Source organism: Pseudomonas sp. 2995-3 (assembly GCF_002742565.1).
Lineage (GTDB): Bacteria > Pseudomonadota > Gammaproteobacteria > Pseudomonadales > Pseudomonadaceae > Aquipseudomonas > Aquipseudomonas edaphica.
Genome location: NZ_LJSB01000038.1, coordinates 1 through 55,798 on the forward strand (window position 1 = coordinate 1; position 55,798 = coordinate 55,798).

The window sequence follows — 55,798 nt, forward strand, 5'->3', positions numbered from 1 at the left end:
GTAGTGAAACGATGCATCGCCGATGGTAGTGTGGGGTTTCCCCATGTGAGAGTAGGTCATCGTCAAGATTAAATTCCGAAACCCCTGATTGCTAACGCAATCAGGGGTTTTGTTTTGGGCGCTCGTTTAGGCGTAAATCTCGCTCACGAGTGGCGTTAATCACAACGCGTCCAGGCTGAGATGCCACGTAAGCCTGCTTTGCAGCCGCCTCCAGTGCTAAATCCTGTCCTTTCTATGCAATGACCTTGCGCATGGCTATCATGCGTGCCTCATTGTGAGGCGATGCTTGCATGCTGACGTTGTTAACACTTCTCAAAGATGGTCGATTCCACTCCGGAGAGGCGCTCGGTGCTGCCCTGGGTGTCAGCCGCAGTGCTGTTTGGAAGCAGCTCCAGCATCTGGAGTCTGAATTGAACCTGCCCATTCATAAAATTCGCGGCAGGGGGTACCAGCTAGCATCTCCATTGGTGTTCTTGAGTGCTGAAGAAATTCAAGAGCGCGCTCCTGCTTTGGCGTGGCCTGTTTACATCTCTGACTCCATAGACTCCACCAATGCCGAGGCTTTGCGCCTCGTCGGCACAGGTTGCGCGGCGCCATTTCTGGTGCTTGCGGAGCAGCAAACGGCGGGAAGAGGGAGGCGGGGCCGCAAGTGGGTCAGTCCGTTTGCTCAAAACCTGTATTACAGCCTCGTATTGCGCATTGACGGCGGGCTGAGGCAGTTGGAAGGGCTTAGCCTTGTCGTCGGATTGGCAGTCATGCAGGCCCTGCGTGAGTTGGGTGTCCAGGGCGCCGCCTTGAAATGGCCGAATGACGTCCTGGTTGGGCAGAAAAAAATTGCCGGTATCTTGCTGGAATTGGTTGGAGATCCCGCTGATGTTTGCCATGTTGTGCTCGGTATAGGGATCAACGTAAATATGCAGAAGGCGGCAGAGGTCGATCAGCAGTGGACGTCGGCGCAGTTGGAGATGGGCTCCCCTGTCGACCGAAATCACTTGGTCGCACGCCTTGGACTGCAGTTGCAAAGTCACCTGGAGCGACATAAGGCTTTCGGTTTTGCTGCGCTTCAGGAAGAGTGGGAGCGAAATCATTTGTGGCAGGGTAAGGCCGTATCTCTTATCGCGGGTGTTAACCAGATTGATGGTGTGGTGCTGGGTGTTGATCACCAGGGCGCGCTGCGGCTGAGTGTCGAGGGTGTCGAGAAAATATACAGCGGCGGTGAGTTAAGCCTGAGGTTGCGTGATGATTCTTGAGCTCGACTGTGGGAATAGCTTTATCAAGTGGCGTGTGCTCGATTCGCCTATGGCCAGGGCGTCCGCTGAGGGTGTTGTCGGCTCGGACCTTGAGTTGATCGAGGGCCTGAAGGCAATCCCGGGGTTGTCATTGACGCGCTGCCGCCTGGTAAGTGTTCGGGCCTCCGAAGAGACCGGGCAGTTGGTTGAGGCATTGCAGGGGGCATTTGGGGTTGTTGTGTCTTGTGCTGTCTCAGCGAGGGAGGCGGCGGGTGTACGTAACGGCTACGAAGAGTTTGAGCGTCTTGGGCTGGATCGTTGGTTGGCAATGCTCGGTGGTTTCAAGCTGGCATCAGGTGCCTGCCTGGTACTCGATTTCGGTACCGCAGCCACTGCAGACTTTATTGCTGCCGATGGTGAGCACCTTGGCGGCTTCATTTGCCCGGGAATGCCCCTCATGCGCAGCCAGTTGCGAACGCACACGCGCAAAATCCGCTACGACGATATTGCGGCAGAGCAGGCCCTGGCACGCCTCTCGCCGGGGCGGACGACTGTGGAAGCCGTTGAGCGGGGTTGTACGCTGATGCTCAGAGGGTTTGTTTTGACACAGCTTGAGTTGGCTCGGAGCTATTGGGGGAATGACTTCACGGTTTTTCTGACTGGCGGGGATGCTGACCTGGTCTCCGATGCCGTGCCTCACGCTCGTTTTGTTCCTGATCTGGTTTTTGTTGGTCTGGCGATGGCGTGCCCTTTGTCCTGAGGTATTTATGCGTTGGCTGTTTTTGCTTTTGCTCGTTCTCAATGCCTTCTATTACATCTGGCATCAACAGGAAGCCCCATTGCGTGCTAAAGATGTAACGCCACTGAGTCTCTATAAGGGCTCTCAGCAGGATATTCGCCTATTGAGTGAATCCTCTGACCCCATGGTTCGGCGCGACCGGGCAAAAGCGCCTGACGCACAAAGTACGTGTCTATACATCGGTGGTTTCGCTGATCAGCGCCAGGCCCAGTCGGTAGAGCAGCGCCTCATAAGCCTGGATATAAAGGTCAAAGTGCTTCTCCTCAATACGCCTGATGCCTCCGGCTATTGGCTTCGTGTCGCCCCTGAAAGCAGGAGGTTGGCTGAGGATCTGCCGTTTGAAAACCTTGCTAAGGAATTCAATGAGTTAAAACATAAAATAATGTTGTGCGAAGGCGTTGCAACTGTCGAATAGTTTGCATAGAATGGCGCCCGCTTCGCAGTGAAGACCTTTACGGTCTACAGCGTGAAGCGAAGGTCAACGCAGCTAACCTCATATTTTTAATGAGAAAATGCTTGACAGAAGGCCGGCGTGATGTAGAATGCCGGCTCGCTTAGGAGGGGTTCCCGAGCGGCCAAAGGGATCAGACTGTAAATCTGACGTCTACGACTTCGAAGGTTCGAATCCTTCCCCCTCCACCATTTTTAGCGTGAGCTGCAAGCTCCGCGGGTATAGTTTAGTGGTAGAACCTCAGCCTTCCAAGCTGATGATGCGGGTTCGATTCCCGCTACCCGCTCCAAGTTTGCAGGTTGTGCAATGTGTTTTGCTCTTGTAGCTCAGTTGGTAGAGCACACCCTTGGTAAGGGTGAGGTCAGCGGTTCAAATCCGCTCAAGAGCTCCATATAACAAGGCAGATATGAAAATATCTGCCTTTGTTTTAACAGCTGCCTCGGCTTGTTGGTGTTGCATTTGGCTTTGTTGCCAGGTGATTTCAAGTCTAGTGGGGTTGGTTGTTGTAAAGTCTTTTTCAGGCCTGCATAATGGTCGGCCTGATTTTGTTTTAGGTCAGTAGCTCAATTGGCAGAGCGACGGTCTCCAAAACCGTAGGTTGGGGGTTCGATTCCCTCCTGACCTGCCAGATTCACGTGGTGTGTCTGGCTTTCTTTTCACAGGATCTTCATAGATGACTCCTAAGGCTGAAGCTCAAAGCTCTCGTTTCGATCTCGTCAAGTGGCTCGCTGTGGTCGCGTTGGTGGTCGTAGGCGTTGTTGGCAATCAGTACTACTCTGCTTCGCCGATCCTGTACCGCGTACTCGCTTTGCTCGCTCTTGCTGCTGTAGCTGCCTTTGTAGGCCTGCAGACTGCCAAAGGCAAGTCTTTCGCGGTCCTGGTAAAGGAAGCTCGCACCGAAATTCGTAAAGTCGTTTGGCCGACTCGCCAAGAAACCACGCAGACCACATTGATTGTTGTGGCTGTTGTTCTGGTTATGGCGTTGCTGTTGTGGGGGCTTGATTCCCTGCTCGGCTGGCTTGTTTCCTTGATTGTTGGCTAAGGGTGTCCCGTGGCTAAGCGTTGGTACGTTGTGCATGCTTACTCGGGTTACGAGAAGCATGTTATGCGCTCTTTGCTAGAGCGCGTAAAGCTTGCAGGCATGGAAGATGGCTTCGGCGAAATTCTGGTTCCCACTGAAGAAGTGGTTGAAATGCGGAATGGTCAGAAGCGCAAAAGCGAACGCAAGTTCTTCCCTGGCTACGTGCTGGTTCAGATGGACATGAATGAAGGTACTTGGCACTTGGTCAAGGACACTCCTCGTGTCATGGGTTTCATCGGCGGTACTGCTGATAAGCCTGCTCCGATCACCGACAAAGAGGCGGAAGCAATTCTGCGTCGCGTTGCTGACGGTAGCGACAAGCCTAAGCCGAAGACGTTGTTCGAGCCGGGTGAGGTTGTTCGTGTCACAGATGGTCCGTTTGCTGATTTCAACGGCACCGTCGAAGAAGTTAACTACGAAAAGAGCCGGATCCAAGTGGCAGTGCTCATTTTCGGTCGCTCTACTCCGGTAGAGTTGGAGTTCAGCCAGGTCGAGAAGGTCTAGCTGAGCAAGCATCCCAACCCCGCAGCCTTAGGCTGTGGGGTTTTGTCGTCACTGGGATAAACGCGCAAGTAACCGGGGAGCCTTTCGAGGCGTTTGAACCCGTAATTGGAGTGCCTCATGGCCAAGAAGATTACCGCTTACATCAAGCTGCAAGTGAAGGCCGCTCAGGCCAACCCAAGTCCACCTGTCGGCCCGGCTCTGGGTCAGCACGGCGTGAACATCATGGAATTCTGCAAGGCCTTCAACGCCCGTACTCAGGGTCTTGAGCCAGGTCTGCCGACTCCAGTGATCATCACTGTATACAGCGACCGTAGCTTCACTTTCGAAACCAAGTCGACCCCGGCTTCGGTTTTGCTGAAGAAAGCTGCTGGTCTGACTAGCGGTTCCGCTCGTCCTAACACCGTTAAGGTTGGCACCGTAACTCGTGCTCAGCTGGAAGAAATCGCGAAAACCAAAAACGCGGATCTGACTGCAGCTGATATGGATGCAGCCGTGCGTACCATCGCCGGTTCTGCTCGTAGCATGGGCCTTAACGTGGAGGGTGTGTAATGGCTAAGCTGACCAAGCGCCAAAAGGCTATCGCCGGCAAAATCGAAGCAGGCAAGGCCTACAACTTTGTAGACGCCGCTGCCCTGCTGACCGAGCTGTCGACTGTCAAGTTCAGCGAGTCCGTTGACGTTGCTGTAAACCTGGGTGTTGACCCACGTAAATCCGACCAGGTCGTTCGTAGCGCTACTGTGCTGCCACACGGTACTGGCAAGACTGTACGTGTTGCTGTCTTCACCCAAGGCCCGGCAGCTGAAGCTGCTCTGGCCGCCGGCGCTGATCGCGTTGGCATGGACGACCTGGCTGCCGAAATGAAAGGCGGCGACCTGAACTACGACGTAGTTATTGCTTCCCCGGATGCAATGCGCGTTGTAGGTCAGTTGGGTCAGATCCTCGGTCCACGTGGTCTGATGCCTAACCCTAAAGTCGGCACCGTAACGCCAGACGTAGCTACCGCGGTTAAAAACGCCAAGGCTGGTCAGGTTCGTTATCGCACCGACAAAAACGGCATCATTCACACCTCCGTTGGCAAAGTCGGCTTCGATGCCGTCAAGCTGAAGGAAAACGTTGAAGCCCTGATCGCTGATCTGAAGCGTATCAAGCCAGCTTCTTCGAAAGGTATCTACGTCAAGCGCGTTACCCTGAGCACCACTATGGGCCCAGGTCTGGTCATCGACCAAGGCTCGCTGGACGTATAAGAAATACGTTGGTGCGAGAGATCGCGCCAATTGAAAAAATTGGGGTCCCTGCCTGGCGGGGGCTATCCAAGACCGTAGGCGGCGCAAGCCTTAAACCTCAAGCCTACGCAGATGGTGCTCCCGGTTCCTTACCGAATCAGACACCAAAACGACATCCGGCTTCGGCCAGATGAAACGGTAACAAGCAGGAGTTAAACCCGTGGCAATTAATCTCGAAGACAAGAAGGCCATCGTCGCTGAAGTCAACGAGGCTGCCAAAGCTGCTCTGTCCGCTGTCGTGGCTGATGCCCGTGGTGTGACAGTAGGCGCTATGACCGGACTCCGTAAAGAGGCTCGTGAAGCTGGCGTATACGTACGTGTTGTACGTAACACCCTGCTCAAGCGCGCTGTTGCTGACACTGAATACAGTGTTCTCAATGACGTGTTCACCGGCCCGACTCTGATCGCGTTCTCCAAAGATCACCCGGGTGCTGCTGCCCGTTTGTTCAAGGAATTCGCCAAGAGTCAGGATAAGTTCGAGATCAAGGCAGCTGCGTTCGAGGGCAAGTTCCTCGCAGCTAACCAAATCGACGTACTGGCAACACTGCCGACCCGTAACGAAGCTATTTCTCAGCTGATGAGCGTGATTCAAGGCGCTACCAGCAAGTTGGCTCGTACTCTGGCCGCAGTTCGCGAGCAAAAAGAAGCTGCCGCAGCCTAAGGCTGAGCACCTCCTTTCGCGTATTTTTGTTTATTTCGATGGCCGCGTAGGCCGTCCCCCAATTCAGGAAATACAGTAATGTCTATCTCCCAAGAAGATATCCTCAACGCCGTAGCTGAAATGTCGGTTCTGCAGGTTGTTGAGCTGATCAAAGCTTTCGAAGAAAAATTCGGCGTTTCCGCTGCCGCTGCTTCCGCTGGCCCAGCTGTTGCTGCTGTTGCTGCTGAAGAGCAAACCGAATTCAACGTCATGCTGCTGGAAGCTGGCGAGAAGAAAGTAAACGTGATCAAGGCAGTTCGTGAACTGACCGGTCTGGGCCTGAAAGAAGCCAAGGCTGTAGTTGACGGCGCTCCTGCCCAGGTTCTGGAAGCAGTGTCGAAAGACGCCGCTGACAAAGCTAAAGCAGTGCTGGAAGAAGCAGGCGCTAAAGTCGAGCTGAAGTAAGCATCGACCTTGCGTCTCCAGCCCAAGCGTTAAGCTGAAGGCTGATGGCTGGTGGCTCTTGCCACCGGCCTTTTTCCGTTCTTGGCTGTCGACTCGGTCGCCGCCAATTACGCGCTGTAACCACCCGATGCGGTGGTGCAAACCATGGGGTTTGCAAGATTTTCTGGCTGCTCCCGTCGGAGGGGCCAAACAAGCAGGTGACCAAGCTGGGGAACGCTGATGGCTTACTCATATACTGAGAAAAAACGTATCCGCAAGGACTTTAGCAAGTTGCCGGACGTCATGGATGTCCCGTACCTTCTGGCTATCCAGCTGGATTCGTATCGTGAATTCTTGCAGGCGGGAGCGACCAAAGATCAGTTCCGCGACGTGGGCCTGCATGCGGCCTTCAAATCCGTTTTCCCGATCATCAGCTACTCCGGCAATGCTGCGCTGGAGTACGTGGGTTATCGCCTGGGCGAACCGGCATTTGATGTCAAAGAATGCGTGTTGCGCGGTGTTACGTACGCCGTACCTTTGCGGGTAAAAGTCCGCCTGATCATTTTCGACAAAGAATCGTCGAACAAAGCGATCAAGGACATCAAAGAGCAAGAAGTCTACATGGGCGAAATCCCACTGATGACTGAAAACGGTACCTTCGTAATCAACGGTACCGAGCGTGTTATTGTTTCCCAGCTGCACCGTTCCCCGGGCGTGTTCTTCGACCACGACCGCGGCAAGACGCACAGCTCCGGTAAACTCCTGTACTCCGCGCGGATCATTCCGTACCGCGGTTCGTGGTTGGACTTCGAGTTCGACCCGAAAGACTGCGTGTTCGTGCGTATCGACCGTCGTCGCAAGCTGCCGGCCTCGGTACTGCTGCGCGCGCTCGGTTACACCACTGAGCAGGTGCTGGACGCTTTCTACACCACCAACGTATTCAGCCTGAAGGATGAAACCCTCAGCCTGGAGCTGATTGCTTCGCGTCTGCGTGGTGAAATTGCCGTTCTGGACATTCAGGACGAAAACGGCAAAGTGATCGTTGAAGCGGGTCGTCGTATTACTGCGCGCCACATCAACCAGATCGAAAAAGCCGGCATCAAGTCGCTGGAAGTGCCTCTGGACTACGTCCTGGGTCGCACCACCGCCAAGGTTATCGTTCACCCGGCTACAGGCGAAATCCTGGCTGAGTGCAACACCGAGCTGAACACCGAAATCCTGGCAAAAATCGCCAAGGCCCAGGTTGTTCGCATCGAGACCCTGTACACCAACGACATCGACTGCGGTCCGTTCATCTCCGACACACTGAAGATCGACTCCACCAGCAACCAATTGGAAGCGCTGGTCGAGATCTATCGCATGATGCGTCCTGGTGAGCCACCGACCAAAGACGCTGCCGAGACCCTGTTCAACAACCTGTTCTTCAGCCCTGAGCGTTATGACCTGTCTGCGGTCGGCCGGATGAAGTTCAACCGTCGTATCGGTCGTACCGAGATCGAAGGTTCGGGCGTGCTGTGCAAGGAAGATATCGTCGCGGTACTGAAGACTCTGGTCGACATCCGTAACGGTAAAGGCATCGTCGATGACATCGACCACCTGGGTAACCGTCGTGTTCGCTGCGTAGGCGAAATGGCCGAAAACCAGTTCCGCGTTGGCCTTGTGCGTGTTGAACGTGCGGTCAAAGAGCGTCTGTCGATGGCTGAAAGCGAAGGCCTGATGCCGCAAGACCTGATCAACGCCAAGCCAGTGGCTGCGGCAGTGAAAGAGTTCTTCGGTTCCAGCCAGCTTTCCCAGTTCATGGACCAGAACAACCCGCTCTCCGAGATCACCCACAAGCGCCGTGTTTCTGCACTGGGCCCGGGCGGTCTGACCCGTGAGCGTGCTGGCTTTGAAGTTCGTGACGTACACCCGACGCACTACGGTCGTGTTTGCCCGATCGAAACGCCGGAAGGTCCGAACATCGGTCTGATCAACTCCCTGGCCGCTTATGCGCGCACCAACCAGTACGGCTTCCTCGAGAGCCCGTACCGCGTGGTGAAAGACGCTCTGGTCACCGACGAGATCGTATTCCTGTCCGCCATCGAAGAAGCTGATCACGTGATCGCTCAGGCTTCGGCCACGATGAACGACAAGAAAGTCCTGATCGACGAGCTGGTAGCTGTTCGTCACTTGAACGAGTTCACCGTCAAGGCGCCGGAAGACGTCACCTTGATGGACGTTTCGCCGAAGCAGGTAGTTTCGGTTGCAGCGTCGCTGATCCCGTTCCTGGAACACGATGACGCCAACCGTGCGTTGATGGGTTCCAACATGCAGCGTCAAGCTGTACCAACCCTGCGCGCTGACAAGCCGCTGGTAGGTACCGGCATGGAGCGTAACGTAGCCCGTGACTCCGGCGTTTGCGTCGTAGCCCGTCGTGGCGGCGTGATCGACTCCGTTGATGCCAGCCGTATCGTGGTTCGTGTTGCCGATGATGAAGTTGAAACTGGCGAAGCCGGTGTCGACATCTACAACCTGACCAAATACACCCGCTCGAACCAGAACACCTGCATCAACCAGCGTCCGCTGGTGAGCAAGGGTGACCGCGTTCAGCGTAGCGACATCATGGCCGACGGCCCGTCCACCGACATGGGTGAACTGGCTCTGGGTCAGAACATGCGCATCGCGTTCATGGCATGGAACGGCTTCAACTTCGAAGACTCCATCTGCCTGTCCGAGCGTGTTGTTCAAGAAGACCGTTTCACCACGATCCACATTCAGGAACTGACCTGTGTGGCACGTGATACCAAGCTTGGGCCAGAGGAAATCACTGCAGACATCCCGAACGTGGGTGAAGCTGCACTGAACAAGCTGGACGAAGCCGGTATCGTTTACGTAGGTGCTGAAGTTGGCGCAGGCGACATCCTGGTAGGTAAGGTCACTCCGAAAGGCGAGACCCAACTGACTCCGGAAGAGAAGCTGCTGCGTGCCATCTTCGGTGAAAAAGCCAGCGACGTTAAAGACACCTCCCTGCGTGTACCTACCGGTACCAAGGGTACTGTTATCGACGTACAGGTCTTCACCCGTGACGGCGTTGAGCGTGATGCTCGTGCACTGTCCATCGAGAAGACTCAACTCGACGAGATCCGCAAGGACCTGAACGAAGAGTTCCGTATCGTTGAAGGCGCGACCTTCGAACGTCTGCGTTCCGCTCTGGTAGGCCACAAGGCTGAAGGCGGCGCAGGTCTGAAGAAAGGTCAGGACATCACCGACGAAGTACTCGACGGTCTTGAGCACGGCCAGTGGTTCAAACTGCGCATGGCTGAAGATGCTCTGAACGAGCAGCTCGAGAAGGCCCAGGCCTACATCGTTGATCGCCGCCGTCTGCTGGACGACAAGTTCGAAGACAAGAAGCGCAAACTGCAGCAGGGCGATGACCTGGCTCCAGGCGTGCTGAAAATCGTCAAGGTTTACCTGGCAATCCGTCGCCGCATCCAGCCGGGCGACAAGATGGCCGGTCGTCACGGTAACAAAGGTGTGGTCTCCGTGATCATGCCGGTTGAAGACATGCCGCACGATGCCAATGGCACCCCGGTCGACGTCGTCCTCAACCCGTTGGGCGTACCTTCGCGTATGAACGTTGGTCAGATCCTCGAAACCCACCTGGGCCTCGCGGCCAAAGGTCTGGGCGAGAAGATCAACCGTATGATCGAAGAGCAGCGCAAGGTTGCTGACCTGCGTAAGTTCCTGCACGAGATCTACAACGAGATCGGCGGTCGCAACGAAGAGCTGGACACCTTCTCCGACCAGGAAATCCTGGACCTGGCGAAGAACCTGCGCGGCGGCGTTCCAATGGCTACCCCGGTGTTCGACGGTGCCAAGGAAAGCGAAATCAAGGCCATGCTGAAGCTGGCAGACCTGCCAGAAAGCGGCCAGATGCAGCTGTTCGACGGCCGTACCGGCAACAAGTTTGAGCGCCCGGTTACTGTTGGCTACATGTACATGCTGAAGCTGAACCACTTGGTAGACGACAAGATGCACGCTCGTTCTACCGGTTCGTACAGCCTGGTTACCCAGCAGCCGCTGGGTGGTAAGGCTCAGTTCGGTGGTCAGCGTTTCGGGGAGATGGAGGTCTGGGCACTGGAAGCATACGGTGCTGCATACACTCTGCAAGAAATGCTCACAGTGAAGTCGGACGATGTGAACGGTCGGACCAAGATGTACAAAAACATCGTGGACGGCGATCACCGTATGGAGCCGGGCATGCCCGAGTCCTTCAACGTGTTGATCAAAGAAATTCGTTCCCTCGGCATCGATATCGATCTGGAAACCGAATAACACGTGACGCGAATCGAGAGCGGGGTTGTTTAGCCCGCTCTCTGCTCCGCCAGGAGGAAAGGCCTTGAAAGACCTACTGAATTTGCTGAAAAACCAGGGTCAAGTCGAAGAGTTCGACGCCATCCGTATTGGGTTGGCATCGCCTGAGATGATCCGTTCGTGGTCGTTCGGTGAAGTTAAAAAGCCGGAAACCATCAACTACCGTACGTTCAAACCTGAGCGTGACGGCCTGTTCTGCGCCAAGATCTTTGGCCCGGTAAAGGATTACGAGTGCCTGTGCGGTAAGTACAAGCGCTTGAAGCACCGTGGTGTGATCTGCGAGAAGTGCGGCGTTGAAGTTGCACTGGCCAAGGTTCGTCGTGAGCGCATGGCGCACATCGAACTGGCTTCGCCGGTTGCCCACATCTGGTTCCTGAAATCGCTGCCGTCCCGTATCGGCTTGCTGATGGACATGACCCTGCGTGATATCGAACGCGTTCTCTACTTCGAGAGCTATGTCGTTATCGATCCAGGCATGACCACCCTTGAAAAAGGTCAGCTGCTGAACGACGAGCAGTACTTCGAAGCGCTGGAAGAATTCGGCGACGACTTTGATGCCCGTATGGGTGCCGAGGCTGTCCGCGAGCTGCTGCACGCTATCGACCTGGAGCACGAGATTGGCCGTCTGCGCGAAGAAATTCCGCAAACCAACTCCGAAACCAAGATCAAGAAACTGTCCAAGCGTCTGAAGTTGATGGAAGCCTTCCAGGGTTCCGGCAACTTGCCAGAGTGGATGGTGCTGACCGTTCTGCCGGTTCTGCCGCCAGACCTGCGTCCGCTGGTACCGTTGGACGGTGGTCGTTTCGCGACGTCCGACCTCAACGACCTGTACCGCCGCGTGATCAACCGTAACAACCGCTTGAAGCGCCTGCTCGATCTGTCCGCTCCGGACATCATCGTGCGCAACGAAAAGCGTATGTTGCAAGAAGCTGTCGATGCCTTGCTCGACAACGGCCGTCGTGGCCGCGCTATCACCGGTTCGAACAAGCGTCCTCTGAAATCCTTGGCTGACATGATCAAGGGTAAGCAAGGTCGTTTCCGTCAGAACTTGCTCGGTAAGCGTGTTGACTACTCCGGTCGTTCGGTAATTACCGTAGGCCCGACCCTGCGTCTGCACCAGTGCGGTCTGCCCAAGAAGATGGCACTTGAGCTGTTCAAGCCATTCATCTTCGGCAAGCTGGAAATGCGCGGTCTCGCGACCACCATCAAAGCGGCCAAGAAAATGGTCGAGCGCGAACTGCCAGAGGTTTGGGACGTTCTCGCTGAAGTGATTCGCGAACACCCGGTTCTCCTCAACCGTGCACCGACCCTTCACCGTCTGGGTATCCAGGCGTTTGAACCAGTACTGATCGAAGGTAAGGCTATCCAGCTGCACCCTCTGGTCTGTGCTGCGTACAACGCCGACTTCGACGGCGACCAAATGGCCGTGCACGTACCGCTGACACTGGAAGCCCAGTTGGAAGCGCGCGCGTTGATGATGTCGACCAACAACATTCTGTCGCCAGCCAACGGTGAGCCAATCATCGTTCCGTCGCAGGACGTTGTATTGGGTCTGTACTACATGACTCGTGAAGCGATCAACGCCAAAGGTGAAGGTCGTGTGTTCGCTGACCTGCAAGAAGTTGACCGTGTGTTCCGTGCCGGCGAAGCCGCACTGCACGCCAAGGTCAAAGTGCGGATCAACGAAACCGTCAACGACCGTGATGGCGGCAGCGTGAGCGGCACCCGTATTGTCGACACCACTGTCGGCCGTGCCTTGCTGTATCAAGTTGTGCCAAAAGGCCTGTCGTACGACGTCGTCAACTTGCCGATGAAGAAAAAGGCGATCTCCAAGCTGATCAACCAGTGCTACCGCGTGGTTGGTTTGAAAGAGACCGTGATCTTCGCTGACCAGCTGATGTACACCGGCTTTGCTTATTCGACCATTTCCGGCGTTTCCATCGGTGTTAACGACTTCGTTATCCCGGATGAAAAAGCCCAGATCATCAATGCTGCAACTGATGAAGTGAAAGAAATCGAAAGCCAGTACGCCTCCGGCCTGGTAACCCAGGGCGAGAAGTACAACAAAGTGATCGACCTTTGGTCCAAGGCCAACGACGAAGTGTCGAAGGCGATGATGGCTAACCTCTCGAAAGAGAAGGTTATCGACCGTCATGGCGTAGAAGTCGATCAAGAGTCGTTCAACTCGATGTACATGATGGCCGACTCGGGCGCACGGGGTTCTGCTGCGCAGATCCGTCAGCTCGCCGGTATGCGTGGCCTGATGGCCAAGCCGGACGGCTCCATCATCGAAACGCCGATTACTGCGAACTTCCGTGAAGGTTTGAGCGTACTTCAGTACTTCATCTCCACTCACGGTGCTCGTAAGGGTCTTGCGGATACCGCGTTGAAAACGGCTAACTCCGGTTACCTGACTCGTCGTCTGGTAGACGTTGCGCAAGACTTGGTTGTGACTGAAGTTGACTGCGGCACCGAACACGGTCTGCTGATGACTCCGCACATCGAAGGCGGCGACGTTGTAGAGCCGTTGGGTGAGCGCGTACTGGGTCGAGTAATTGCCCGTGACGTATTCAAGCCAGGTACCGAGGAAGTTATCGTTCCTGCTGGCACCCTGGTGGATGAAAAGTGGGTCGAGTTCATCGAACTCAACAGCATCGACGAAGTGATTGTTCGCTCGCCGATCAGCTGCGAAACCCGCTACGGCATTTGCGCCAAGTGCTACGGCCGTGACTTGGCTCGTGGTCACCAGGTGAACATCGGTGAAGCGGTTGGCGTAATTGCTGCCCAGTCCATCGGTGAGCCGGGTACCCAGCTGACCATGCGTACGTTCCACATCGGTGGTGCGGCAAGCCGGACCTCCGCAGCTGACAGCGTTCAGGTGAAGAACGGCGGTACTGTCCGTCTGCACAACCTGAAACACGTTGAGCGAGTGGATGGTTGCCTGGTTGCTGTGTCCCGTTCCGGTGAGCTGGCAATCGCTGATGACTACGGTCGTGAGCGCGAGCGTTACAAGCTGCCGTACGGTGCTGTGATCTCGGTTAAAGAAGGTGACAAGGTCGACGCTGGCGCAATCGTGGCCAAGTGGGATCCGCACACTCACCCAATCGTTACCGAAATGAAAGGTACCGTGACCTACGTGGGCATGGAAGAAGGCATCACGATCAAGCGTCAGACTGACGAATTGACCGGTATGACCAACATTGAAGTACTCGACGCGAAAGATCGTCCAGCTGCCGGTAAAGACATCCGTCCTGCCGTTAAGATGGTTGACGACAACGGCAAGGACTTGTTGCTGCCAGGCACTGACGTAATCGCTCAGTACTTCCTGCCAGCCAACGCCCTGGTCGGTGTAGCGGATGGTGCGAAGATCGCGATCGGTGATGTTATCGCGCGTATCCCGCAAGAAACTTCGAAGACTCGCGACATCACCGGTGGTCTGCCGCGTGTTGCCGACTTGTTTGAAGCTCGTCGTCCGAAAGAAGCGTCGATTCTGGCTGAAGTCAGCGGCACCATCGCGTTCGGTAAAGAGACCAAAGGCAAGCGCCGTCTGGTCATTACCCCGAACGATGGTACTGATCCGTACGAAGAGCTGATTCCGAAGTGGCGTCACCTGAACGTCTTCGAAGGCGAACAGGTAAACCGCGGCGAAGTTATCTCCGACGGCCCGAGCGATCCACACGACATCCTGCGTCTGCTGGGTGTGAGTGCGCTGGCCAAGTACATCGTTAACGAGATCCAGGACGTTTACCGTCTGCAAGGCGTGAAGATCAACGATAAGCACATCGAGACCATCCTGCGTCAGATGCTGCGTAAAGTTGAAATCGCTGAATCCGGCGATTCCAGTTTCATCAAGGGCGACCAGATGGAACTGACTCACGTACTGGTAGAAAACGAACGTCTGGGCGCGGAAGACAAATTTGTCTCCAAGTTCACTCGTGTGTTGCTGGGTATCACCAAGGCGTCGTTGTCCACTGAGTCGTTCATCTCGGCGGCCTCCTTCCAGGAGACCACTCGCGTACTGACCGAAGCAGCGGTAACCGGCAAGCGCGATTACCTGCGCGGCCTGAAGGAAAACGTAGTCGTGGGTCGTTTGATCCCGGCAGGTACCGGTTTGGCTTACCACAGCGAGCGCAAGCGCCGCCGTGATGCTGACAAGCCGCTGCGCGTAAGCGCCAGTGAAGTGGAAGCTGCACTGACCGAAGCGCTGAACTCAAGCGGTAACTGAGTTCTGCGATAAATAAGTCTGGGCCCTGGCAGCCCCCATTCGTCGGATCGAGGCATTTTTGTCCCGGTTCGATGAGAGGGGAGGTCGGGGCCTTGCCTTGACTGGGGGCAAGATCCTCTTTAGACTCTTGTACCCCTAAATTTGGCGGGAATTCGTTCCTGCCATTTTGCTTTTCTTGCAAGACAATAGCGTCGCAAGACAACAGTGGAGCTAGTAGATGGCAACTATCAACCAGCTGGTACGTCAGCCGCGTAAGCGTATCGTCGAGAAATCCGACGTACCTGCGCTGCAGAACTGCCCGCAACGTCGTGGCGTATGCACTCGTGTGTATACCACCACGCCGAAAAAACCTAACTCGGCACTGCGTAAAGTATGCCGTGTGCGTCTGACCAACGGTTTCGAGGTTTCCTCGTACATCGGCGGTGAAGGCCACAACCTGCAAGAGCACAGCGTGGTACTGATCCGCGGCGGTCGTGTAAAAGACTTGCCAGGTGTTCGTTACCACACCGTACGCGGCTCCTTGGATACTTCCGGCGTTAAAGGTCGTAACCAGGGTCGTTCGAAGTACGGTACCAAGAAGCCTAAGTAGTAGCGGCTTTTTGTAAAACTGAATCATCTTATTTTCTGAGTCGATAAGAGTAAGGTCGGAGGCGTCCCGAAAGGGCACCGATTCCGAGCGAACCTGAAGACCGTTTGAGGGCTTATCCATGCCAAGAAGACGCGTAGCAGCCAAGCGCGAAGTGCTTGACGATCCAAAATACGGAAGCCAAATTCTGGCCAAGTTCATGAACCACGTGATGGAAAGCGGCAAGAAAGCCGTTGCCGAGCGTATCGTTTATGGCGCGCTGGAAAAGGTTAAAGAACGCAAGAACAGCGACCCCCTGGAAATCTTCGAGAAAGCTCTCGACGCCATCGCTCCGCTGGTCGAAGTGAAGTCGCGCCGTGTAGGCGGTGCTACTTACCAGGTTCCGGTCGAAGTTCGTCCGTCCCGTCGTAACGCTCTGGCAATGCGCTGGTTGGTAGACTTCGCCCGTAAGCGCGGCGAGAAGTCTATGGCTCTGCGTTTGGCCGGCGAGCTGTTGGACGCCGCTGAAGGTAAAGGTGCTGCTGTTAAGAAGCGTGAAGACGTGCACCGTATGGCTGAAGCTAACAAAGCTTTCTCGCACTACCGCTTCTAATCTTAGCTTCACTAATTTTGCGAGGGCTTTATGGCTCGTACTACTCCGATTAGCCGCTACCGTAACATCGGTATCGTTGCTCACGTGGATGCTGGTAAAACCACCACCACCGAGCGCGTACTGTTTTACACCGGCAAAAGTCACAAAATGGGCGAGGTGCATGACGGCGCCGCGACCACAGACTGGATGGTTCAGGAGCAGGAGCGTGGTATTACCATTACTTCTGCTGCTATTACCGCCTTCTGGAAGGGTTCCGAGAAGCAGTACAAAGATGAGCATCGCTTCAACGTAATCGATACACCAGGCCACGTAGACTTCACCATTGAAGTTGAGCGTTCCCTGCGCGTACTCGACGGCGCTGTCGTTGTGTTCTGCGGTACCTCGGGTGTTGAGCCTCAGTCGGAAACCGTATGGCGTCAAGCCAACAAGTACGGCGTTCCACGTCTTGTTTACGTAAACAAGATGGACCGTGCTGGTGCCAACTTCCTGCGCGTGATCGGTCAGATCAAACAGCGCCTGGGTCACACTCCGGTGCCAATTCAATTGGCAATCGGCTCCGAAGACAACTTCCAGGGTCAGATCGATCTGATCAACATGGAAGCTGTTTACTGGAATGACTCCGACAAAGGTATGGTCCCTGTTCGTAAGCCTATCCCTGCAGAACTGCAGGAACTGGCTGACGAGTGGCGCAACAACATGGTTGAGGCTGCGGCCGAAGCCAGCGAAGAGCTGATGAACAAGTACCTCGAGGGTGAAGAACTCACCAACGTGGAAATCAAGGCCGCTCTGCGTCAGCGTACTATCGCTGGTGAGATCGTCTTGGCTGTTTGCGGTTCCTCGTTCAAGAACAAGGGCGTTCCCCTGGTTCTCGATGCTGTGATCGACTACCTGCCTGCTCCAACCGATATTCCTGCTATCAAGGGTACCAACCCTGATAACGAGGAAGAAGAAATGGAGCGTCATGCAGACGACAGCGAGCCGTTCTCGGCCCTGGCGTTCAAGATCGCTACCGACCCATTCGTGGGTACTTTGACCTTCGTCCGTGTTTACTCGGGCGTGTTGGCATCCGGCGACGGCGTGATCAACTCGGTTAAAGGCAAGAAAGAGCGCGTGGGTCGTATGGTGCAAATGCACGCAAACGCCCGTGAAGAGATCAAGGAAGTACGCGCTGGTGACATCGCGGCCCTGATCGGCATGAAGGACGTCACCACTGGTGAGACTTTGTGCGACGCTGCCAAGCCAATCATCCTGGTTCGCATGGACTTCCCGGAGCCGGTTATTTCGGTTGCCGTAGAGCCTAAGACCAAGGATGACCAGGAAAAAATGGGTATCGCTTTGGGCAAACTTGCTCAGGAAGATCCATCTTTCCGCGTCAAGACTGATGAAGAGACTGGTCAAACGATCATCTCCGGCATGGGCGAGCTGCACCTGGACATCCTGGTTGACCGGATGCGCCGTGAGTTCAACGTCGAAGCCAACATCGGTAAGCCTCAGGTTTCCTATCGTGAGCGCATCACGAAGAACTGTGAAATCGAAGGCAAGTTCGTTCGTCAGTCCGGCGGTCGTGGTCAGTTCGGTCACTGCTGGATCCGTTTTGCTCCTGCTGACGAAGGTCAGGAAGGTCTGCAATTCGTGAACGAAGTAGTGGGTGGTGTTGTTCCTAAGGAATACATCCCTGCTATCCAGAAGGGTATCGAAGAGCAGATGAAGAACGGTGTTGTTGCCGGCTATCCGCTGATCGGCCTGAAAGCAACCGTTTTTGACGGTTCTTACCACGACGTCGACTCCAACGAGATGGCGTTTAAGGTGGCTGCTTCCATGGCAACCAAGCAACTGGCCCAGAAGGGCGGTGGTGAGTTGCTTGAGCCAATCATGGCGGTAGAAGTTGTTACACCTGAAGACTATATGGGTGATGTCATGGGCGACCTTAACCGTCGTCGCGGCATGATCTTGGGTATGGAAGACACGGTTTCCGGCAAAGTGATTCGCGCCGAGGTTCCGTTGGGTGAGATGTTCGGTTATGCGACCGACGTTCGCTCCATGTCCCAGGGTCGCGCAAGCTACTCTATGGAATTCAAAAAATACAACACAGCTCCGGCGCACATCGCTGAAACTGTATCCAAAAAACAAGGCTGATTCAGTCCTTTAGGCAAGGAGTTAATTGTCGTGGCTAAAGAAAAATTTGATCGTTCCCTACCGCACGTCAACGTTGGCACCATCGGTCACGTTGACCACGGTAAAACCACTCTGACTGCTGCTCTGACTCGCGTTTGCTCCGAAGTATTCGGTTCCGCAATCGTTGATTTCGATAAAATCGACAGCGCGCCAGAAGAAAAAGCTCGTGGTATCACCATCAACACCGCGCACGTTGAATACAACTCGCTGATCCGTCACTACGCTCACGTTGACTGCCCAGGTCACGCTGACTATGTGAAGAACATGATCACCGGTGCTGCCCAGATGGACGGCGCGATCCTGGTTTGCTCGGCCGCTGATGGTCCGATGCCACAAACCCGTGAGCACATCCTGCTGTCCCGTCAGGTAGGCGTTCCGTACATCGTGGTTTACCTGAACAAGGCCGACCTGGTAGACGACGCTGAGCTGCTGGAACTGGTTGAGATGGAAGTGCGCGATCTGCTGAGCACTTACGACTTCCCAGGCGACGACACTCCGATCATCATCGGTTCTGCTCGTATGGCTCTGGAAGGCAAAGACGACAACGAAATGGGCACCACGTCCGTTCGTAAACTGGTTGAGACTCTGGACAGCTACATCCCAGATCCAGTTCGTGTTATCGACAAGCCGTTCCTGATGCCAATCGAAGACGTATTCTCGATCTCCGGTCGCGGTACTGTTGTAACTGGTCGTATCGAGCGCGGTATCGTCAAGGTTCAAGATCCACTGGAAATCGTTGGTCTGCGTGACACTACCGTCACCACCTGCACCGGTGTTGAAATGTTCCGTAAACTGCTCGACGAAGGTCGTGCTGGCGAGAACTGCGGCGTTCTGCTGCGTGGTACCAAGCGTGACGACGTTGAGCGTGGCCAGGTTCTGGTTAAGCCAGGTTCGGTTAAGCCGCACACCAAGTTCGAAGCTGAAGTGTACGTGCTGAGCAAAGAAGAAGGCGGCCGTCACACTCCGTTCTTCAAAGGCTACCGTCCACAGTTCTACTTCCGTACTACCGACGTAACCGGTAACTGCGAACTGCCGGAAGGCGTAGAAATGGTAATGCCAGGCGACAACATCAAAATGGTTGTCACCCTGATCAAAACCATCGCTATGGAAGACGGTCTGCGTTTCGCAATCCGTGAAGGCGGCCGTACCGTTGGTGCTGGCGTTGTAGCTAAAATCATCGAGTAATTATCTCTTCTGAGATAGCTCTGATGTTTTGAAAAGGCCCCCGCTCAGCGGGGGCCTTTTTTATTGGGTTGACACCTATCAGGGCCGTCTATAGAATTGCGCCTCCTTTTAACGGGCGTATTGCGCTCGCTGGGAATAGCAGCCGGAGTCTGAAATCCAATGCAAAATCAGCAAATCCGTATCAGGTTGAAGGCTTTTGACCATCGCCTGATCGACCAATCCACCCAGGAAATCGTGGAAACCGCGAAACGTACTGGTGCTCAAGTGCGTGGTCCAATTCCACTGCCTACCCGTAAAGAGCGGTTCACCGTTCTGGTCTCCCCGCACGTCAACAAAGACGCGCGTGACCAGTACGAGATCCGTACTCATAAGCGCGTACTGGACATCGTCCAGCCAACGGATAAAACCGTTGATGCACTTATGAAGCTTGATCTGGCGGCCGGTGTGGAAGTACAGATCAGCCTCGGCTAAGACTTGGGTCTTAGTCGTGTAACGCTCTGAAATGGGCGGCCATAGCGGGTGAAAGCCCCGTACACTCATGAGGTTTACAACATGACTATTGGTGTAGTCGGTCGTAAATGCGGTATGACCCGTATTTTCACCGAAGAAGGTGTCTCCATTCCGGTCACGGTCATTGAGATCGAGCCGAATCGCGTCACCCAGTTCAAAACTGAAGAAACCGATGGCTATCGTGCAGTGCAAGTCACTGTCGGCGAGCGTCGTGCTTCGCGCGTGACTGCTGCTCAAGCAGGTCACTTCGCTAAAGCAAACGTTGCAGCTGGTCGCACTGTTATGGAGTTCCGTCTCGAAGACGGCGACTACCAGGCTGGCGATCTGATCAACGCTGAAATCTTCGCCGCTGGTCAACTGGTTGATGTAACCGGTCAGTCCAAGGGTAAAGGCTTCCAGGGTACGATCAAGCGTTGGAATTTCCGTGGCCAAGACAACACTCACGGTAACTCCGTTTCCCACCGCGTCCCGGGCTCTATTGGCCAGTGCCAGACTCCTGGTCGTGTATTCAAGGGCAAAAAAATGTCCGGTCATATGGGCGCTGAGCGCGTGACCGTGCAGTCCCTCGAAGTAGTGCGCGTCGACGCTGAACGCAATCTGTTGTTGGTCAAGGGTGCTGTTCCTGGCGCTACTGGCGGCAACCTGGTTGTACGTCCAGCGGCCAAGGCTCGCGGTTAAGGGGAAGCTGACATGCAATTAAATGTAAATGACGCTCAAGCGATCGAAGTTTCCGAACTGACATTTGGCGGCGAATTCAACGAGACGCTGGTTCACCAAGCAGTCGTGGCCTACATGGCCGGCGGCCGTCAAGGTAGCAAGCAGCAAAAGACCCGTTCCGACGTACGTGGTGGCGGTAAGCGCCCTTGGCGTCAGAAAGGTACTGGCCGTGCTCGTGCCGGTACTATCCGTAGCCCAATCTGGCGTGGCGGCGGTACCACTTTCGCAGCTCGTCCACAGGATCACACTCAGAAGCTCAACAAGAAGATGTATCGCGCAGCACTGCGCTCCATCCTTGCTGAACTCGTGCGTACTGATCGTCTGGTCGTGGTTCAAGACTTCGCTGTTGAAAGTCCAAAAACCAAAGATCTGCTGGGCAAACTGAACAACATGAGCCTGACCGACGTTTTGATCGTGTCGGAAGCTGTTGATCAGAACCTGTACCTGGCTGCTCGCAACCTGCCACACGTTGATGTACGTGACGTGCAAGGTTCCGATCCAGTTAGTCTGATCGCATACGACAAGGTGTTGATCACCGTGTCGGCCGTGAAGAAATTCGAGGAGCTGCTGGGATGAACCAGGAACGCGTATTTAAAGTTCTGCTTGGCCCGCACGTTTCCGAAAAGGCTACGGTTCTGGCTGACAAGAAAGGCCAGTTCGTTTTCAAGGTTGCAACTGACGCAACCAAGCTGGAAATCAAGAAGGCCGTCGAAAGCCTGTTCAGCGTGAAAGTAGAGCGTGTTACTACCCTGAATGTTCTGGGTAAGAGCAAGCGCACTGCTCGCGGTCTGGGCAAGCGTAATGACTGGAAGAAGGCAGTTATCTCCCTTCAGCCAGGCCAAGATCTCGATTTCAGCAGCAGTGCTGAGTAAGGAAGGGGTGCATCATGGCAATCGTTAAATGCAAACCGACTTCCCCTGGCCGCCGTTTTGTGGTCAAGGTGGTCAACCAGGAGCTGCATAAAGGCGCTCCTCACGCACCGCTGCTCGAGAAAAAATCGAAGACTGGTGGTCGTAACAACAATGGTCGTATTACCACTCGTCACATCGGTGGTGGCCATAAGCAGCATTATCGTCTGGTCGATTTCCGTCGCAACGACAAAGATGGCATCTCTGCCACTGTCGAGCGTATCGAATACGATCCAAACCGTACTGCTCACATCGCTCTGCTGCTGTACGCAGATGGCGAGCGTCGCTACATCATCGCCCCTAAAGGCGTGAGTGCTGGTGACCAGCTGATCGCAGGTGCTTTGGCACCGATCAAGCCGGGCAACGCTCTGCAACTGCGTAACATTCCAGTTGGTAGCACCGTACACGGCATCGAATTGAAGCCAGGTAAAGGCGCGCAAATCGCTCGTTCCGCTGGTGCTTCGGCTCAGCTGATCGCTCGTGAAGGTGTCTACGTGACCCTGCGTCTGCGTTCTGGTGAGATGCGTAAAGTGCTGGCTGAATGCCGCGCGACCTTGGGCGAAGTCTCGAACTCCGAGCACAGCCTGCGTTCGCTGGGTAAAGCTGGTGCCAAACGCTGGCGTGGCGTTCGCCCAACCGTTCGTGGTGTTGCCATGAACCCGGTTGACCACCCACACGGTGGTGGTGAAGGTCGTACCTCTGGTGGTCGTCATCCGGTATCGCCATGGGGCTTCCCGACTAAGGGCGCGAAGACTCGTGGTAATAAGCGTACCGACAAAATGATCGTCCGTCGTCGCAAGTAAATAGAGGGATACGACAGTGCCACGTTCTCTGAAAAAAGGTCCTTTTATTGATCTTCACCTACTGAAGAAGATCGAAGTGGCGGCGGAAAAGAACGATCGCAAACCAGTTAAGACCTGGTCGCGTCGTTCGATGATCCTGCCACAAATGGTCGGTCTGACCATCGCAGTACACAACGGTCGCCAACACGTCCCAGTTCTCGTTAACGAAGACATGGTCGGCCACAAACTGGGCGAGTTTGCCGGTACCCGCACTTATCGTGGGCACGTGGCAGACAAGAAAGCCAAGCGTTAAGGGGTTAGGAAATGGAAGTAGCCGCTAAGTTGTCGGGCGCTCGAATCTCCGCCCAGAAAGCCCGCTTGGTCGCCGACCAGATCCGCGGGAAGAAGGTGGGCGAAGCGCTCAACCTGTTGGCTTTCAGCAGTAAGAAAGCCGCCGAGATCATGAAGAAAGTGCTGGAGTCGGCCGTAGCCAACGCCGAGCATAACGAAGGCGCAGACGTTGATGACCTGAAGGTCAGCACCGTTTTCGTCAACGAAGGGCGTTCGCTGAAGCGCATCATGCCACGTGCCAAAGGCCGTGCTGATCGCATCGTCAAGCGGTCTTGCCATATCACTGTCAAGGTTGCTGACAAGTAACGGAGTCGAAGAGATGGGTCAGAAAGTACATCCCATTGGCATTCGCCTGGGAATCGTCAAGGAGCACACCTCCGTCTGGTACGCAGACGGTCGGACTTATGCGGACTATTTGTTCGCTGATCTGAAGGTGCGTGAGTATCTCCAAGACAAACTAAAAAGCGCGTCCGTAAGCCGTATCGATATCCATCGTCCGGCACAAACTGCACGTATCACCATCCACACCGCTCGTCCAGGTATCGTTATCGGGAAGAAAGGTGAAGATGTTGAGAAACTGCGTCAGGACCTGACCAAGCAAATGGGTGTGCCTGTGCACATCAATATCGAAGAGATCCGTAAGCCGGAGCTCGACGGTATGCTGGTTGCGCAGAGCGTAGCTCAGCAGCTGGAGCGTCGTGTAATGTTCCGTCGCGCTATGAAGCGCGCTGTACAGAACGCCATGCGCATTGGTGCCAAAGGCATCAAAATCCAAGTGAGCGGTCGTCTCGGCGGTGCTGAAATCGCACGTACTGAATGGTATCGCGAAGGTCGTGTGCCACTGCACACCCTGCGTGCCGACATCGACTATGCCAACTACGAAGCTCACACCACTTACGGTGTGATCGGTGTAAAGGTTTGGATCTTCAAGGGCGAAGTAATTGGTGGTCGCCAAGAAGAACTGAAACCACAAGCACCAGCGCCTCGTAAAAAAGCTGCTAAGTAAGGGGTACGCCAAATGTTGCAACCTAAGCGTACGAAGTTCCGCAAGCAGATGACAGGCCACAACCGTGGTCTGGCTCAGCGCGGTAGCAAAGTCAGCTTCGGCGAGTTCGCGCTGAAGTCTGTAGCTCGTGGTCGTCTCACCGCTCGTCAGATCGAGTCAGCGCGTCGTGCACTGACCCGTCACGTAAAACGTGGCGGCAAGATCTGGATCCGTGTATTCCCGGACAAGCCGATCTCCAAAAAGCCTCTCGAGGTTCGGATGGGTAAAGGTAAGGGTAACGTGGAATACTGGGTAGCCCAGATTCAGCCAGGCAAAGTCCTGTATGAAATCGAGGGTGTAACTGAAGAGCTGGCGCGTGAGGCTTTTGCCCTGGCTGCTGCAAAGCTGCCGCTCGCCACCGCCTTTGTTAAACGGACGGTGATGTGATGAAAGCGAATGAACTTCGTGAAAAATCCGCACAGCAGCTGAACGAGCAACTGCTCGGCCTGCTGCGCGACCAGTTCAATCTGCGTATGCAGAAAGCAACTGGCCAGTTGGGGCAGTCTCATCTGCTCTCGCAAGTTAAGCGTGACATCGCTCGCGTGAAGACTGTGCTCAACCAGCAGGCAGGTAAGTGATCATGGCTGAAGCCGAAAAGACTGTCCGTACGCTGACTGGCCGTGTTGTCAGCGACAAGATGGACAAAACCATCACCGTACTGATCGAGCGTCGCGTTAAGCACCCGATCTACGGTAAATATGTTAAGCGTTCGACTAAGCTGCACGCGCACGACGAAACCAACCAGTGCCACATCGGCGACAAAGTCACTATTCGTGAAACTCGTCCGCTGGCCAAGACCAAGTCTTGGGCACTGGTTGATGTTCTCGAACGCGCTGTGGAAGTCTAAGGACTAGGGGTCGGAGAAATTATATGATTCAGACTCAATCCATGCTCGATGTGGCCGATAACAGCGGCGCTCGCCGTGTTATGTGCATCAAGGTGCTGGGTGGCTCCCATCGTCGTTACGCTGGTATCGGTGACATCATCAAAGTTACCGTGAAGGAAGCAATTCCTCGCGGTAAAGTGAAAAAAGGCCAAGTGATGACTGCTGTTGTAGTCCGCACTCGTCACGGCGTACGCCGTGCTGATGGCTCCATTATCCGCTTTGATGGCAACGCTGCTGTTCTTCTGAACAACAAGCAAGAGCCGATCGGCACCCGTATCTTTGGGCCAGTGACCCGTGAACTTCGTACTGAGAAGTTCATGAAGATCGTCTCGCTCGCCCCAGAAGTGCTGTAAGGAGATCCGACATGCAAAAGATTCGTCGTGACGACGAGATCATCGTGATCGCCGGCAAAGACAAAGGTAAGCGCGGTAAGGTGCTTAAGGTTCTCGCTAATAACCGTCTGGTTATCGGCGGTCTGAACCTGGTTAAGCGTCATACCAAGCCTAACCCGATGTCGGGCGTACAAGGCGGTATCGTCGAAAAAGAAGCTCCACTGGACGCTTCTAACGTCGCCATTTTCAACGGCGAAACCAACAAGGCTGACCGCGTTGGTTTCAAAGTAGAAGACGGCAAGAAAATTCGTGTCTTCAAGTCGACCCAAAAAGCGGTTGATGCTTGAACACTGCTAGGTAGAAGACCATGGCACGACTAAAAGAGATTTACTGGAAAGAAATCGCACCGAAACTTAAGGAAGAACTTAAGCTTTCGAACGTGATGGAAGTTCCACGCGTTACCAAAATCACCCTGAACATGGGTCTGGGCGAAGCGGTCGGTGACAAAAAAGTCATCGAGCACGCTGTTGCTGACCTGGAAAAGATCACCGGTCAAAAAGTCGTTGTGACTTACGCTCGGAAATCCATCGCTGGCTTTAAAGTCCGTGAAGGTTGGCCGATCGGCGTCAAAGTGACTCTGCGCCGTGAGCGTATGTATGAATTCCTGGATCGTCTGCTGTCGATCTCCCTGCCTCGGGTTCGCGACTTCCGCGGCCTGAATGCCAAGTCCTTCGATGGTCGTGGTAACTACAGCATGGGCGTGAAAGAGCAGATCATCTTCCCGGAAATCGACTACGACAAGATCGATGCTCTCCGCGGTCTGGACATCACCCTGACCACCACTGCCAAGAACGATGATGAAGGTCGCGCCCTGTTGCGTGCTTTCAAATTCCCGTTCCGCAACTGATTGGAGTAGGACCATGGCCAAGATGAGCATGAAAAACCGCGAGCTGAAGCGTCAGCTCACGGTTGCCAAGTACGCCAAGAAGCGTGCAGCACTGAAAGCAATCATCGTTGATCTGAACGCAAGTCCAGAAGCGCGCTGGGAAGCTACAGTTGCTCTGCAGAAGCAGCCACGTGACGCAAGCGCTTCGCGCATGCGTAACCGCTGCCGCCTGACCGGTCGTCCACACGGCGTTTACCGCAAGTTCGGCCTCGGCCGTAACAAACTGCGTGAAGCGGCAATGCGTGGTGACGTACCAGGTCTGGTTAAAGCCAGCTGGTAAGTACTTTCAGCGTCCAGGTGGGCAGAATCGCAAGATACTGACCGCCGGTGACCTTGAATCTGGATCAAGCCCCTTTTGGGGCTTGTTTCATTTCCGGAGTATGTCTAAAATACGCGGCTCGCCTGAGCCCGTGTTTTTTATGGCCGGAGATTCTCGGCGACATATGTAGCCGCAAGGCTAATTTTTTTGTATTAGGAGCGTCTAGCCCATGAGTATGCAGGACCCGTTAGCGGACATGCTAACTCGTATCCGTAATGCCCAGATGGCTGAAAAGTCCGTCGTAAGCATGCCATCTTCCAAGTTGAAGGTAGCTGTTGCCAAAGTCCTGAAAGACGAAGGCTACATTGCGGGTTATCAGATCAGCAGCGAAACCAAGCCACTGCTGTCCATCGAGCTGAAGTACTTCGAAGGCCGTTCGGTCATTGAAGAAGTGAAGCGCGTTAGCCGTCCAGGCCTGCGTCAGTACAAGTCCGCTGAAGATCTGCCGAAAGTTCGTGGCGGTCTGGGCGTGTCTATCGTCTCCACCAACAAAGGTGTGATGACGGATCGTGCTGCGCGCGCTGCCGGTGTCGGCGGCGAAGTTCTTTGCACTGTGTTCTAAGGGGGGATAAGCATGTCTCGCGTCGCTAAGAACCCCGTTAAGCTGCCAGCCGGTGTCGAAGTAAAATTCGCAGGCCAACAGCTTTCGGTGAAGGGTGCCAAGGGCACTCTTGAACTGAACATCCATTCGTCCGTTGAGATCGTTGAAGAAGCTGGTGAGCTGCGTTTCGCTGCTCGCAATGGCGATCAACAAACTCGCGCAATGGCCGGTACCACGCGTGCGTTGGTAAACAACATGGTCCAAGGCGTAAGCCAAGGCTTCGAGCGTAAGCTCCAGCTGGTCGGTGTTGGTTACAAAGCGCAAGCAAAAGGCACGGTTTTGAACCTGGCCCTTGGCTTCTCGCACCCAGTGGATTACGAACTGCCGGAAGGCATCACCGCTGAGACCCCCAGCCAAACCGATATCCTGATCAAGGGTATTGATAAGCAGCTGGTAGGTCAGGTGGCCGCTGAGATCCGCGACTTCCGTCCACCAGAGCCGTACAAAGGCAAAGGTGTGCGCTACGCGGACGAAGTCGTCCGTCGTAAAGAAGCCAAGAAGAAGTAGGGCATAGCAAATGACCGACAAAAAAGTTACTCGACTGCGTCGCGCTCGCAAAGCACGCCTGAAAATGCACGAACTCGAAGTCGTGCGTCTCTGCGTGTACCGCTCGTCGCAGCACATCTACGCCCAGGTCATCTCGGCCGACGGCAACAAAGTCCTGGCCAGCGCCTCGACTTTGGATAAAGAACTGCGTGATGGTGCCACCGGCAACATCGACGCGGCCACAAAGGTTGGCCAGCTGGTCGCTACACGTGCTAAGGCCGTGGGCGTCTCGCAAGTGGCTTTCGACCGCTCTGGCTTCAAGTACCACGGTCGCGTGAAAGCGCTGGCTGATGCTGCTCGTGAAGCTGGGCTGGAGTTCTAAGTTATGTCAAATAACGACCAAAAGCGCGACGAAGGCTACATTGAGAAGCTGGTTCAAGTTAACCGCGTAGCCAAAACCGTTAAAGGCGGCCGTATCTTCACTTTCACCGCGTTGACCGTGGTAGGTGATGGTAAAGGGCGTGTTGGCTTCGGCCGTGGCAAGTCACGTGAAGTGCCTGCCGCGATCCAGAAGGCAATGGAAGCTGCTCGTCGCAACATGATCCAAGTTGATCTGAACGGCACCACGCTGCAGTACGCAATGAAGTCCGCTCACGGCGCTTCGAAGGTGTACATGCAGCCTGCTTCTGAAGGTACCGGTATCATCGCTGGCGGCGCTATGCGTGCTGTCCTCGAGGTTGCTGGCGTTCAGAACGTTCTGGCCAAGTGCTACGGCTCGACTAACCCGGTAAACGTGGTTCACGCCACTTTCAAGGGTTTGAAAGCTATGCAATCTCCTGAGTCCATCGCTGCCAAGCGTGGTCTGACTGTCAAGGAGATCTTCTGATCATGGCTACCGTTAAAGTAACGCTGATCAAAAGCATGACCGGCCGCATCCCTAACCACAAACTGTGTGTTAAAGGTTTGGGTCTGCGTCGCATCGGTCACACTGTAGAAGTCCAGGATACTCCCGAGAATCGCGGGATGATCAACAAGGCTTACTACATGCTGCGTGTAGAGGGTTAATCGATGAAACTCAATGATCTGAGTCCAGCGCCGGGTTCCCGTCGCGAAAAGCATCGTCCGGGCCGTGGTATCGGTAGCGGTTTGGGTAAGACTGGTGGCCGTGGCCACAAAGGTCAAACCTCCCGCTCCGGTGGCACCATTGCTCCTGGCTTTGAAGGCGGTCAACAGCCGCTGCATCGTCGCCTGCCTAAGTTCGGTTTCGTATCCCTGAAAGCCATGGATCGCGCAGAAGTGCGTCTGTCCGAGCTGGCTAAAGTGGAAGGCGACATCGTTACTGTGCAGACCCTGAAAGATGCCAACGTGATCAACGTCAACGTACAACGTGTGAAAATCATGTTGTCCGGTGAAGTGACTCGCGCTGTCACTATCGGCAAGGGAATCGGCGCCACCAAAGGTGCGCGTTCGGCTATCGAAGCAGCTGGCGGCAAGTTCGAGGAATAAATGGCTAAGCAAGGTGCTCTCTCAGCGCTCGGCAAAGGCGGTATGTCTGAACTTTGGGCTCGTCTGCGTTTTCTGTTCCTGGCGATTATCGTCTACCGAATAGGCGCACACATCCCGGTTCCAGGTATCAACCCGGACCGACTCGCAGACCTGTTTCGACAGAATGAGGGGACCATTCTTAGCTTGTTCAACATGTTTTCCGGCGGCGCGCTGGAACGGATGAGCATCTTTGCATTGGGGATCATGCCGTACATTTCGGCATCGATCATCATGCAGTTGATGACCGCCGTGAGCCCGCAGCTGGAGCAGTTGAAGAAGGAAGGTGAAGCTGGCCGTCGCAAGATTAGCCAGTACACCCGCTACGGCACTGTCGTTCTCGCCCTGGTTCAAGCTATCGGCATGTCCGTTGGCCTGGCGGGGCAGGGCGTTGCGTTCACTGGTGACTTTGGCTTCTATTTCGTCGCGGTATCCACGTTTGTGGCTGGCGCGATGTTCATGATGTGGCTGGGTGAGCAGATTACTGAGCGTGGTGTTGGCAACGGTATCTCGATGTTGATTTTCGCAGGTATCGTCGCCGGTCTTCCGAGAGCAATCGGGCAGTCTTTCGAGTCTGCACGTCAGGGTGATATCAATATCTTCGCCCTGGTTGCCATCGGTGTGCTGGCAGTAGCGATTATCGGTTTTGTGGTGTTCATTGAGCGTGGCCAGCGTCGTATTGCTGTTCACTACGCCAAGCGTCAGCAGGGCCGTAAGGTCTTTGCTGCGCAGACCAGCCACTTGCCGCTGAAAGTGAATATGGCCGGTGTTATTCCGGCAATTTTCGCGAGCAGCATTTTGCTGTTTCCGGCTTCGTTGGGTACCTGGTTTGGTCAGTCTGAAAATATGGGCTGGCTGCAGGACCTCTCTCAGTCGATCGCTCCTGGTCAGCCGTTGAATATTCTGCTGTTTAGTGCAGGGATTATTTTCTTCTGCTTCTTCTATACGGCGTTGATGTTCAATCCGAAAGACGTAGCGGAAAACCTGAAGAAGTCCGGTGCCTTTATTCCGGGTATCCGTCCAGGTGAGCAGTCGGCACGCTACATTGATGGCGTTCTGACTCGTTTGACCCTGTTCGGTGCTCTATATATGACGGCCGTGTGCTTGCTTCCCCAGTTCCTGGTGGTTGCAGCAAACGTTCCGTTCTACCTTGGCGGGACCTCGTTGCTGATCGTGGTCGTGGTTGTGATGGACTTCATGTCCCAAGTACAATCGCACCTCGTTTCGCACCAGTACGAATCCCTGATGAAGAAAGCCAACCTGAAGGGCTACGGCAGCGGCATGTTGCGCTGAGTACCCCATAAGGTTCGAGGAGTTGGTGATGAAAGTTCGTGCATCGGTGAAAAAGCTGTGCCGTAACTGCAAGATTATTCGCCGCGAAGGTGTTGTTCGAGTAATTTGCAGCGCGGAACCGCGTCACAAACAGCGCCAAGGCTGAGTGTGATCCGCTTGAAGCCCGGCAGCTAGTGCGCTGCCGGGTTGATTATTTGTTATTACAGCGATATTATCTCGCGCCCTATTTCTTGGCTTCCGGGGCGTAGGTAGCTGTCAATTGGAGTCCCACTGAATGGCCCGTATTGCAGGCGTTAACATTCCAGATAACAAGCACACTGTTATCTCGCTGACCTACATCTATGGTGTTGGTCGCACTACTGCGCAGAAAATTTGCGCAGACACTGGGGTAAACCCAGCCGCAAAGATCAAAGATCTGAGCGACGAGCAGATTGAGCTGTTGCGTGGCGAAGTGGCGAAGTTCACCACTGAAGGTGACCTGCGTCGCGAAATCAACATGAAAATCAAGCGTTTGATGGACCTCGGTTGCTACCGTGGTCTGCGTCATCGTCGTGGTCTTCCAGTACGCGGTCAGCGTACCAAGACTAACGCGCGTACCCGTAAAGGTCCGCGTAAGCCGATCCGCAAGTAATCGCCCACGCGAATCGACAGGAAAATTATCATGGCAAAACCTGCTGCTCGTCCTCGTAAAAAAGTTAAAAAGACAGTGGTTGATGGCATCGCCCACATCCATGCATCTTTTAACAACACCATCGTGACCATCACCGACCGTCAAGGTAACGCGCTGTCTTGGGCTACCTCTGGTGGTTCGGGTTTCCGCGGTTCCCGCAAGTCCACCCCGTTTGCTGCTCAAGTAGCTGCTGAACGTGCTGGTCAAGCTGCGCTGGAATACGGCCTGAAAAACCTCGACGTTAACGTCAAAGGTCCAGGTCCAGGTCGTGAGTCTGCTGTCCGTGCTTTGAACGGCTGTGGCTATAAGATCGCCAGCATCACCGACGTGACGCCAATCCCGCACAACGGGTGCCGTCCGCCGAAGAAGCGCCGCGTGTAATCCAGGAGATTGTAAAGAATGGCTCGTTACATTGGTCCAAAATGCAAACTCGCTCGTCGCGAAGGCACCGATCTCTTCTTGAAGAGCGGCGTGCGCGCGATCGAATCGAAGTGCAACATTGAAGCAGCACCTGGTATCCACGGCCAACGCCGCGGTCGCCAGTCCGATTACGGCACCCAACTGCGTGAAAAGCAGAAGGTCCGTCGTATTTACGGCGTTCTCGAGCGTCAGTTCAGCGGCTACTACAAAGAAGCTGCTGGCAAGAAAGGTGCAACCGGTGAAAACCTGCTGCAACTGCTCGAATGCCGTCTGGACAACGTTGTATACCGTATGGGCTTTGGTTCGACTCGTGCCGAATCCCGTCAGCTGGTATCGCACAAATCCGTCAGCGTAAACGGCCAAACCGTTAACGTTCCGTCCTACCAGGTTCGTGCTGGTGACGTGGTCGCGATTCGCGAGAAAGCAAAAAACCAACTTCGCATTGTCCAAGCTCTCGATCTGTGTGCCCAACGTGGCCGCGTAGAATGGGTAGAAGTAGACACTGAGAAGAAGTCGGGCGTTTTCAAGAACGTTCCTGCTCGCAGTGATCTGTCCGCCGACATCAACGAAAGCCTGATTGTCGAGCTCTACTCCAAGTAAGGGCTAGAAAATAGGTGCATCCATGCAGATTTCGGTAAATGAGTTCCTGACACCCCGCCACATTGATGTGCAGGTTGTCAGTCCAACCCGCGCCAAGATCACTCTCGAGCCTCTCGAGCGTGGTTTTGGCCACACCCTGGGCAACGCGCTGCGCCGCATCCTGTTGTCCTCAATGCCCGGCTGTGCAGTAGTCGAGGCCGAGATTGACGGTGTGCTCCACGAGTACAGCGCCATCGAAGGTGTACAGGAAGACGTAATTGAAATCCTGTTGAACCTTAAAGGTCTGGCTATCAAGCTGCACGGCCGTGACGAAGTTACGCTGACCTTGTCGAAGAAGGGTTCGGGGGTGGTTACCGCTGCCGATATTCAGCTGGATCATGATGTCGAGATCGTTAATCCCGATCACGTAATCGCTAACCTGGCGTCTAACGGCGCCCTGAACATGAAGCTCACTGTAGCTCGTGGTCGTGGTTATGAACCGGCCGACTCGCGTCAGAGCGATGAAGACGAAAGCCGCAGCATTGGTCGCTTGCAGCTTGACTCTTCGTTCAGCCCGGTTCGCCGTATCGCATACGTGGTGGAAAACGCCCGTGTCGAGCAGCGTACTAACCTGGACAAGCTGGTTATTGATCTGGAAACCAACGGTACTCTGGATCCTGAAGAGGCTATCCGCCGCGCTGCAACCATTCTGCAACAGCAGTTGGCTGCGTTCGTCGACCTCAAAGGTGACAGCGAACCAGTGGTAATCGAGCAGGAAGACGAGATCGATCCGATCCTGCTTCGCCCGGTTGACGATCTGGAACTGACTGTACGTTCGGCTAACTGCCTTAAGGCGGAAAACATTTACTACATCGGCGACCTGATTCAGCGTACCGAAGTAGAACTGTTGAAGACTCCGAACCTGGGCAAGAAATCCTTGACTGAAATCAAGGACGTTCTGGCCTCCCGCGGTCTGTCCCTCGGCATGCGCCTCGACAACTGGCCGCCTGCAAGTCTTAAGAAGGACGACAAGGCGACTGCCTGATCGTCGTAATCACCGAACGTGAGTTTGGTAAGGAATGAACCATGCGTCATCGTAAAAGTGGTCGTCACCTGAGCCGTACCAGCTCGCACCGCAAGGCCATGTTTCAAAACATGGCGGTGTCGCTGTTCGAGCACGAGCTGATCAAAACTACCCTGCCGAAAGCTAAAGAACTGCGTCGCGTTGCTGAGCCGCTGATCACTTTGGCCAAGACAGACAGCCTGGCTAACCGCCGTTTGGTTTTCGACCGTACTCGTTCGAAAGCTATCGTTGGTAAGCTCTTCAACGACCTGGGCAAGCGTTACGCTACCCGTGAGGGTGGCTACCTGCGCATCCTTAAGTGCGGCTTCCGCACTGGCGACAACGCGCCTATGGCGTATGTCGAGTTGGTTGATCGTGCTACTGCCGGCGAAGCTGTAAGCGCCGAGTAAGACGACACGCTGCAACGAAGAACCGGGCCTAGTGCCCGGTTTTTTGTGGGCGATAGGAAAGTCGTCTATATTCCTCAAGTCGCTGCCGGTTCCCTTATTAATCCAAACTCTATTCGCCCTGACGGGTTATTAGTTATTTTCTATCAAAGTCCATGATTTAATGCATTTGATGGTGTCATCTTGATGGTCAATACTCCCTCCAGCCGATTAGCCGGCAGTTCTAAGCCTGACCTGAGGAAGATTGAGCATGAGTACAATTCTGACCACCGCCAGCGGCGCTCCCGTCGCAGATAACCAGAACTCCCGCACTGCCGGCTCGCGTGGGCCACTGCTCCTCGATGATTTTCATCTCATCGAGAAGCTTGCGCACTTCAACCGTGAGAACATTCCTGAGCGTCGTGTGCACGCCAAAGGCTCAGGTGCACACGGTACGTTTACCGTCACTCGGGATATTACCCAATACACCCGCGCCAAGCTGTTTGAGTCCGTAGGCAAGCAGACTCCAACGTTTCTGCGTTTTTCCACGGTGGGTGGTGAGCGTGGCTCGGCAGATACTGCGCGTGACCCGCGCGGCTTTGCCTTGAAGTTTTACACCGAGGAAGGTAACTGGGACATCGTTGGTAACAACACCCCGGTGTTCTTCATTCGCGACCCGCTCAAGTTTCCAGATTTTATCCACACCCAGAAACGGTTGCCGCAAACCAACCTCAAAAGTGCACAGATGGTCTGGGACTTCTGGTCATTGTCCCCAGAGGCGCTGCACCAGATCACCATTCTGTTCTCGGATCGTGGCACTCCAGACGGCTATCGTCACATGCACGGCTTCGGGAGCCATACCTACAGCCTTATCAACGCTAAAGGCGAGCGCCATTGGGTCAAGTGGCACTATAAAACCAAGCAAGGGATCAAAAACCTGACACCCGAGGAGGCGACACGTATCGCCGGTACCGATCCTGATTACGCGCAGCGTGACCTGTTTGATGCGATTGAGCGCGGTGACTTTCCGAAGTGGAGCGTCAACATCCAGATCATGACCGAGGCTCAGGCCGCTGCTCACTATGAAAACCCGTTCGACGTGACTAAGACTTGGTCGCAGCAGGAGTTTCCGTTGATCGAGGTGGGTGAGCTGGAGCTGAACCGTAATCCAGTGAATTACTTTGCTGAAGTCGAGCAGGCATGCTTCGGCCCAAGCAATATGGTTCCGGGTGTTGGTCTGTCGCCAGACCGTATGCTTCAAGGCCGTGTTTTCGCTTATGCGGACGCCCACCGCTATCGCGTTGGCACCAACCATCAGCAGTTGCCGATCAACTCCCCATTGAGTCCGGTCAATAACAACCAGCGCGATGGTTCCATGTCCTTTGGTTACGGTGGTGCGTCTCCTAACTATGAGCCCAACAGCGTGGCGGATACACCAAAGCAGGCGCCACAGTACGCTGAGCCGTCTCTGGCGCTGAACGGTGCTGCTGACCGTTATGATCAACGTGAAGACACGGACTACTACAGCCATGCCGGTGCGTTGTTCCGCCTGCAGGACGACGCTCAGAAAGCGCTGCTGATTAACAACATCGCCGGCGCGATGGCCGGCGTCAGCAGTGATGTGGTTCAGCGCCAGCTTCAGCACTTTTTCAAGGCTGACCCAGCTTACGGCCAGGGCATTGCAACTGCATTGGGCGTAACGCTTAGCTGACTCTAAACGAGAAGCAGAACCGCCCTCATTCGGGCGGTTTTTGCGTTATTTCCGCCACTTTTCTCTGAATATCTTCGCTTTTCTGCCGTTTGTCCCGTGACCTTCGAGTCAGCATGGTTCAAACTACAGACTTTCAAGCAGGGAGATGTAGGGCGATGCAAGGTCACCCCGACGTAATCGATTACCTCAACACGTTGCTGACGGGCGAACTGGCAGCTCGTGACCAATATTTCATCCATTCGCGTATGTACGAAGACTGGGGCTTTACCGAGCTCTACGAGCGTATCAACCACGAAATGGAAGAAGAGGCACAGCACGCCGACGCGCTGATGCGCCGTATCCTGATGCTCGAAGGCACGCCGCGCATGCGTCCCGACGACCTGGACGTGGGCACCACGGTACCTGACATGCTCGCTGCCGACCTTCGTCTCGAGTACAAGGTGCGTGCCGCGCTCTGCAAGGGCATCGAGCTCTGTGAACAGCACAACGACTATGTCACTCGCGAAATTCTGCGCGTGCAGTTGAATGACACCGAAGAAGATCACACCTACTGGCTTGAAAAGCAGTTGGGGCTGATCAAGTTGGTCGGTCTGGAGAATTACCTGCAATCGCAGTTCTGATTTGCGGCTGCAAAAAAGCCCCTGTCACCGCAAAGTGACAGGGGCTTTTTCATGAGCCCGATAAATCAGGCTCTGTCGCGTGCCAGCAGTGGCTTCAAGTAGTAACCAGTATGCGACTGTGGCATCTCGGAGACCTGCTCCGGCGTGCCCACCGCAATGATCTGGCCACCCTTGGAACCGCCTTCCGGTCCGAGGTCCACCAGCCAGTCGGCCGTTTTGATCACATCCAGGTTGTGTTCGATGACTACCACCGTGTTGCCGTGGTCGCGCAAGCGGTGCAAAACGTCGAGCAATTGCTGAATGTCCGCGAAGTGCAGGCCCGTGGTTGGCTCATCGAGGATATACAGGGTCTTGCCCGTGTCGCGTTTGGACAGCTCACGAGACAACTTCACCCGTTGCGCCTCGCCACCCGACAGCGTGGTCGCTGACTGCCCCAGCTTGATGTACGACAGGCCCACATCCATCAACGTCTGCAGCTTGCGCGCCAATGCTGGAACTGCGTCGAAGAACACCCGCGCTTCCTCGATGGTCATCTCGAGGGTTTCGTGGATGCTCTTGCCCTTGTACTTGATCTCCAGGGTTTCGCGGTTGTAGCGCTTGCTCTTGCACACATCGCACGGCACGTAGATGTCCGGCAGGAAGTGCATTTCCACTTTGATCAGGCCATCGCCCTGGCAAGCTTCGCAGCGGCCACCCTTGACGTTGAACGAGAACCGGCCAGGCCCATAGCCCCGTGAGCGCGACTCTGGCACGCCGGCAAACAGTTCGCGTATCGGCGTGAACAACCCGGTATAGGTCGCAGGGTTCGAGCGGGGTGTGCGGCCAATCGGGCTTTGGTCGATATCGACCACCTTGTCCAAGTGCTCCAGGCCCTTGATGCTGTCGTGTGCAGCCGCTTCCAGGGTAGTCGCGCCGTTCAGGGCGGTGGCGCTCAGTGGGAACAGCGTGTTGTTGATCAGCGTCGATTTGCCCGAGCCGGAAACACCGGTCACGCAGGTCAGCAAGCCCAGCGGAATCTCCAGGTCGACATTGCGCAGGTTATTTCCGCGCGCGCCCTTGAGGTGCAGCGCCATTTTTTTGTTACGCGGCGTGCGCTTGGCTGGCACTTCGATTTTCACGCGACCGGACAGGTACTTGCCGGTCAACGAGTCCGGGTGAGCCATCACTTCGGCAGGCGTGCCCTCGGCGACAATATGCCCGCCATGCACACCCGCACCAGGACCAATGTCGACCACATAATCGGCCAGGCGAATCGCGTCTTCGTCGTGCTCAACCACGATCACCGTGTTGCCGATATCGCGCAGGTGTTTCAGCGTACCCAGCAGGCGATCATTGTCACGTTGGTGCAGGCCGATCGACGGCTCGTCGAGGATGTACAGAACGCCCACCAGGCCGGCACCAATCTGGCTGGCCAGGCGAATCCGCTGGGCCTCACCACCGGACAAGGTATCCGCGCTGCGATCCAGCGACAGGTAGTCCAGGCCGACGTTGACCAGGAACTGCAAGCGCTCGCGAATTTCCTTGAGAATCTTGTCGGCAATTTCCCCACGGCGGCCGGTCAGCTTGAGTACACCGAAGTATTCACAGGCATCGCCGATCGGCAGGTTGGTTACTGCCGGCAACGTCTTCTCGCCTACCCATACGTGCCGCGCCTCACGACGCAGGCGCGTGCCGCGGCAGTCGGGGCACGGTTGGGTGCTGAGGAATTTCGCCAGCTCTTCGCGTACGCTCGCCGATTCGGTCTCGCGGTAGCGCCGCTCCAGGTTGGGTACGATGCCCTCAAACGGGTGCGAGCGTTTGACGATATCGCCGCGGTCGTTCAGGTATTTGAAATCGACATTCTGCGAGCCGCTACCGTGCAGGATGACTTTCTGCTGCTCGGCTGGCAGTTGGTTGAACGGCACTTCCAGGCTGAATTTATAGTGCGACGCCAGCGACCCCAGCATCTGGAAGTAATAGACGTTGCGCCTGTCCCAGCCGCGTATGGCACCTTCCGCCAAGGTCAGGTCACCGTTGACCAGGCGCTTGATGTCGAAGAACTGCTTCACCCCCAGGCCATCGCACGTCGGGCAGGCCCCGGCCGGGTTGTTGAAGGAAAACAGCTTGGGTTCCAGCTCGCTGATCGCATGGCCGCAGATCGGGCAGGCAAAACGTGCGGAGAAGATGATCTCTTCGCCCGGTTCGTCATCCATCGGTGCGACCAGGGCAATACCATCGGCCAGCTTCAGCGCGGTCTCGAACGATTCCGCCAAACGCTGCTGCAAGTCGGCGCGTACCTTGAAGCGGTCGACCACCACATCAATCGAATGCTTCTTCTGCTTGTCGAGCTTCGGCGCTTCGTCCAGCTCATACAGCTTGCCGTTGATGCGCGCCCGCACAAAGCCCTGGGCACGCAGCTCTTCGAACACCGACAGGTGCTCACCCTTGCGCTCGCGAATCACCGGCGCCAGCAGCATCAGCTTGGCGCCTTCCGGTTGGGCCAGCACCAGGTCGACCATCTGGCTGACGGTCTGGGCTTCCAGCGGAATGTCGTGGTCCGGGCAGCGTGGAATACCTACGCGCGCATACAGCAGGCGCAGGTAGTCGTAGATTTCAGTGATGGTGCCCACGGTGGAACGCGGGTTATGGGAGGTCGACTTCTGTTCGATGGAAATCGCCGGCGACAGGCCTTCAATGGTGTCGACGTCGGGTTTTTCCATCATTGACAGGAACTGTCGCGCATAGGCCGACAGCGATTCCACATAGCGGCGCTGGCCCTCGGCATACAGCGTGTCAAACGCCAGTGACGATTTGCCCGAGCCGGACAAGCCGGTGATGACGATCAGTTTGTCCCGGGGCAGGGTCAGGTCGATGTTCTTCAGGTTGTGGGTTCTAGCCCCACGAATCAGGATCTTGTCCAAGATGGCCTCGCACGGCGGGCGTAAATAATGCAGGAGTATACGGCTAAAGACTGGATGAATATACACTGTCAAAGTGCCGGGTGCAGCCTTACATGAAAGCTGCGCGGCAAAGCGCCGCATATACCCTCTCAATCGATGGGACTGGTAGAATCGCCGCCGGTTCACACGAGGTTTTTCCATGCACGATCCCCACAGCGAACGCATGAGTAGCGGCGAGACCCGAGCAGCAAGCGGTCTGGCCCTGGTGTTCGCGTTCCGTATGCTAGGCATGTTTATGGTGTTGCCGGTGCTGGCGACCTATGGAATGGATCTCGCAGGAGCGACCCCCGCACTGATCGGCCTGGCGATTGGCGCCTATGGCCTGACCCAGGCGCTTTTTCAGATCCCGTTCGGGATCATTTCCGACCGTATCGGCCGTCGTCCCATCATCTACCTGGGGCTGATCGTGTTCGCCCTCGGCAGCGTGCTCGCGGCCCAGTCTGATTCTATTTGGGGGGTGATTGCCGGGCGCGTCCTACAGGGCGCCGGGGCGATTTCCGCAGCGGTGATGGCGCTGCTCTCGGACCTGACCCGCGAACAACACCGCACCAAGGCCATGGCCATGATCGGCATGACCATCGGCCTTTCATTCGCCGTTGCGATGGTCGTCGGCCCCTTGCTGACCCGTGCCTTCGGTTTGCACGGGCTGTTCCTCGCCACCGGCGGCATGGCGTTGTTCGGCATCGTGATCGTGGCCTTCATGGTGCCGCGCTCCACCGGCACCTTCCAGCACCGTGAGTCCGGCGTCGCACGCAAGGCATTGTTGCCGACGCTCAAGCACCCGGACCTGCTGCGCCTGGATTTAGGTATCTTCGTGTTGCACGCAATGCTGATGTGCAGCTTCGTTGCTTTGCCCTTGGCCCTGGTCGAAAAAGCCGGTTTGCCCAAGGAACAGCACTGGTGGGTGTACCTCACCGCACTGCTGATTTCGTTCTTCGCCATGATCCCGTTCATCATCTACGGCGAGAAGAAACGCAAAATGAAACGAGTTTTGCTCGGCGCCGTCGCGACGCTGATGCTCACTGAGCTATTCTTCTGGAAGTTCGGCGACAGCCTGCGGGCGCTGGTAATCGGCACGGTGGTGTTCTTCACCGCGTTCAACCTGCTGGAGGCTTCGCTGCCTTCGCTGATCAGTAAAGTTTCACCGGCCGGTGGCAAGGGCACGGCGATGGGGGTGTATTCCACCAGCCAGTTCCTCGGCTCCGCGCTTGGCGGCATCATGGGCGGCTGGATGTTCCAGCATGGCGGTTTGTCGGTTGTGTTCCTCGGATGCGCCGGGCTGGCTGCACTTTGGTTGGCCTTTGCTGTTACCATGCGCGAACCTCCCTATGTGACGAGCCTGCGTTTGCCGTTATCGCCAGAAGCGATCCGCGAAGCCGGTCTGGTTGAGCGCCTCAAGGCCGTTACCGGGGTTACAGATGCCGTGGTTATTGCAGAAGAAGCCGCCATCTACATCAAATTAGACACCGAATTATTGGATCGCGCGACGCTCGAGCAACTGGTCAACCCAGTGCCGACAGCGCGCCCAGCCTAGGAGAACGTTATGGCCCGTGGGGTTAACAAAGTCATATTGGTCGGTACATGCGGCCAGGATCCCGAAGTTCGCTACTTGCCTAACGGTAACGCCGTGACCAACTTGAGTCTGGCGACCAGCGAACAGTGGACCGACAAGCAGACTGGCCAGAAGGTCGAGAAAACCGAATGGCACCGTGTGTCGATGTTCGGCAAGGTGGCAGAAATCGCCGGTGAATACCTGCGCAAAGGTTCGCAGGTCTACATCGAAGGCAAACTGCAAACCCGCGAGTGGGAAAAAGACGGCATCAAGCGTTACACCACCGAAATCGTGGTGGACATGCAAGGCACCATGCAACTGCTGGGCGGCCGTCCACAGCAGGGCGACCAACAGGGCGGGGGCAATAACTACCAGCAGTCCGCTCCGACCCCACGCCAGCAGGCTCCGCGCCCGCAGCAGTCGGCTCCGCAACAGTCGCGCCAGGCACCGCCTCCACAGCAGGCCGCGCCACAGCCGGCTCCGGATTTCGACAGCTTTGATGACGATATCCCGTTCTAAGGTCCCAGGCCCGGAACGAGCAAAACCCCCGCAGGCGAAAGCCTCGGGGGTTTTTTAATGCCTGCAATCAGGCGTCCGTCGCGGCCGCTGTGACCACCATCTCCTTGAACCTGCGCAAAACCGCCGAGCTGTCACCAATACGCGTGGCCAAATGCAACGGCGCCACCAGGCTCTGGCACTCGATCAGCTCGCGATAAATAATGCCATCGCCGCGCAGCCGCTGCATGGAGGCGGGCACGATAGAGACGCCAAGCCCTGCAGCCACAAGACTCAAGGTCGCCGTCATGCGTGGCGCCTCCTGCACCACTTGCGGGCTGAACCCCGCTTCACGGCAGGCCACCAGAATGGCGTCATACAAACCCAGCCCCACGCGCCGGCGATAGAGCACAAAAGCCTCATCAGCCAATGCTGCCAAGGGTAACGGCTGCCCCGCATCGAGTGCCAAGGGATGATCGGTCGGCAGCGCCAGCAGCATCGGCTCCACCAGGATCGGTTCGTCCTGCAACTGTTGCGTGCCACTGAGCGGTGAGCGGATAAACGCGGCATCCAGTTTTTCCTGCACCAGCGCGTCCAGCAGTTCGCCGGTTCCCGCTTCCTCCAGTACCACCGAGACACCCACAAAGGCCTCGCGAAACCGCCGCAGCACGCTGGGCACAAACGGGTGCAACGCCGCCGAGCTGGTAAAGCCGATAGCGAGTCGGCCCCGTTCACCCCGGGCGGCACGGCGCACCACGTCGGCCACACCCTCGGCCCGCGCCAGGATGTCACGCGCCTCGTCCAGCAACGCGAGGCCGGCAGTGGTTGGGCGCACGCCGCGGGGCAGGCGCTCCATCAACACCACACCCAATTGCGTTTCAAGACTCTGCAGCAAGCGCGTCAAGGGTGGTTGTTGCATGCCCAGGCGTTCCGCAGCGCGAGTGATGTAGCCTTCCTCGGCAATAGCCACGAAGGCTTTAAGCTGGCGAAGCTCCAACATAAGGATACTTTCAAGGTATGGGAGTTTGCCAATCCTGGCATTTGTTCTCATGGCTCACAAGACTTAGGCTGTGGTCACCGCTAACAAAGAAGGAAAGCCGCGATGACCTGGTCTGCCAAGCAATACACGATGTTTGAACAGCAACGCACCCGCCCGGTCCGTGACTTGGTCGCGGCCATTCCCAATACCGATGTGCGTAGCGCCGTCGACCTGGGGTGCGGCCCTGGCAATTCCACTGAAGTGTTGGCCGAGCGTTTCCCGCAGGCGCACATTACGGGCATGGACAGCTCCGACGACATGCTGGTCGACGCCCGCAAGCGCCTGCCGCAACTGAATTTCGAGCTGGCAGACATCAGCGCCTGGGGCCCGTCGCAGAAATACGATGTGATTCTCGCCAACGCCTCCCTGCAATGGCTGCCGAACCACGCCACGCTCTACCCGCATCTGGTCGACCAACTGACACCTGGCGGCACCCTCGCCGTACAAACCCCGGACAACCTCGACGAACCTGCCCACCGGCTGGCCCGCGAAGTGGCGGCAGATGGCCCGTGGGCGGCAAAGATCGGAGCGGTCAAACACAATGAGCGGCACACCGCGAGTTACTACTACGAGCTGCTGAGCAAGCATTGCAGCACCGTCGACGTGTGGCGCACCACCTATCAACACCCGCTGGCCGATCACGGGGCGGTGGTGGAGTGGTTCAAGGCTTCTGCGTTGCGGCCGTTTCTTGCACCGTTGACCGATAGCGAAAAAGCCGCATTCCTACAGCAATACCAGGCGCGTATTACCCAGGCTTACCCGGCCCTGGCTGACGGTACTGTATTACTGCCTTTTCCGCGTCTGTTCATCATCGCAACCCGCTGAGGGCCGCAAACAAGCGGTGGTCATTGCGCCGCCGCTTGCGCCTTCAAGTATTCATCCGTCGACACCACGCTGGCGTACCCAAAGGCCAGCGATGCCATATAAGCGCCATGCACCTGCGCCGCCGCAATCACCTGGCCATTGAATACCTGGTCGCGGGTCGCGCAGGCGTCATGAATCAGCGTGACCTGGTAGCCCAGGTCTGCCGCAGCCCGCACCACGGCGTCGATGCACATATGGCTCATGTTGCCGACCACCACCACGTCAGTGATGGCGCGTTGTTCCAGCACGGTGCGCAGGTTTGTCCCGCGAAACGCGTTCACAAAGTGTTTAAGCACCACCGGCTCATTACCCTCGTTGAGTACCTTGGCATGCAGGTGCGCGCCCTCGGAGCCTGGCGTGAAGAAGGGCGCGTCTTCGCTGGTGAACTCATGGCGCACATGGACAACGGCGTTGCCCGCCTGGCGAAACGCCTGCAGCACCTGCGCGGCCTTGTCCGCCGCGGCTTCCACGCCATCGAGCGGCCACTTGCCCTCGGGGAAGTAATCGTTCTGGATATCGATGAGGATGAGCGCTTGCTTGGCCATGGGTGTCCTTATGATGGTTGGCAGTGCCTTGCATCTTAGCTGGCCCGTCGCCATCCACGCAGCTGCTTTGATGGAGGCGTCGTGCAGAACACCGTCCGTTTAAACCCCTGTCGTGCAGAATAAAACAGGCTTTGTGCCATCGCTGTGTCAGTAACTGTTTGATTTAACGGCCATCCTCCCCAGCCTTGCCTTGGCGTGATCCATGCAACCTTCCTCGCACACACATGGCAGGATCGCCAAGGGGGACGCATGACCCCGATTCAACGCAAAAAACGCGTAGTCGCCCACTCCACAAGAGAAGGGGCGCCGCAGCATGAAGTCGAAACCAATCGCGCCCTCGCGCGCTGGCTGGCGCAGATCCTTGGGCTAAAATTCGGCGGCAGCTATGACCCGCAGTTACACGCCGGCCTCGACTTGTATGTGTTACCCACCCAAACCCTGGTCGGCCCCGCTCAAGCGCGACCGCTTAATATCAAAGGGCCGGAAGATCTGTGGGGCGGTTATGTCGATCACGCATTCATCTGTACCAAAGCGATCACCCACGGCCTGCTGAGTCCTGACGCCACGGCGCCTGAAGGCTGGTCGCCAGCGTTCTGTGAGCGTGTGCGCACGGTTGTTCTCGACGGGCTCAGCGTGTTTGCCCTTGAAGACGCATTGCCTGCCGCCACGCGCTTGCTCTACAGCGGGCCGATTCGCGTGAAACCGGTGCATGCCTGTGCCGGACGCGGCCAGGAAGTTATCCACAGCCTCGACGCATTCGAGGCTTTGCTGGCGCGACCCGAAGCGGCGCAGCTGTTCAACGACGGCGTAGTGCTGGAGCAGGATCTGCACGACGTCACCACCCACAGTGTGGGCCAGAGCTTTATCGGCGATCACGTGATCAGCTACTGCGGCGAGCAATTTCTCACCCAGGACGGGCACGGCGAAGAGGTTTACGGCGGCTCGACCTTGCTGGTGGTGCCCGGTGGCTATGAAGATCTGCTTGAGCTCGATTTGCCCGACGATGTGCGCGAAGCCATCCAACAAGCCCAGGTCTTCGACAGTGCCGCCGATGAGGCCTACCCTGGTTTCTATGCCTCGCGGCGCAATTACGACATTGCCCAGGGCCTGGACAGTGACGGCCAACGCCGTAGCGGCGTGCTCGAACAATCCTGGCGCATGGGTGGGGCCAGCAGCGCGGAAGTCGCCGCGCTGCAAAGCTTTATCAATAACCCCGGCCTGCGGGCGATTCATGTGTCCTCGGTAGAGACCTATGTGGACCAACCGCTGCCGGCGCACGCTATTGAGGTGTATCGCGGCCCGGCCGAAAACAGCGACTTTCTTCTCAAGTATGTGACGGTTAAATCTTATGACGGCTAGAAGCGAAAGCATTGCGATCGATATCGACGACGAACAGATGAGCGGCACCTTCCTGAGTCCAAAATCCAAAGTCCCCGGCGTGTTGTTTGTGCACGGCTGGGGCGGTAGCCAGGAACGCGACCTGGAGCGCGCCAAAGGCATCGCGGGCTTAGGCTGCGTGTGCCTGACCTTCGACCTGCGCGGCCACGCCGGCACCGGCATTCCCTTGTCCCGCGTCACCCGTGAAGACAACCTGCGCGATTTGCTGGCGGCCTATGATCGGCTGCTCTCACACCCCGCCATCGACACCTCGGCCGTGGCCGTGGTGGGCACCAGTTATGGCGGCTATCTGGCGGCGATTCTCACCTCATTGCGCCCGGTACGCTGGTTGGCGCTGCGCGTGCCGGCGTTGTATCGCGACCAGGAGTGGCTCAAGCCCAAGCGCGACCTGGATAAGGCCGACCTGATGGATTACCGCAGCACCCTGGTACACGCCGAGACCAATCGCGCCCTGCATGCCTGCGCCAAGTTCAGCGGTGATGTGCTGATCGTCGAGTCGGAAACCGACGACCATGTGCCCCATGCCACCATCATGAGTTACCGCGCGGCCTGCCAGAACACCCATTCGCTGACCCATCGGATCATCGATGGCGCCGATCATTCGTTGAGCGACCCGGTGTCGCAGCAGGCCTACACCTCGATCCTGGTGGACTGGATTACCGAGATGGTGGTGGGGGAGCGGTTGAGCATTATTCAGTCACGATAGTGGGGTGCCCTTTAGGGCCTCATCGCGGGCAAGCCCGGCTCCCACACTTGGAATGTATTGCAACCTGTGGGAGCGGGCTTGCCCGCGATGGCGATCGAACTGCCGACACCGTTCACGCCGGTGTTTTCTTGACCCGCAACGCCTTGGCCTTGGCCTCCACCGCCAGGTACATCACCACCGCCACCAACAGCGGCAAAATAAAATAGATCGCCCGGTAGGCAATCAGCCCTGCAAGCAAACTGCCCCGCGACGCCTCATGCTGCATCAGCGCGATAAACACTGCTTCCAGCACACCGAGCCCGGCGGGGATATGGGTGATCACCCCGGCAATCGCGCTGATCAGCAGCACGCCCAATACCAGCGGGTAGTCCAGCTTGGCGGGCAGCAACGTAAAGATCACCGCCGCCATCAACGACCAATTCAACGCACCCAGCGCCAGCTGCAAACAAGCCATGCGCAACGACGGCAAGTTGATCTCGATGCCTTTGATCGACCACGCGCGTTTCTTTGCAAACTGGCAGGCCGCCAGATAACCCAGGCTGGCCAGCACCAACACCACGCCAATGCCTTGCAACGCGCCGCTGCTGACCTTCCAGCCCGGCGGCATGGTCACCAGCCCACTGCTGAATACCCCTCCGGCCACAGCCATATAGCCAAACCAGTTGGTGGCCAGGCTCAGCCCAAGAATCTTGGCGATATTGCTGGTGCTCACCCCGAGCCGCGAGTACAGCCGATAGCGCATGGCAATGCCGCCGACCCACGCGCTCAGGTTGAGGTTAAAGGCATAGCTGATGATCCCGACCGGCAGGATCTGCTTCCAACGCAAATCCTGGCGAATGTAGGTGCGGCCTATCAGGTCGAAGCTGGCGTAGACAAGAAAGCTGCAGAGCGTCAGCCCACCGGCGATCAACAGCGTGCGCAGCTTGAAGGCCGCCAGCGTTTGCAGCACTTCGCTCCAGTCGATGCGCCGTGCGAGCAGGGTGAACAGCACAATCAGCAGCAGAAAAAACGCGAACGTCAGCGGTTTCTTCCAGCGCTTGAACCGCGAGCCGCCGCTTTCAGTGCTCATGGGCCTGGCTCTCGAATGGCTTGAGGCGCGGTTTGTGTGCTGGCAGCCAGCCCGTCAGCGCGGGGAAGTGCCGCATGACATGGAACACCAAAAAGCCCACGGTCAATCGCCATAACCACAGGCGCGGCTTGCGGTTTTCCGGCATGGTCCGGCAATGATTGCGCGCCAGTGTTTCCAGGCTTTCGTACAGCTGTTGATTGAACGCGCGATCACGAATCAGCACGTTGGCTTCCAGGTTCAGCGACAGGCTCAATGGGTCCAGGTTGCTCGAACCCACAGTGCTCCAGTCGTCATCCACCAAGGCCACTTTGCCATGCAACGGGCGCTGGCAATACTCGTGAATCACTACGCCATCCTTGAGCAAATAGTCATACAGCATGCGCGCGGCGAGCTTGGCCAGCAGCACATCGGGTTGGCCCTGCATGATCAGTTGCACCTGTACGCCACGTCGCGCGGCATTGCGGATTTCACGCAGCAGGCGATAGCCTGGGAAGAAGTAGGCGTTGGCAATCACCACGCGTTTTTGCGCCTTGCTCAAGGCGTGTATATAGGCCTCTTCGATATCATCGCGGTGTTGCAGGTTATCGCGATAAATCAGGCGCACCAGGCCGTCGTCGGTGTGCGTCGGCCACAGCGATGGCCGTTGCTGGCGCCGTCGCCAGCCGCGTCGCGTGCGCACCTGGCGGCCACTTTGGGCGAGGGCGAAATGATGCAGGTCCGCCACGGCCGGGCCGCTTACCTGCACGGCATAATCCTGCTTGGCTTCGGGGCCGAAATCACCCAAGTGGTCGGCAGAAAAATTGATCCCGCCGATAAACGCCACGGCGGCGTCCACCACCACAATCTTGCGGTGCAGGCGACGGAACCAGTTGGTGCGAATGCCCACTATCTTCGCTGCCGGGTCAAACATTTGCACCGTCACCCCGGCCTCGGCCAGCTCACCGAGAAAGGCAGGGCTCAGCTCGCCGCAGCCAAAGCCATCGAGGCTGACGATCACCTTTACGCCGCGCTGCGCCGCCTCAATCAGGATGCCTTGCAGTTCATGGCCAACCTTGTCTTCGAACAGAATAAAGGTTTCCAGCAGGATCTCCCGCTGCGCCTGGCGCATGGCCTCGAAGACGGCGGGAAAGTACGCCTCGCCGTTCTCCAGCAGCTCAATGCGGTTGCCCGGTTGCCAGCCGTAATCCAGGTCGCGGGCCTTGGCATCATCCGGTGGCTGGTCGGTGGCAATGTGTTCCACGGCGACATTCATAGTTCGATCTCCACCGACAGCGGCACGTGGTCTGACAGGTGAGACCAGGGCCGCGTCGTCAGCGCCCTGGGGTTATGCACCTTCAGGTTACGCACATAGATGCGATCCAAAGGCAGCAATGGCAGGCGCGCCGGAAAGGTGCGCGCCGGTTTGCCATGGGCTTCGATAAACACTTCCCTGAGCCCGCTTTGGCTCAGGTTGGCCTTCTGGCGCCAGTCATTGAAATCACCGGCGACGATCAGCGCCGCGTCAGCCGGAATCTCGGCGATGCGCTGCTCCAGCAAACGCAATTGCTGCTGGCGATGCACCTCGCGCAGGCCCAGGTGCATGCAGATCGCATGCACCTCTTGGCCGCTGCCCGGCAAGCGCAGCACGCAATGCAGCAGGCCACGGCTTTCATGCCCGCTCTGGGAGATGTCGAGGTTGTCGTAGCGGATGATCTGGAATTTGGACAGCAGCGCGTTGCCGTGGTCGCCATGCGGGTAGACCGCGTTGCGGCCGTAGGCGAACTGCGGCCAGATGCTGTCGGCGAGGAACTCATACTGCGGCATCTTCGGCCAGTCGCTGTAACGCTGCGGGTGCCGCTCATGGGTGCCGTGGATTTCCTGCAGGAACACCATGTCGGCACCCACGCTGCGCACCGCCTCACGCAACTCGGGCAGGATGAAGCGTCTGTTCAACGCGGTGAAACCCTTATGGATATTCACCGTCAGCACGGTGAAGCGGGTGATGGCGGTGCTGGGCGTAACGGGCACCCAGTCGGCAATCGCAGCCATGATCGCTCCTGTGGATAAGTAAAGGGTGAAGCCTGTTTTATTGGCTGATGTTATTGGCTGACTGCGGGTGTTGACGGAAAGTTTCGAGTGACCTACAGGCGGTGCTGTTAACCGATCGTTCCCACGCTCCGCGTCCCATGGACGCAGAGCGTGGGAACGATCAGCGCTCAAACCCGTCAGTTCCTTACAGACCCTGCTGAAGGAGCCCGGCGTTTTGCTGAATCTAAAGACTGCATTACTGCTCGTCGCGTTGTTGGTGTGTGGCAATGGCGCGCTGCAAGCTGCGGCGCCTGCGGCAGCTGAGGCTCCAGCCAAGCCGGAGTTGCTGGTCGAAGGTGGCCTGCTCGGCGCCATCAGCTCCAGCATTGACGATGTGCAAGACAAACTCGACCTCAACCAGAACCTCATCGACGCCTGGCGCCTGCGCGCCGACCGTGCGGCGGATGAAGTCGGGCGGCTGGTCGATCAAACCGCCCAACGCTCGCCGTGGAGCGTGGCCGGTGACTTCCTGCTGCTGTCCGGGGTGTGGGTCGGCGCCTTTGGGGCACTCACGCTGCTCGGGCGCTTTAGCGTGCAACGCCTCGGTCGGCGGCGTTTCGTTGCACAGCGCGAGCGTCTGCAGGGCGTTCTTGGCTACGTGGTGCCCTACACGATTCCAGCCCTGATCTGCCTGCCGCTGACGCTTTACGTCAGCCACTTTTTACCCAGCTCCATAGGCCGTGCGCTGGCGCTGTGTTTTGCCTATGCCACCAGCAGCGGCATCTTCTCCACGTCGATGCTGTTGTGCGTCATCGTCATGTTCAACGTCGGCCACAAACGCCCGGCTGTGCAGATTATTCGCAACTATTGCCCCAAGCCGCTGTTCCTGATCGGCTTTCTCGCCGCTCTCAGCGATGCCCTGACCAGCCCGCAGATCGCGCGCCAGTTGGGCGGCAATATCACCAGCAGCATCGCAGTGTTTACCGGCCTGTTTGCAGCGGTGATTTTCGGCGTGCTGGTGGTGCGCCTGCGCCGTCCGGTCGCGCACCTGATCCGCAATCGGCCGCTGGCCCAGCGCCTCAAACACCCGGCGCTGCAGCAATCGCTGCGAGTGTTTTCCGGGCTGTGGTATTGGCCGATTCTGTTGATGGTGCTGGTCTCGGCGATCAACCTGATCGGCGCCGGCGACGATAACCAGAAAGCTTTGCGTTGCGCGCTGTTCACCACGATTCTGTTGATCGGCACAGTGTTTCTCAGCACGGTGTTGCAACACCTGTTCAAGTCCCGCAGCCAAGTGGCGATCCAGCGCAGCAGCGCCTACAAAGAGCGCTTCCTCAGCCTGCTGCACGCAATACTGCGCATCGCCATGGCCATCGCGTTTATCGAAATTCTCGGGCGTATCTGGGGTGTATCGCTGTTCGAATTTGCCCAGCGTAACTCGGTAGGCCGGGCGATCAGCGATTCCCTCAGCAGCATTGGCCTGATCCTGCTGGTGACCTGGCTGTTCTGGGTGGTGCTCGACACGGCGATCCAGGAAGCCTTGAAGCCGCCGGTCAACAAGCGCTCCAGTCGCCAGCCCAGCACGCGAGTCAAAACCATCCTGCCGTTGTTGCGCAATGCGGTGAAGATCGTGCTGGTGGTGATCTGCGCGATCACCACCATGGCCAACCTGGGCATCAATGTCGCACCTCTGCTGGCCGGTGCCGGTGTGGTCGGTCTGGCCATCGGTTTTGGCTCCCAGCAGTTGGTACAGGACGTGATCACCGGCCTGTTCATCATCATTGAAGACACGCTGTCGATCGGCGATTGGGTAGTGCTCGACTCCGGCCATGCCGGCACCGTGGAAGGCCTGACCATCCGCACCCTGCGCCTGCGAGACGGCAAGGGGTTTGTGCACTCGGTGCCGTTCGGGCAGATCAAGGCGGTCACCAACCAGTCGCGGCAGTTTGCCTATGCGTTCTTCTCGGTGCAGTTCACCTACGACACCGACGTGGACAAGGCTGTGGAGCTGATCCGTGAGGCGGGGCAGTCGATCCGCGATGACGTGTTCCTCAAGTACAACCTGCAAGGTCCGCTGGAAGTGTTCGGGGTCGACAAGATGGACCTCAACGGCGTGGTGCTGACGGCGCAGTTCCGTACCGTGTCGGGTGGGCAATATGCTGTGAGCCGGGCATTTAACCAGCGCCTGAAAAAGCTTGTGGATAACTGTGATGAGGTGCACTTCGCGCAAACTTATCCACAGCAGGTTTGGCTGCCCAAGCGTTCGGCGCATGTGGATGAGGCGGGTGAGGAGGTGCCGGGTGCGGTGGTGGTGACCGAGCAGCACAGGCCTCAATGATGTAATGAATGTTCCGGCCTCATCGCAGGCAAGCCAGCTCCCACCGTTGGAATGCATTCCCCTGTGGGAGCCGGGCTTGCCCGCGATGAGGCCGGCAAGGTCAACAGAGGGTTCAGCGCCTGATTAACTTCTCCTGCACCGCCTGCAAGTCCTCCTCCAGTAACACCTGCTGCTTACCCGCGACCATCACCGCCGCCGGCAAGCCATCGCGATACACAATCCGATTGCCGCTCACCGCCGGCACTTTATCGCCCGGCAGCAAGGTGCCCACCAGGTTCAACGGGTCCGCTCCGCACACCGCGATCAAACTGCCGTCATGTGGGCGACGGCGTACCTCGCGTAACAGTGGAATCGCTTCCGGCAGCGCAAACTGTTCCCCCGCCAAACCACTCACAAACCGCCCGCCGCGAATCTCACCCCGCGCTTCCAGGCGATGGAAGGTGCGCAACAATTCGCGCCAGCTTGGCAGCCAGTCGGGCTCCCGCTCCAGCAACCGCCAGAACACCACGCCATAACGGCGCAGCAGGGTCATCGCCACATGCTCCAGGGTCTCGGCCGAATGCGGGCCGGCGGCGCTGGGCGAGCGGCGCAACAAGGCCCAGCGCCCGGCGTCGTCCATGCCGCCAATAAACGCCCCGCGCCCACGCCGGCTACTGCGGGCCTGGCGTTTGCTGGCGGGCGTGGTCAAGGCTCGCAGCCCGGCAAAGCTGTCGGCATTCACCAGCCCTGCGCCCACCAGTTCCTGCAAGGCGGTTTCCAGTTCGCTGCGCAGCAGATGGGCTTCGTGCACCAGTTCGTCGAAAAACAGCGCGCCGTGTTCACGCAGCGCCAGGTGGACTTTTTGCGCCTTGGGCGACAGCGTGGTGCTGTCGGTCGGTTCGGTCAGCCCGCTCCACAACGGCACTTGGCTGCGCGGCAGCAACACCACCGGCGTACTGCGCAGTGCCAGGGCACCGGCCTTGTTGCTCAGGCGCGTCCATACCAGTTTGCCGCTGCGGCACAGCTCGTCGAGCCAGGTGGAGGAATAGTTCTTGAGCCGCGCACTGAGCAAGTCGCTGTCCCAGGCCGAGGTGGCGGCGGCGTAACCTTCGAACTGCCCGACAATCTGCGGCAACATTGCGCTGCCCTGGCCACGGGTGCCGTCGGACAGGTGCTGCCAATCGAACAGAAAGCGCATGAAGTCCTGCAGCGCCACCGGCTCGATTTCCCGGCGCAGACGCTTGACTGTGTAGCGATGGATACGCGCGAGCAAATGCCGCTCGCACCATTGTTCCTGGGTGGCGCCGGGGCTGAAATGGCCGCGCAGCACATAGCCTTCCTGCTCCAGACGCGCGAGTGCCTGGCTGATATCCGCGACCGGCAGCGCCAACGGCGTGGCGATCTCGACCAGGCTCAATGGGCCGAAACCGCCGAGGCGCGCGCGCAGCACTTCGGCCAGTGCATCGTCAAAGGTCCAGGGCTCATCGAAGCCCGGCAACAACGGCAAGTCATTCGGATAGATCGCTTGCAGGCAACTCAGGCGTTCCACCGCTACCCACAGGCCATTGTCCAGTTGATGGGCGCGCCCGCCCTTGGCCAAGGCATGCAACCACTCGGCCCATTGCGGCGTGACTTCGTTGTCGGCGATACAGGCCAGGCTCATCAGCGCCTCATGCATTTCATCCAGGCCATTGGGCGCGGGCCAGGCTTCTTCACGCACGCCGGCAATGGCCTCGGCGTCCAGCGCGCCGAGGTCGTCGGTACTGCGAGGGTCGCTCCAGCGACGGTTGAGCACGGCCTGGGTGCGGCGCTCTTCCAATGGCGCGTCGTCGAGAAAGGTGTAGGGCCGCGCGCTGAGAATTTCGGCGGCCATGGGCGAGGGCGCAGGCAGGTCGCGGCTGATCAGGCGCACTTCGCCGCGCTCCATGCGCCGCAACAGCGTCAGCCAACCTTCGCTGTCCATGGCTTCGTGCAGGCAGTCGTCGAGGGTTTGCTCAACCAGCGGGTGTTCGGGGACTTCGCGCTCGCCGGCGAGGTTTTCCAGGCAGGCAATCTGGTCGGGAAACACGCTGGCGATCAGGTCTTCGCTTTTCATGCGCTGGATCTGCGGCGCCACCTTGCGCCCGCCGGTGTAGCGCGGCAACGCCAGGGCCACACCGGCATTCCAGCGCCAGCGCACGCCAAACAGCGGTGCATCCAATACGGCCTGAATCAGCAGGTGTTCGGCGCTGTTGCTGTTCACATAGCGCCACACTTCATCCAGCTCAAAACTGTGGCTGGTGGACAGCGACAGCACGATTGCATTCTCACTGGCGGCTGCCTGCAATTCAAAGTTGAACGTGCGGCAAAAACGCTTGCGCAGCGCCAGGCCCCACGCACGGTTGATGCGGCTGCCGAACGGCGTGTGGATGATCAACTGAGTGCCGCCGGACTCATCGAAAAACCGTTCCATGATCAATGTGTCCTGGGACGGTAATGCGCTCAGCGCCAGGCGCGCACGGGCCAGGTAATCAAGGATCTGCTCGGCGCTGGCGCGGTTCAGGCCAAGGCTGGCGGTGAGCCAGTCTTGCGCGGGTTGCAGGTCACCGGGCGTGGTGCTGAGCAGAGCGTCCAACTGCCCCTGAAAACGTGCGACTGCCGACGACAACTCGTTGCTGCGCCCCGGTGCTTCACCCAGCCAGAAGGGGATGGTCGGCGGCTGGCCGTGGGCATCTTCGACGCGCACCTTGCCGCTTTCTACCCGCAGGATTCTATAGGACGTATTACCGAGCTGAAAGATATCCCCGGCGATGCTCTCCACCGCGAAGTCTTCGTTGACGCTGCCGATGTTCAGGCTCTGAGGCTCCAGCAATACGCTGTAGTCGGCGTTGTCGGGGATGGTGCCACCGCTGGTCACGGCGGTGAGTTTGGCGCCACGGCGGGCGCGCAGGGTGTGGGTCACGGCGTCACGGTGCAGGTAGGCACTGCGGATGCCCTGGCGGCCGTTATAGCCGTCGGCGAGCATGTGCAGCAGCGCCTGGTAGTGGCGTTCATCGAGTGCGGCGTAGGGTGAGGCGCGACGGATGAGGTCCAGCAACGCCTGTTCCGGCCATTCGCGGGCGCTGACTTCGGCGATGATTTGTTGGGCCAGCACGTCCAGCGGGGCGATGGGGATGTGCAAGGTGTCCAGTTCGCCGCGCCGCACGCAGTCGAGCAGGGCGGCGCATTCGATCAAATCATCACGGGTGGTGGCGAACAGTCGCCCCTTGGGCGTGCCGCCGACCTGGTGACCGGAACGCCCGACCCTTTGCAGAAAACCGTTGATGGAACCGGGCGAGCCGATCTGGCACACCAGGTCGACCTCACCGATATCAATCCCCAACTCCAGCGACGCGGTGGCGATCAGCACTTGCAGTTCACCGGCCTTGAGCCGTTGCTCGGCGTCCAGGCGCAGCTCTTTGGCCAGGCTGCCGTGGTGCGCGGCCACAGCGGTCTTGCCCAAACGCTCGCTCAAGTGCCGGGCCAAGCGTTCGGCCAGGCGCCGGGTGTTGACAAACACCAGCGTAGTGCGGTGTTCGCGGGCCAGCGTGGCGAGGCGGTCGTAGACCAATTCCCACACATCGTTGGCCATCACCGCCGAGAGCGGCACTGGTGGTACTTCGATATCCAGGTCGCGGGGGCGCGCGTGGCCGATATCGACGATGGCGCATTCACGCCCGCTGCCGACCAAAAAGTGCGACACCGCCTCGATAGGCTTTTGCGTGGCCGACAGGCCGACGCGGGTCAACGGCTCGCTGCATAACCCTTGCAGGCGCTCCAGGCTCAGGGCCAGGTGGCTGCCACGTTTACCGGCGGCGATGGCGTGGATTTCGTCGACGATCACCGTGCGCGTGCTGGAAAGCATCTGCCGACCGGAGTCCGAGCCCAGCAGCACGTAGAGGGATTCCGGCGTGGTGACGAGGATATGTGGCGGCCGTTTGCGCATTTGTGCGCGGTCTTTTTGCGGGGTGTCGCCGGTACGCACGGCGGTGCGAATAGTCAGCGGCGGCAAGCCCAGCGCCTGTAATTGCGCGGTGATGCCGGCCAGCGGGTTTTGTAGGTTGATCTGGATATCGTTGGACAGCGCCTTGAGCGGCGACACGTACACCACCAGCGTTTCGTCCGGCAGTTGACCGCCGTTGGCCAGGCCTTGGTGTACCAGGTCATCGAGCACCGCCAGGAACGCAGTCAGGGTCTTGCCGGAGCCTGTGGGCGCGGCGATCAAGGTTGAGCGGCGTTGGCGGATCAGCGGCCACGCCTGGGCCTGGGCGCCGGTCACCGAGGGGAAGGTGTTGCCAAACCAGGCACTGACGGCGGGGTGGAAGCCGTCCAATACCGTGTCGGTTGATTCAGGAAGGTTCATCTATTGATTGATACTGCCCATGCCAACAAGTTGCAATCAGGTACTTTGTCCGTGACGGTTGCGCTACAAACCCGCAAAATGCAACGATTCTGGCAACAACCTACGGCAAGGCGCACACGCCTGCCGATAATAACCATCGTTCCAAACAGACCGGGCCTGCTCAATCTATGCGAATGCGCCTTATGTTACTGGGCGGCGGGAATGCCCTCGGGCAGGCGCTGATTCGCCTCGGTGCAGAGGAAGACATCGGTTTCCTCGCACCTAAACCGCCCCAAGACGGCTGGGATGCCGCGAGCCTCACCCAATTGCTCGACGACACCCGTCCCGATGCGCTGATCAACCTCGCCTACTATTTCGACTGGTTCCAGGCCGAAGCGGTCAGCGAAACACGTTTGGCCGCCCAGGAGTTCGCCATCGAACGCCTGGCCGAACTGTGCCAGCACCACAACATCACCTTGCTGCAACCGTCCAGCTACCGCGTGTTCGATGGCTCCCGTGCCACCGCCTACAGCGAAAAAGACGAGCCGGTGCCCCTGGGCCTGCGCGGCCAGGCGTTATGGCGGATCGAGCAGAGCGTGCGCGCCACCTGCCCGCAACATGTGCTGCTGCGCTTTGGCTGGCTGCTGGATGACAGTGTCGATGGCACCCTCGGGCGCTTCCTGGCCCGTGCCGAAAAGCCGGATGAATTGCTGATGGCCGATGACCGGCGCGGCAACCCGACGCCGGTGGACGACGCGGCGCGGGTGATCATTTCGGTGCTCAAGCAACTTGA

General features: G+C 57.3%; 59 protein-coding genes and 4 tRNA genes (1 of these 63 cut by a window edge). 56 read left to right on the forward strand and 7 right to left on the reverse strand.

What is annotated here, in order from left to right:
* The first annotated feature begins 290 nt into the window (after positions 1–290).
* From birA to bfr, 49 genes are all read left to right on the forward strand, one after another.
* A complete protein-coding gene (birA, locus tag AOA62_RS00145) occupies positions 291–1,250 on the forward strand; it encodes a bifunctional biotin--[acetyl-CoA-carboxylase] ligase/biotin operon repressor BirA (protein WP_099547539.1) in 960 nt (319 codons plus the stop codon).
* A complete protein-coding gene (locus AOA62_RS00150; RefSeq protein ID WP_017135959.1) occupies positions 1,240–1,989 on the forward strand; it encodes a pantothenate kinase in 750 nt (249 codons plus the stop codon). Before birA ends, AOA62_RS00150 begins: the two co-directional genes overlap by 11 nt.
* A 7-nt stretch (positions 1,990–1,996) precedes the next feature.
* Entirely contained in the window at positions 1,997–2,443 is a 447-nt protein-coding gene (locus tag AOA62_RS00155) for a hypothetical protein (RefSeq protein ID WP_017135960.1), read from the forward strand.
* 142 nt (positions 2,444–2,585) lie between these two features.
* Positions 2,586–2,670 (forward strand) — tRNA-Tyr (locus AOA62_RS00160).
* A gap of 24 nt (positions 2,671–2,694) precedes the next feature.
* Positions 2,695–2,768 (forward strand) — tRNA-Gly (locus AOA62_RS00165).
* 26 nt (positions 2,769–2,794) lie between these two features.
* Positions 2,795–2,870: transfer RNA gene (locus AOA62_RS00170), tRNA-Thr, on the forward strand.
* A 161-nt stretch (positions 2,871–3,031) separates the two neighbouring features.
* Positions 3,032–3,107, forward strand: a tRNA-Trp gene (locus tag AOA62_RS00175).
* 45 nt (positions 3,108–3,152) lie between these two features.
* Positions 3,153–3,521 carry a preprotein translocase subunit SecE gene (gene secE / locus AOA62_RS00180; protein WP_003194658.1) on the forward strand — a complete coding sequence of 123 codons (369 nt, stop codon included), beginning with the start codon at positions 3,153–3,155 and terminating at the stop codon, positions 3,519–3,521.
* A 9-nt stretch (positions 3,522–3,530) separates the two neighbouring features.
* On the forward strand, positions 3,531–4,064 hold the full coding sequence (nusG, locus tag AOA62_RS00185; RefSeq protein WP_003176436.1) for a transcription termination/antitermination protein NusG: 534 nt from the start codon (positions 3,531–3,533) through the stop codon (positions 4,062–4,064).
* A gap of 117 nt (positions 4,065–4,181) precedes the next feature.
* Entirely contained in the window at positions 4,182–4,613 is a 432-nt protein-coding gene (rplK, locus tag AOA62_RS00190; RefSeq protein ID WP_003176435.1) for a 50S ribosomal protein L11, read from the forward strand.
* Complete coding sequence (gene rplA / locus AOA62_RS00195; RefSeq protein WP_003232403.1) at positions 4,613–5,308, forward strand: 50S ribosomal protein L1; 696 nt, start codon at positions 4,613–4,615, stop codon at positions 5,306–5,308. The genes rplK and rplA overlap by 1 nt, the downstream gene beginning before the upstream one ends.
* A 199-nt stretch (positions 5,309–5,507) precedes the next feature.
* Positions 5,508–6,008 (forward strand): 50S ribosomal protein L10, encoded by a 501-nt coding sequence (gene rplJ, locus AOA62_RS00200; protein WP_003176433.1) that lies wholly within the window; start codon positions 5,508–5,510, stop codon positions 6,006–6,008.
* A 78-nt stretch (positions 6,009–6,086) separates the two neighbouring features.
* Positions 6,087–6,452: a 50S ribosomal protein L7/L12 gene (gene rplL, locus AOA62_RS00205; protein WP_010566858.1), complete on the forward strand. Its 366-nt coding sequence runs from the start codon at positions 6,087–6,089 to the stop codon at positions 6,450–6,452.
* Positions 6,453–6,671: 219 nt separating this feature from the next.
* Positions 6,672–10,745, forward strand: coding sequence for a DNA-directed RNA polymerase subunit beta (rpoB, locus tag AOA62_RS00210; RefSeq protein ID WP_017135961.1), 4,074 nt, complete (start codon positions 6,672–6,674; stop codon positions 10,743–10,745).
* A gap of 64 nt (positions 10,746–10,809) precedes the next feature.
* Positions 10,810–15,009: a DNA-directed RNA polymerase subunit beta' gene (gene rpoC / locus AOA62_RS00215; RefSeq protein ID WP_017135962.1), complete on the forward strand. Its 4,200-nt coding sequence runs from the start codon at positions 10,810–10,812 to the stop codon at positions 15,007–15,009.
* A gap of 217 nt (positions 15,010–15,226) precedes the next feature.
* Positions 15,227–15,598, forward strand: a complete 372-nt coding sequence (rpsL, locus tag AOA62_RS00220; protein WP_002555494.1) for a 30S ribosomal protein S12 — start codon at positions 15,227–15,229, stop codon at positions 15,596–15,598.
* Positions 15,599–15,716: 118 nt separating this feature from the next.
* Positions 15,717–16,187 carry a 30S ribosomal protein S7 gene (gene rpsG / locus AOA62_RS00225; RefSeq protein WP_002555493.1) on the forward strand — a complete coding sequence of 157 codons (471 nt, stop codon included), beginning with the start codon at positions 15,717–15,719 and terminating at the stop codon, positions 16,185–16,187.
* 30 nt (positions 16,188–16,217) lie between these two features.
* The gene (gene fusA / locus AOA62_RS00230) at positions 16,218–18,323 is read left to right on the forward strand and encodes an elongation factor G (protein WP_010206921.1); all 2,106 of its coding nucleotides are present in this window, start codon (positions 16,218–16,220) and stop codon (positions 18,321–18,323) included.
* Positions 18,324–18,353: 30 nt separating this feature from the next.
* Complete coding sequence (gene tuf / locus AOA62_RS00235) at positions 18,354–19,547, forward strand: elongation factor Tu (RefSeq protein WP_003176426.1); 1,194 nt, start codon at positions 18,354–18,356, stop codon at positions 19,545–19,547.
* A 159-nt stretch (positions 19,548–19,706) separates the two neighbouring features.
* On the forward strand, positions 19,707–20,018 hold the full coding sequence (rpsJ, locus tag AOA62_RS00240) for a 30S ribosomal protein S10 (RefSeq protein WP_003186070.1): 312 nt from the start codon (positions 19,707–19,709) through the stop codon (positions 20,016–20,018).
* 81 nt (positions 20,019–20,099) lie between these two features.
* Positions 20,100–20,735, forward strand: a complete 636-nt coding sequence (rplC, locus tag AOA62_RS00245; RefSeq protein ID WP_003194649.1) for a 50S ribosomal protein L3 — start codon at positions 20,100–20,102, stop codon at positions 20,733–20,735.
* A 12-nt stretch (positions 20,736–20,747) separates the two neighbouring features.
* Positions 20,748–21,350 (forward strand): 50S ribosomal protein L4, encoded by a 603-nt coding sequence (rplD, locus tag AOA62_RS00250; protein WP_017135963.1) that lies wholly within the window; start codon positions 20,748–20,750, stop codon positions 21,348–21,350.
* Complete coding sequence (rplW, locus tag AOA62_RS00255) at positions 21,347–21,646, forward strand: 50S ribosomal protein L23 (RefSeq protein WP_002555488.1); 300 nt, start codon at positions 21,347–21,349, stop codon at positions 21,644–21,646. Before rplD ends, rplW begins: the two co-directional genes overlap by 4 nt.
* Positions 21,647–21,660: 14 nt before the next feature.
* Positions 21,661–22,485: a 50S ribosomal protein L2 gene (gene rplB, locus AOA62_RS00260; protein WP_003176423.1), complete on the forward strand. Its 825-nt coding sequence runs from the start codon at positions 21,661–21,663 to the stop codon at positions 22,483–22,485.
* Between the two features lie 16 nt (positions 22,486–22,501).
* Positions 22,502–22,777, forward strand: a complete 276-nt coding sequence (gene rpsS / locus AOA62_RS00265) for a 30S ribosomal protein S19 (RefSeq protein ID WP_002555486.1) — start codon at positions 22,502–22,504, stop codon at positions 22,775–22,777.
* A gap of 11 nt (positions 22,778–22,788) precedes the next feature.
* Complete coding sequence (gene rplV / locus AOA62_RS00270) at positions 22,789–23,121, forward strand: 50S ribosomal protein L22 (RefSeq protein ID WP_003103908.1); 333 nt, start codon at positions 22,789–22,791, stop codon at positions 23,119–23,121.
* Between the two features lie 13 nt (positions 23,122–23,134).
* Positions 23,135–23,821: a 30S ribosomal protein S3 gene (gene rpsC / locus AOA62_RS00275; protein WP_003176422.1), complete on the forward strand. Its 687-nt coding sequence runs from the start codon at positions 23,135–23,137 to the stop codon at positions 23,819–23,821.
* A 12-nt stretch (positions 23,822–23,833) separates the two neighbouring features.
* Complete coding sequence (gene rplP / locus AOA62_RS00280; protein WP_003232424.1) at positions 23,834–24,247, forward strand: 50S ribosomal protein L16; 414 nt, start codon at positions 23,834–23,836, stop codon at positions 24,245–24,247.
* On the forward strand, positions 24,247–24,438 hold the full coding sequence (gene rpmC / locus AOA62_RS00285; RefSeq protein WP_002555481.1) for a 50S ribosomal protein L29: 192 nt from the start codon (positions 24,247–24,249) through the stop codon (positions 24,436–24,438). The genes rplP and rpmC overlap by 1 nt, the downstream gene beginning before the upstream one ends.
* Before the next feature lie 2 nt (positions 24,439–24,440).
* The gene (gene rpsQ / locus AOA62_RS00290) at positions 24,441–24,707 is read left to right on the forward strand and encodes a 30S ribosomal protein S17 (RefSeq protein ID WP_003176419.1); all 267 of its coding nucleotides are present in this window, start codon (positions 24,441–24,443) and stop codon (positions 24,705–24,707) included.
* 23 nt (positions 24,708–24,730) lie between these two features.
* A complete protein-coding gene (gene rplN, locus AOA62_RS00295; RefSeq protein ID WP_002555479.1) occupies positions 24,731–25,099 on the forward strand; it encodes a 50S ribosomal protein L14 in 369 nt (122 codons plus the stop codon).
* 11 nt (positions 25,100–25,110) lie between these two features.
* Entirely contained in the window at positions 25,111–25,425 is a 315-nt protein-coding gene (gene rplX / locus AOA62_RS00300) for a 50S ribosomal protein L24 (protein ID WP_003176416.1), read from the forward strand.
* A 20-nt stretch (positions 25,426–25,445) separates the two neighbouring features.
* Positions 25,446–25,985, forward strand: a complete 540-nt coding sequence (gene rplE, locus AOA62_RS00305) for a 50S ribosomal protein L5 (protein WP_003176415.1) — start codon at positions 25,446–25,448, stop codon at positions 25,983–25,985.
* A 13-nt stretch (positions 25,986–25,998) separates the two neighbouring features.
* A complete protein-coding gene (gene rpsN, locus AOA62_RS00310; protein ID WP_003176414.1) occupies positions 25,999–26,304 on the forward strand; it encodes a 30S ribosomal protein S14 in 306 nt (101 codons plus the stop codon).
* Between the two features lie 208 nt (positions 26,305–26,512).
* Positions 26,513–26,905 carry a 30S ribosomal protein S8 gene (rpsH, locus tag AOA62_RS00315; protein ID WP_010566853.1) on the forward strand — a complete coding sequence of 131 codons (393 nt, stop codon included), beginning with the start codon at positions 26,513–26,515 and terminating at the stop codon, positions 26,903–26,905.
* 12 nt (positions 26,906–26,917) lie between these two features.
* On the forward strand, positions 26,918–27,451 hold the full coding sequence (gene rplF / locus AOA62_RS00320; protein ID WP_003176412.1) for a 50S ribosomal protein L6: 534 nt from the start codon (positions 26,918–26,920) through the stop codon (positions 27,449–27,451).
* Positions 27,452–27,461: 10 nt separating this feature from the next.
* Complete coding sequence (gene rplR / locus AOA62_RS00325; protein WP_017135964.1) at positions 27,462–27,812, forward strand: 50S ribosomal protein L18; 351 nt, start codon at positions 27,462–27,464, stop codon at positions 27,810–27,812.
* Between the two features lie 3 nt (positions 27,813–27,815).
* Positions 27,816–28,316 (forward strand): 30S ribosomal protein S5, encoded by a 501-nt coding sequence (gene rpsE, locus AOA62_RS00330; RefSeq protein ID WP_003176409.1) that lies wholly within the window; start codon positions 27,816–27,818, stop codon positions 28,314–28,316.
* A gap of 2 nt (positions 28,317–28,318) precedes the next feature.
* Positions 28,319–28,495: a 50S ribosomal protein L30 gene (rpmD, locus tag AOA62_RS00335; protein ID WP_003176408.1), complete on the forward strand. Its 177-nt coding sequence runs from the start codon at positions 28,319–28,321 to the stop codon at positions 28,493–28,495.
* A 3-nt stretch (positions 28,496–28,498) separates the two neighbouring features.
* A complete protein-coding gene (gene rplO / locus AOA62_RS00340) occupies positions 28,499–28,936 on the forward strand; it encodes a 50S ribosomal protein L15 (RefSeq protein WP_003176407.1) in 438 nt (145 codons plus the stop codon).
* Positions 28,937–30,265, forward strand: a complete 1,329-nt coding sequence (secY, locus tag AOA62_RS00345; RefSeq protein ID WP_017135965.1) for a preprotein translocase subunit SecY — start codon at positions 28,937–28,939, stop codon at positions 30,263–30,265.
* Between the two features lie 28 nt (positions 30,266–30,293).
* Positions 30,294–30,410 carry a 50S ribosomal protein L36 gene (rpmJ, locus tag AOA62_RS00350; protein ID WP_002555468.1) on the forward strand — a complete coding sequence of 39 codons (117 nt, stop codon included), beginning with the start codon at positions 30,294–30,296 and terminating at the stop codon, positions 30,408–30,410.
* Positions 30,411–30,539: 129 nt separating this feature from the next.
* Positions 30,540–30,896 carry a 30S ribosomal protein S13 gene (gene rpsM, locus AOA62_RS00355; RefSeq protein WP_003210063.1) on the forward strand — a complete coding sequence of 119 codons (357 nt, stop codon included), beginning with the start codon at positions 30,540–30,542 and terminating at the stop codon, positions 30,894–30,896.
* Positions 30,897–30,926: 30 nt separating this feature from the next.
* The gene (gene rpsK / locus AOA62_RS00360) at positions 30,927–31,316 is read left to right on the forward strand and encodes a 30S ribosomal protein S11 (protein WP_002555466.1); all 390 of its coding nucleotides are present in this window, start codon (positions 30,927–30,929) and stop codon (positions 31,314–31,316) included.
* 18 nt (positions 31,317–31,334) lie between these two features.
* A complete protein-coding gene (rpsD, locus tag AOA62_RS00365) occupies positions 31,335–31,955 on the forward strand; it encodes a 30S ribosomal protein S4 (protein WP_003210056.1) in 621 nt (206 codons plus the stop codon).
* A 22-nt stretch (positions 31,956–31,977) separates the two neighbouring features.
* Positions 31,978–32,979, forward strand: coding sequence for a DNA-directed RNA polymerase subunit alpha (gene rpoA / locus AOA62_RS00370; protein ID WP_003176403.1), 1,002 nt, complete (start codon positions 31,978–31,980; stop codon positions 32,977–32,979).
* Between the two features lie 41 nt (positions 32,980–33,020).
* Positions 33,021–33,407: a 50S ribosomal protein L17 gene (rplQ, locus tag AOA62_RS00375; RefSeq protein WP_017135967.1), complete on the forward strand. Its 387-nt coding sequence runs from the start codon at positions 33,021–33,023 to the stop codon at positions 33,405–33,407.
* A gap of 241 nt (positions 33,408–33,648) precedes the next feature.
* Positions 33,649–35,094: a catalase gene (locus tag AOA62_RS00380; RefSeq protein WP_099547540.1), complete on the forward strand. Its 1,446-nt coding sequence runs from the start codon at positions 33,649–33,651 to the stop codon at positions 35,092–35,094.
* A gap of 155 nt (positions 35,095–35,249) precedes the next feature.
* Positions 35,250–35,714 carry a bacterioferritin gene (gene bfr, locus AOA62_RS00385; protein WP_015886133.1) on the forward strand — a complete coding sequence of 155 codons (465 nt, stop codon included), beginning with the start codon at positions 35,250–35,252 and terminating at the stop codon, positions 35,712–35,714.
* A 65-nt stretch (positions 35,715–35,779) separates the two neighbouring features.
* Here the strand turns inward: bfr and uvrA are convergent, their stop codons facing one another.
* Entirely contained in the window at positions 35,780–38,614 is a 2,835-nt protein-coding gene (gene uvrA / locus AOA62_RS00390) for an excinuclease ABC subunit UvrA (protein ID WP_026013597.1), read from the reverse strand.
* Positions 38,615–38,792: 178 nt separating this feature from the next.
* On the opposite strand from uvrA, the gene AOA62_RS00395 reads away from it, so the two are divergent.
* Both AOA62_RS00395 and AOA62_RS00400 read left to right on the forward strand, forming a co-directional pair.
* Positions 38,793–40,187 carry an MFS transporter gene (locus tag AOA62_RS00395; protein ID WP_099547541.1) on the forward strand — a complete coding sequence of 465 codons (1,395 nt, stop codon included), beginning with the start codon at positions 38,793–38,795 and terminating at the stop codon, positions 40,185–40,187.
* A 9-nt stretch (positions 40,188–40,196) separates the two neighbouring features.
* The gene (locus AOA62_RS00400; protein ID WP_017135971.1) at positions 40,197–40,724 is read left to right on the forward strand and encodes a single-stranded DNA-binding protein; all 528 of its coding nucleotides are present in this window, start codon (positions 40,197–40,199) and stop codon (positions 40,722–40,724) included.
* A gap of 67 nt (positions 40,725–40,791) precedes the next feature.
* Here the strand turns inward: AOA62_RS00400 and AOA62_RS00405 are convergent, their stop codons facing one another.
* Complete coding sequence (locus AOA62_RS00405; RefSeq protein WP_099547542.1) at positions 40,792–41,700, reverse strand: LysR family transcriptional regulator; 909 nt, start codon at positions 41,698–41,700, stop codon at positions 40,792–40,794.
* A gap of 102 nt (positions 41,701–41,802) precedes the next feature.
* Here AOA62_RS00405 and tam point away from each other — a divergent pair, with 102 nt between their 5' ends.
* Positions 41,803–42,564, forward strand: coding sequence for a trans-aconitate 2-methyltransferase (tam, locus tag AOA62_RS00410; RefSeq protein ID WP_099547543.1), 762 nt, complete (start codon positions 41,803–41,805; stop codon positions 42,562–42,564).
* 20 nt (positions 42,565–42,584) lie between these two features.
* On the opposite strand, the gene AOA62_RS00415 is transcribed toward tam, so the two are convergent.
* Positions 42,585–43,148, reverse strand: a complete 564-nt coding sequence (locus tag AOA62_RS00415; protein ID WP_099547544.1) for a cysteine hydrolase family protein — start codon at positions 43,146–43,148, stop codon at positions 42,585–42,587.
* Between the two features lie 249 nt (positions 43,149–43,397).
* Between AOA62_RS00415 and AOA62_RS00420 the strand changes: the two genes are divergently transcribed.
* Together AOA62_RS00420 and AOA62_RS00425 are read left to right on the forward strand one after the other, a co-directional pair.
* Positions 43,398–44,507 (forward strand): DUF3182 family protein, encoded by a 1,110-nt coding sequence (locus AOA62_RS00420; RefSeq protein ID WP_099547545.1) that lies wholly within the window; start codon positions 43,398–43,400, stop codon positions 44,505–44,507.
* On the forward strand, positions 44,497–45,252 hold the full coding sequence (locus AOA62_RS00425) for a S9 family peptidase (RefSeq protein WP_017135976.1): 756 nt from the start codon (positions 44,497–44,499) through the stop codon (positions 45,250–45,252). The genes AOA62_RS00420 and AOA62_RS00425 overlap by 11 nt, the downstream gene beginning before the upstream one ends.
* A 112-nt stretch (positions 45,253–45,364) precedes the next feature.
* Here AOA62_RS00425 and AOA62_RS00430 read toward each other — a convergent pair whose 3' ends face one another.
* From AOA62_RS00430 to AOA62_RS00440, 3 genes are read right to left on the reverse strand one after another with little or no spacing between them, the layout of a single operon-like run.
* Positions 45,365–46,321, reverse strand: coding sequence for a lysylphosphatidylglycerol synthase domain-containing protein (locus tag AOA62_RS00430; RefSeq protein ID WP_099547546.1), 957 nt, complete (start codon positions 46,319–46,321; stop codon positions 45,365–45,367).
* Positions 46,311–47,573 (reverse strand): cardiolipin synthase ClsB, encoded by a 1,263-nt coding sequence (gene clsB, locus AOA62_RS00435; protein ID WP_099547547.1) that lies wholly within the window; start codon positions 47,571–47,573, stop codon positions 46,311–46,313. Before clsB ends, AOA62_RS00430 begins: the two co-directional genes overlap by 11 nt.
* A complete protein-coding gene (locus AOA62_RS00440) occupies positions 47,570–48,349 on the reverse strand; it encodes an endonuclease/exonuclease/phosphatase family protein (RefSeq protein WP_017135979.1) in 780 nt (259 codons plus the stop codon). Before AOA62_RS00440 ends, clsB begins: the two co-directional genes overlap by 4 nt.
* Before the next feature lie 214 nt (positions 48,350–48,563).
* Here AOA62_RS00440 and AOA62_RS00445 point away from each other — a divergent pair, with 214 nt between their 5' ends.
* A complete protein-coding gene (locus tag AOA62_RS00445) occupies positions 48,564–50,666 on the forward strand; it encodes a mechanosensitive ion channel family protein (protein ID WP_099547548.1) in 2,103 nt (700 codons plus the stop codon).
* Between the two features lie 112 nt (positions 50,667–50,778).
* Here AOA62_RS00445 and AOA62_RS00450 read toward each other — a convergent pair whose 3' ends face one another.
* Positions 50,779–55,026, reverse strand: coding sequence for a DEAD/DEAH box helicase (locus tag AOA62_RS00450; protein ID WP_099547549.1), 4,248 nt, complete (start codon positions 55,024–55,026; stop codon positions 50,779–50,781).
* 167 nt (positions 55,027–55,193) lie between these two features.
* Between AOA62_RS00450 and AOA62_RS00455 the strand changes: the two genes are divergently transcribed.
* Positions 55,194–55,798, forward strand: partial view of a sugar nucleotide-binding protein gene (locus tag AOA62_RS00455; RefSeq protein WP_017135982.1) — the 5' portion only. The gene runs 280 nt beyond the window's last position; the window shows 605 of its 885 coding nt (coding positions 1–605); its start codon is at positions 55,194–55,196; its stop codon lies beyond the right edge, outside the window.

Bases quoted from the DNA above. Each gene is read 5' to 3' on its own strand.
- tam (WP_099547543.1), top strand. From the start codon at position 41,803: ATGACCTGGTCTGCCAAGCAATACACGATGTTTGAACAGCAACGCACC.
- AOA62_RS00420 (WP_099547545.1), top strand. From the start codon at position 43,398: ATGACCCCGATTCAACGCAAAAAACGCGTAGTCGCCCACTCCACAAGA.
- rplC (WP_003194649.1), top strand. From the start codon at position 20,100: ATGACTATTGGTGTAGTCGGTCGTAAATGCGGTATGACCCGTATTTTC.
- rplV (WP_003103908.1), top strand. From the start codon at position 22,789: ATGGAAGTAGCCGCTAAGTTGTCGGGCGCTCGAATCTCCGCCCAGAAA.
- rpmC (WP_002555481.1), top strand. From the start codon at position 24,247: ATGAAAGCGAATGAACTTCGTGAAAAATCCGCACAGCAGCTGAACGAG.
- rplB (WP_003176423.1), top strand. From the start codon at position 21,661: ATGGCAATCGTTAAATGCAAACCGACTTCCCCTGGCCGCCGTTTTGTG.
- rplW (WP_002555488.1), top strand. From the start codon at position 21,347: ATGAACCAGGAACGCGTATTTAAAGTTCTGCTTGGCCCGCACGTTTCC.
- rpoA (WP_003176403.1), top strand. From the start codon at position 31,978: ATGCAGATTTCGGTAAATGAGTTCCTGACACCCCGCCACATTGATGTG.
- rplQ (WP_017135967.1), top strand. From the start codon at position 33,021: ATGCGTCATCGTAAAAGTGGTCGTCACCTGAGCCGTACCAGCTCGCAC.
- bfr (WP_015886133.1), top strand. From the start codon at position 35,250: ATGCAAGGTCACCCCGACGTAATCGATTACCTCAACACGTTGCTGACG.
- rpsD (WP_003210056.1), top strand. From the start codon at position 31,335: ATGGCTCGTTACATTGGTCCAAAATGCAAACTCGCTCGTCGCGAAGGC.
- rpmJ (WP_002555468.1), top strand. From the start codon at position 30,294: ATGAAAGTTCGTGCATCGGTGAAAAAGCTGTGCCGTAACTGCAAGATT.
- rplO (WP_003176407.1), top strand. From the start codon at position 28,499: ATGAAACTCAATGATCTGAGTCCAGCGCCGGGTTCCCGTCGCGAAAAG.
- rpsQ (WP_003176419.1), top strand. From the start codon at position 24,441: ATGGCTGAAGCCGAAAAGACTGTCCGTACGCTGACTGGCCGTGTTGTC.
- rplP (WP_003232424.1), top strand. From the start codon at position 23,834: ATGTTGCAACCTAAGCGTACGAAGTTCCGCAAGCAGATGACAGGCCAC.
- fusA (WP_010206921.1), top strand. From the start codon at position 16,218: ATGGCTCGTACTACTCCGATTAGCCGCTACCGTAACATCGGTATCGTT.
- AOA62_RS00440 (WP_017135979.1), bottom strand. From the start codon at position 48,349: ATGGCTGCGATTGCCGACTGGGTGCCCGTTACGCCCAGCACCGCCATC.
- rplE (WP_003176415.1), top strand. From the start codon at position 25,446: ATGGCACGACTAAAAGAGATTTACTGGAAAGAAATCGCACCGAAACTT.
- rpmD (WP_003176408.1), top strand. From the start codon at position 28,319: ATGGCTACCGTTAAAGTAACGCTGATCAAAAGCATGACCGGCCGCATC.
- secE (WP_003194658.1), top strand. From the start codon at position 3,153: ATGACTCCTAAGGCTGAAGCTCAAAGCTCTCGTTTCGATCTCGTCAAG.
- secY (WP_017135965.1), top strand. From the start codon at position 28,937: ATGGCTAAGCAAGGTGCTCTCTCAGCGCTCGGCAAAGGCGGTATGTCT.
- AOA62_RS00400 (WP_017135971.1), top strand. From the start codon at position 40,197: ATGGCCCGTGGGGTTAACAAAGTCATATTGGTCGGTACATGCGGCCAG.
- rplA (WP_003232403.1), top strand. From the start codon at position 4,613: ATGGCTAAGCTGACCAAGCGCCAAAAGGCTATCGCCGGCAAAATCGAA.
- rpsM (WP_003210063.1), top strand. From the start codon at position 30,540: ATGGCCCGTATTGCAGGCGTTAACATTCCAGATAACAAGCACACTGTT.
- rpsE (WP_003176409.1), top strand. From the start codon at position 27,816: ATGTCAAATAACGACCAAAAGCGCGACGAAGGCTACATTGAGAAGCTG.
- rpsH (WP_010566853.1), top strand. From the start codon at position 26,513: ATGAGTATGCAGGACCCGTTAGCGGACATGCTAACTCGTATCCGTAAT.
- rplN (WP_002555479.1), top strand. From the start codon at position 24,731: ATGATTCAGACTCAATCCATGCTCGATGTGGCCGATAACAGCGGCGCT.
- birA (WP_099547539.1), top strand. From the start codon at position 291: ATGCTGACGTTGTTAACACTTCTCAAAGATGGTCGATTCCACTCCGGA.
- rplR (WP_017135964.1), top strand. From the start codon at position 27,462: ATGACCGACAAAAAAGTTACTCGACTGCGTCGCGCTCGCAAAGCACGC.
- rpsL (WP_002555494.1), top strand. From the start codon at position 15,227: ATGGCAACTATCAACCAGCTGGTACGTCAGCCGCGTAAGCGTATCGTC.
- rplL (WP_010566858.1), top strand. From the start codon at position 6,087: ATGTCTATCTCCCAAGAAGATATCCTCAACGCCGTAGCTGAAATGTCG.
- rpsN (WP_003176414.1), top strand. From the start codon at position 25,999: ATGGCCAAGATGAGCATGAAAAACCGCGAGCTGAAGCGTCAGCTCACG.
- rpsG (WP_002555493.1), top strand. From the start codon at position 15,717: ATGCCAAGAAGACGCGTAGCAGCCAAGCGCGAAGTGCTTGACGATCCA.
- AOA62_RS00415 (WP_099547544.1), bottom strand. From the start codon at position 43,148: ATGGCCAAGCAAGCGCTCATCCTCATCGATATCCAGAACGATTACTTC.
- clsB (WP_099547547.1), bottom strand. From the start codon at position 47,573: ATGAATGTCGCCGTGGAACACATTGCCACCGACCAGCCACCGGATGAT.
- rpsC (WP_003176422.1), top strand. From the start codon at position 23,135: ATGGGTCAGAAAGTACATCCCATTGGCATTCGCCTGGGAATCGTCAAG.
- rpsK (WP_002555466.1), top strand. From the start codon at position 30,927: ATGGCAAAACCTGCTGCTCGTCCTCGTAAAAAAGTTAAAAAGACAGTG.
- AOA62_RS00450 (WP_099547549.1), bottom strand. From the start codon at position 55,026: ATGAACCTTCCTGAATCAACCGACACGGTATTGGACGGCTTCCACCCC.
- AOA62_RS00430 (WP_099547546.1), bottom strand. From the start codon at position 46,321: ATGAGCACTGAAAGCGGCGGCTCGCGGTTCAAGCGCTGGAAGAAACCG.
- rplK (WP_003176435.1), top strand. From the start codon at position 4,182: ATGGCCAAGAAGATTACCGCTTACATCAAGCTGCAAGTGAAGGCCGCT.
- AOA62_RS00150 (WP_017135959.1), top strand. From the start codon at position 1,240: ATGATTCTTGAGCTCGACTGTGGGAATAGCTTTATCAAGTGGCGTGTG.
- rplF (WP_003176412.1), top strand. From the start codon at position 26,918: ATGTCTCGCGTCGCTAAGAACCCCGTTAAGCTGCCAGCCGGTGTCGAA.
- AOA62_RS00395 (WP_099547541.1), top strand. From the start codon at position 38,793: ATGCACGATCCCCACAGCGAACGCATGAGTAGCGGCGAGACCCGAGCA.
- AOA62_RS00425 (WP_017135976.1), top strand. From the start codon at position 44,497: ATGACGGCTAGAAGCGAAAGCATTGCGATCGATATCGACGACGAACAG.
- AOA62_RS00155 (WP_017135960.1), top strand. From the start codon at position 1,997: ATGCGTTGGCTGTTTTTGCTTTTGCTCGTTCTCAATGCCTTCTATTAC.
- rpoB (WP_017135961.1), top strand. From the start codon at position 6,672: ATGGCTTACTCATATACTGAGAAAAAACGTATCCGCAAGGACTTTAGC.
- rplX (WP_003176416.1), top strand. From the start codon at position 25,111: ATGCAAAAGATTCGTCGTGACGACGAGATCATCGTGATCGCCGGCAAA.
- rplD (WP_017135963.1), top strand. From the start codon at position 20,748: ATGCAATTAAATGTAAATGACGCTCAAGCGATCGAAGTTTCCGAACTG.
- rpsJ (WP_003186070.1), top strand. From the start codon at position 19,707: ATGCAAAATCAGCAAATCCGTATCAGGTTGAAGGCTTTTGACCATCGC.
- AOA62_RS00405 (WP_099547542.1), bottom strand. From the start codon at position 41,700: ATGTTGGAGCTTCGCCAGCTTAAAGCCTTCGTGGCTATTGCCGAGGAA.